A 57,671-nucleotide genomic window follows, 5' to 3' on the forward strand; every position below is an offset into this window, starting at 1 on the left:
AACTTTTAAGAGCTGCATTTGTACTATTGGTTCCAAATAAAATGGTGTAACCGTCAGGATGAGCTTTAGCTACAAAATCAGCTCCAATCATGCCATTAGCCCCAGGTCGATTTTCAATGATGATGGGCTGACCTAGGGCTTCGGATATTTTGGTGGCGAAGGCTCGTCCAATTTGATCGGTAGTGCTACCTGGTGCAAATGGAACAATGGCCTTAATTGGCTTGGAGGGATAGTTATCAGCAAACGCTATCGAGCTAGTAAGGCTGATGAATAGGCTTATTAAGATCTGAATCCCAGTACCTAGGAAGGGCGTGCTTTTCATGCTGTCTCCGTCTATTTTTCTCTAGTGTAGCGGGTCTTTAAAGCCTGGGGCGAGTAGAATGAGTTCACGTTTTTACCGATACTCTATGCGCTTTCGTTCAACTGGTTACACCCCTCTGATGCTACTGGCACAAACCTGTGCTTTATTAGGTTTTGCCTGCTATGCCGTTGTACTTAAGCCTTTGCAGGAGGAGTGGCACTTAAGTAATCTTCAGTCAGGTCTTATTGCCAGCGTCTTTTTTCTTTGGATATATGCTCGCTGTACCACTGGCAACAGCATTGACCGATCGAGTCGATGCACGCAAGGTGTATTTGGTGGGAGGGCTCTCTGCGACATCCGGCCTTTTGGGGATGTGTTTCTTTGCCAGTAACTTTTGGACTGCCATGTTATTTATGGCTATTAACGGTGCAGGGCTGGCAGGCACTTATATGCCGGGACTCAAGATTTTGTCTGACCGAATTCAGTCTGGAGAGTTAACGCGGCACATTGCTTTTTATACGGCCTTCTTTGGAATTGGTACAGGCTTCTCTTACTTGTGCTCTGGCTGGATTTTGAATGCCATGGGTTGGCACTCTGTATTTGGCATTATTGCGCTTGGGCCTTTTAGTGCATTTTTGATTGTCTTGTTCTTAATTCCTCCGCTTGCTCATGAAAAGTGGCGTGGCCCCATCAAGATTGCTATCCAAGATTTATTTCCAGTGGGTAAATGGAAATTGGTGTTGCAAGATAAACAAGCCGCCGGATTTATTTTTGGCTATACAGCTCACACCCTTGAGCTATTTGCTTCTCGTAGCTGGATTGTTGCCTTCCTAGCCTTTTGTGTAGCCACCTCAGGAGAGTCAGCTTTTTTAGCGATTACAACATTAGCCGGAATTATTAATTTCTTTGGCGTGCCTTCATCTATATTGGGTAATGAGGTTGCATTACGTATTGGTCGACAAAGGTGGGTCTGTATTGTGATGCTAGCTAGTGCTGTTTTAGGAATTGCGCTCGCAAGCTCAACTGGAAATTCATGGTGGCTTATTCTCACTTTGGCAATTGCGCATTCAATCTTCACCATGGCAGACTCAGCTACTTTGACAGCTGGCTTAGTCATTAATGCCAAAGAAAATATCAAGGGTGCTGCAATGGGATTGCATTCCTTGATGGGCTTTGGCGGCGGTCTTCTTGGCCCTGCCATTTTTGGTTTTGTATTAGATATTTCTGGCTCTCAGACATCGAGAACGGCTTGGGTATGGGCGTACTCTGCAATTGTGATTTGGGGCGTGCTCTTTGTGGTTTATGAGCGCCGTAATGGTTGGGCTGACAAATAAATTCATGAGCCAGCAATGAATAACAGCATCAAATTGACCTGTTATCACTGCCTAAGTGCCATTTTGCCTGGTGAGTTGATAGAGGCAGAATTAGGTGGATTACAGCGCCAGTTTTGTTGTCCTGGTTGTATGGCCATTGCGCAAACAATTCATGGAGAAGGTCTGGAGGTCTTCTATGCAAGAAGGGCTCAATCTAGCGATAAGCCTGCTGCATACCTTGCGGGTAATGAAATCCCTGAAAGACTAAAGCCTTACGATGATCCCTCTTTGCGCGGACGCTTTACTAGGCCATATGGTGATGTGGGCGAGTTAGAAACGACATTACGTCTAGAGAAGATTCGGTGTGCAGCTTGTGTATGGTTGTGTGAACAGCATCTGCGACGCCTGATTGGCGTAAAGGATGTGCAAATAAATTATGTGACCCAAAAAGTCATTGTGCATTTTTTACCCGAGCAAACCAGTTTAGCTAGATTACTTTTTGAGATCGAGCGTATTGGATATGAGGCTTGGCCATTTGAGCCTTCACTCTCACTCGATAGAGCTAAACGAGAAAGGCGTCAATTACTCACTCGCCTTGGTGTCGCTTTACTTGGCATGATGCAGGTGATGATGTACGCGTGGCCTACCTATGTGGGTGCCGATATCATGCCAGAGTTTGAAGTTCTGTTGGGCTGGACAAGCTGGGCTCTAACAGTGCCTGTGATGGTGTACTCAGCAGGCCCCATCTTTCAAGCTGCTTGGCGAAGTATTCAAACCTTCAAGCAGACTCGTATGCTGGGGATGGATGTACCAATTGCCCTAGCTTTAGGTTTAGCATTCATTGCTGGCACGATTAATCTGATTAAGGGGTCCGGTCAAAGTTATTTTGATTCCATCACCATGTTTGTCGCCTTCATCTTGGCTGCGCGTTATGTGGAGTTGCTGGCCAGACAGGATGCACAAGGTGGGGCAGAGGCTTTGGCAAAGCAATTACCAGCAACCTGTGATCGTTTGCCGCATTACCCAGTCTCTCAAGAGTTTGAAATTGTTCCAGTAGTCAACTGCAATCCAGGTCAAGTGCTTCGTGTATCGCCGGGTGAAGTGGTTCCTGCGGATGGGGTTTTGATTGAAAACGTTAGCGCCCTAGATGAATCGCTGCTAACTGGAGAGGCAAAGCCAGTAGAGAAAAAATTGGGGATCGTGTTTATGCCGGTACCCACAATATCCTTAATCCACTGATTATGAGAATCGATGCTGTTGGGCAATCTACCCGCATCGCTGGAATTGCTTCTTTACTAGATCAGGCATTACTTGCTAAGCCGGTGATGGTCAGCCTGGCAGAAAAGTGGGCCGCATACTTTGTTGCTTTTTTTATTGCTTAGTGCATTTATTTCGTCAGCAATTTGGCTGTACTTTGACCCCAGTCAGGCATGGACCGTTTTAGTTTCAGTACTAGTGGCAAGTTGTCCATGTGCATTATCACTTGCAGTACCAACTGCAATGGCAGCAGCGCAGGGTGCAGTGACCAAGCTGGGCGTATTGATTGTGCGGGGCCATGTGATGGAGGGCTTGGTAAAAGCAAGCGATCTTGTATTGGATAAGACTGGTACCCTCACGATGGGTCAACCAGAGCTTCAAGAAATTATCAATCTGCGCCAAGGCTATAGTCGTGAAGATGCATTAGCACTTGCGGCAGCAATGGAGGCTGGGCAACGGCATCCATTAGCGCTTTCTATTTTGCGCGCCATAGAGTTAGAGAACTCAAACCCCGTTCTATTGAGCAATCCCGTTACAAATGAAATGGGCAAAGGCTTAAGTTGTGGTTCTTACCGCCTGGGAAGCGCTGTCTGGCTAGGGTTAGAGCGGAACACGCATGATGGTCAATACGGTCAAGTTCACCTTGCGGATGAACGTGGCTTAATTGCAAGCTTTATTTTCTTGGATACGCCAAGAGTGGGGTTACAGCATTTACTTCGCGCCGCGCAGGCTAGAAATATTACAGTGCATTTGGTGTCGGGTGATGATCCCGCAACGGTTGCTTGGTGGGCTAACCATGTTGGCATTCAACGCTATCGAGGGGTCTGTACCCCTGAAGATAAATATGAATACATTGAGCGCCTACAAAAAGAAGGGCGATTTGTATGGGCAATTGGTGATGGAGTAAATGATGCACCTTTGTTGGCTCGCGCTAATATTTCAATTGCTGTGGGGGCAGGGGCGCCGCTTGCTGCTGCAGGTGCTGATGCCATCCTCACGGCTAGTTCTTTAGAGCCATTAGCAAAAACATTAGCGCTGGCTGATAAGGCTCAAGTCATCATTAAAGAAAATTTACTATGGGCACTAGTCTATAACTTGCTAGCTATTCCTGCGGCAATGCTCGGTTTGGTCAATCCGTGGATTGCCGGAATTGGAATGTCACTTTCTTCTCTGGCGGTCACACTCAATGCCTGGCGTTTACGAAAGGCTTAGACTACAGAAATGGAGAGCCTTTTTATTCTGATTCCTCTATCTCTGCTATTGGTTGGGCTCTTGGCCTGGATTTTGCATTGGTCAGTCAAAAGTGGCCAGTTTGATGACTTAAATGGCCCTGGTGAGTCGATCTTGATGGATGATGATGCTCCAATTACGCCAAAAGTTAGCAAAGACTCTCAAAAGTAGCGAATGAATCATTGGTTTTGCCTGACCTAGGGTTCTCCTTACAGTGGCCTATGTAATTTGGCCCACCCTTTTTGATGTAGATCAAACTCCCTTCAAAGCCTTAATTTGATAATCCATTCAGTCTATTTGGATTATGTCGCTGTTTGGTCACAAAAAAGGAGAAACCATGGGACTCACCGTGGGGAGTAATCAAGATAACTTCAATTACAAGGTTATCAGTCAATTTGCCATTGTTACCGTGCTCTGGGGAATTGTTGGCATGCTCGTGGGGGTTATTCTTGCGGCGCAGCTCATCTGGCCTGAAATCACTTTCAATATTCCTTGGCTAAGCTATGGTCGTTTGCGCCCATTACATACCAATGCGGTTATTTTTGCCTTTGGTGGATCGGCATTATTTGCAACCTCTTACTATATTGTGCAAAGAACCTGTCAGGTACGTCTCTTCTGTGACAAGTTGGCAGCATTTACATTCTGGGGTTGGCAAGCAGTGATTGTTTCTGCCGCCATTACATTACCACTGGGTATCACTACTTCCAAAGAGTACGCAGAATTAGAGTGGCCAATTGATATTTTAATTACCGTTGTTTGGGTTGCTTACGCAATTGTCTTCTTTGGCACAGTGATCAAGCGCAAGACAAAACATATTTATGTTTCTAACTGGTTCTTTGGTGCTTATATCCTAACCATTGCAGTCTTGCATATTGTGAACAATATCGAGATGCCCGCAAGCCTTTTCAAGTCTTATTCGGCATACTCAGGCGCACAAGATGCCATGATTCAGTGGTGGTATGGTCACAATGCAGTAGGCTTCTTCTTAACCACCAGCTTCTTGGGCATGATGTACTACTTCATTCCAAAGCAAGCTGAGCGTCCAATCTATTCCTATCGTTTGTCTATCGTTCACTTCTGGGCTTTGAACTTTACGTATATGTGGGCGGGTCCTCACCACCTACAGCACACTTCCTTGCCTGACTGGACTCAGTCCTTAGGCATGGTGTTCTCATTGATTTTGTTGGCGCCATCCTGGGGCGGCATGATCAATGGCATCATGACCTTATCGGGGGCATGGCACAAATTACGTCGCGATCCTATTCTGAAGTTCTTGGTAGTGGCATTGTCTTTCTACGGCATGTCTACCTTCGAAGGTTCGATGATGTCTATTAAGACTGTGAATAGCCTTTCTCATTACACAGACTGGACTATTGGCCATGTTCACTCTGGCGCTTTGGGTTGGGTTGCGATGATCACGATTGGCTCTTTGTACTATCTCATCCCGCGTTTAGTTGGTCAAAGAGATATGTACAGCACCAAGTTAATTGAATTGCACTTCTGGATTGCAACAATTGGCGTAGTAATTTATATCGCTGCGATGTGGATTGCTGGCGTGATGCAGGGCTTGATGTGGAGGGCCTTTGAACCAGACGGTACTTTGACATACAGCTTCGTTGAGTCTGTCAAAGCGACCTATCCTTTCTATGTCATTCGTTTGTTGGGCGGATTGTGCTACCTCAGCGGTATGTTGATCATGGCTTACAACGTTTACAAGACCGTGATTGATAAAAAATTCATTGACGCTCCAATTCCACAAGCGTCCATTGCTGCTCACTAAGGAAAAGAACATGTCAGAACAACGTCGATTTTTCTCCCACGAAACGCTTGAGCGTAATGTTGGTTGGTTGATCATTGCTACCATTGCAGCAATTTCGGTTGCCGGCTTGGTGCAGATCGTCCCTTTATTTTTCCAACACTCTACAACTGAGCCAAGCCCCGGAGTTGTGCCTTACTCCGCTTTACGTTTAGCTGGACGCGATATCTATCAACGTGAAGGATGTATGGGTTGCCATTCACAACAAATTCGTACGCTACGTTCAGAAGTGGAGCGTTACGGACCTTATTCATTGGCTGGTGAGTCGGTATACGACCATCCATTCTTATGGGGAAGCAAGCGTACAGGCCCAGATTTAGCTCGTGTAGGCGGTAAGTATTCTGATGCATGGCATCAGATTCACTTGAATAACCCACGTGATGTAGTGCCTGAGTCTAATATGCCTGCCTACCCATATCTAGCTCAGAGTCCTGCTGATGCAGGCTCTATTCAATCTCATATGGTTGCGATGCGTCGTTTAGGTATTCCTTATACCGATGAAGAGATTGCCAATGCCCCTAAAGAGCTGGAAGGGAAGACAGAGTTAGATGCGTTAGTAGCTTATCTTCAAGGTCTTGGTATTAACCGTAGATATATCACTGTTGAAGAGGTGGTTGCTAAGTAATTCTTGGCAAAGAGAAGCTATGCAAAATATCGCTCCCTACCTCTCAGCAATTTCTACCGTGCTTGGCTTGGTAGTTTTTTTAGGAATCGTTTGGTGGGCGTGGTCTGCAAAAAGACAGCCCGCTAATCAAGAATCCGCCGAACTTCCGTTCGATCTACCCGATGAATTCAGTAAGGATAAATCATGAGTGACTTTCTTGGTGCCGGTTGGAGTACCTACATCGCCTTGGTAACACTGGTCGGTATTGTTTGGTGTATCTGGCTGTTATTTTCCCAACTTAAAGTGAAGGTGAAGTTGAAGCCTGACGGTGAAGTTGCTGATACTGGGCACGTTTGGGATGGTGACTTACGTGAGTTGAATAATCCTCTGCCACGTTGGTGGATGTGGATGTTTTTGATCTCCTGCATCTTTGGTCTGGTTTATCTAGTTCTCTATCCGGGACTGGGCTCCTATCCAGGCACTTTGGGTTATAGCACCGACGGCGCATTGATGAAGTCAATGACTACTGCCAATGATGAATTAAAGCCGGTCTATGCAAAATACGTGAAGATGGATATTGAGCAAGTTGCCGCCGATCCTCAAGCGCATGAAATGGGCCAACGCTTATTTTTGAATTCTTGTGCACAGTGTCATGGTTCGGATGCAGGCGGTGCTAAAGGCTTCCCAAACTTAACTGATGGTGACTGGCTCTATGGCGGTTCTCCAGAAAACATTAAGACTTCGATTACTTATGGTCGCGGTGGCGTGATGCCTCCTTTCCCACAGTTAGATAGCAATCAAATTGTGGATGTTGCTAACTATGTACGTAGCCTCTCAGGTTTGTCAGCAGACGATGCGAAAGCAGCTCGTGGTGCACAAGTATTCGCTGCAAACTGTGTAGCCTGTCATGGTCCTGATGCCAAAGGAAATATTGCTATTGGCGCACCAAATTTAACTGATAAAACTTGGTTATATGGCGGCTCAGAAGCAACCATTATTGAGACAGTGACAAAAGGTCGCATGGCCATGATGCCTGCTCAAGATAAGGTGTTAAGTCCTGAGAAGATTCAATTGTTAACAGCATATGTATGGGGCTTATTCAATAATAAGCAGCCAGCAGAAGCCAAGTAAGTATCCTAATTAGTGACAGATAATTTGCCGGGTGGAAAACCCATTCCAATAGATGTTATTGAGGAATCTCTTTACGAGGTCCGGCGAAAAATTTACCCACGCTCAGTATCAGGCTTGTTTGCCCGTTGGCGTTTGGCATTAGTTTTTGCTACCCAACTTCTATTCTATGGATTGCCTTGGCTAAATTGGAATGGCCGCCAAGCCGTTCTCTTTGATTTAGTCCAACGGAAGTTTTATATTTTTGGTCTAGTACTGTGGCCACAAGATGTGATCTACCTCACGCTCTTGCTCATTCTTTCTGCTTTAGCTTTATTTCTTTTTACAACAGTTGCTGGTCGCTTGTTCTGTGGTTATGCCTGCCCACAAACTGTCTATACCGAAATCTTTATGTGGATCGAGCGCAAAGTTGAGGGTGATCGATTTGCACGTATACGTTTAGATGGGGAAGAGTGGCCTTGGGGTCTTAAAAAATGGCGCCTGAAAATCACTAAGCATTTCCTTTGGTTGTTAATCGCATTCTGGACGGGTTTTACCTTCATTGGTTACTTCACTCCAATAGAAACCTTGGGCGCAGCCTTATTGCATTTATCGCTTGGGCCATGGCAGACTTTCTGGCTGTGCTTCTATAGCTTTGCAACTTGGGGTAACGCAGGCTTTATGCGTGAGCAAGTTTGTAAATATATGTGCCCATACGCTCGCTTCCAGAGTGTAATGGTGGATAAAGATACTTTCTTGGTTACTTACGACAAAGTACGTGGTGAGCCTAGGGGTAGCAGAAGTAAATCTGCAGACCATGCCTCATTAGGTTTGGGTGATTGCGTTGATTGCAGTATATGTGTACAAGTATGCCCAACAGGAATTGATATTCGAGACGGAATGCAATACATGTGTATTGGTTGTGGAGCTTGTATCGATGCCTGTGATCAAGTGATGGAAAAAGTAGATTATCCAAAAGGATTGATTCGCTACACCACCGAACGTGCTATTGAGGAAAAAGAATCCAATCAAAGTGCAATTAGACATATTCTGCGCCCTAGAGTCTTAATATATACAGCCTTCATTACAGTCTTAGCCTCTGCCTTCTTCATTTCATTGGCTACCCGTAACCCATTACGAGTAGATGTGATGCGGGATCGTGGCGCTTTAGCTCGTGAGGTTGAAGGCGTCCGTATTGAGAATATCTACCGTATTCAAATCATGAATGCTTCAGAACATCCCATGAAGGTGCATATAAAGGCAACTGGCCTGGATGGCTTGAAAATCCTCAGTTCCCAAGGTCAGGAAATTAGCATAATTAATGTCGGCCCAGCTAGCAATCAACTACTTCCAATTAAAGTCAGCACTGCCATTGGCGTAAATGAATCCGGTAATTACCCAATCTTTTTTGATGTTAGTGCACAAGAGATCGACGAAGATGAGGTAGTTATCAGAACTCGTAATGAAAAATCTACCTTTATTATTCCTCGTTAAGTCGGTAAGTAAAAGATGGAGAGCATATATATGACCGAAGAACACATCAATAAGCCCTGGTGGAAACAATTATGGCCTTGGCTACTCATTAGCGGTCCTGCAGTTGCCATCATCGGCTGCGCTATTACGATTTGGTTAGCAGTTAATCTCTATGCTGATAAACCTTTACGTGAAGGCGTGATGAAGCAAGGTTTAAAAGTTGAGCAACTTAAAGATGCACGGGTCAGCAAATGAAGTACCGTCTGTTGATCTGGATTCTGTGGCCTGCATTTTTAGTGGCAGGTATGGCGGAGGGTCTACTATTTACGGTGGTCCATCCACAAGACTTATTATTCTTTGGTTATCACCCAGACATCTCTGATGAAGGCATTTATACCATTGGCTTTTTTATTATCTGGACGTTTTGTGCAGTATCAAGCGCACTGACTGCTTATATTCTGCCTGGCATTGAATCGTCAGATAGTAAAGGGGTTGACCGCAGCCTGCTCTAAATCTGTCTGATAGGGGTTGTAGTGCTGCAACTGTGGCGGTCTGGATTGGGAATGCCCGCTAATTCATATAGTCCATCCATATCAATCAACTTAATATGACGCTGTTTGATTTGAATCAGACCAGATTCTGCAAAACGCGACAGCATGCGGCTTACAGTTTCAATCTGAATACCAAGGTAGCTACCAATCTCTACGCGACTCATGCGTAAATCGAATTCATTATTGAGGTAGCCACGAGCTGCCAGACGTTGCGAGAGGCTCAGTAAGAACGCAGCCAATCGCTCTTCTGCGCGCATCGTACCCAAAGAAAGTAGGTGGCGTTGATCTTGCGTTAATTCCCGACTCATGATCTTATGAAACTGATTTTGTAGCACTGGAATCTGTCTCGCTAAATCTTCAAATGCGTCATAGCGAATGATGCAAACTTCGCTTTCTTCAAGCGCAACCGCATCTGACTGGTAATGACCATTTCCAATGCCATCAAGACCTAAGATTTCACCAGGAAGATGAAAGCCAATTACTTGCTGGCGGCCATCTTGCAGGCAGTATTCAGTTTTGAGGGTGCCAAAACGGACGCTGTAGACCGAAGTCAGGGGGTCGCCGTGACGATAGAGGCTTTCCCCTTTTTGTAAATGGACACGTTCTTTAACCAGGGTATCGATTCTGGAGACATCGCTGGGATTAAGGCCAACTGGAAGGCAAAACTGACCCAGAACGCAGACTGAGCATTTGCTGTTTGGGGTATCGGTTGGCGTGTAATTCATATTGATACTGATCTATGAGAGCAGTTTATTCTATTAATATGCATATTCACGCTTTTACCTATCTTCTACATACCCCATGCTAACCACTAGCCTCATTTTGGCTGTTTTTTTAGGTTCCCTTGTTAGTGGCTGGCATTGCGCCCTGATGTGTGGCGGCATTGCTGCGGCGATAGAGCGCCCGGTGGTGTCTGAGGTCCCTATGCACTCCAAATCTGAGCTCTTCTATCTGCAACTGATCATGCATTTAGGCCGCGTGACAACCTACGTTCTGTTGGGTGCCCTTGCTGCTTGGATTGGGGTAGTGGTTTGGCAGCAAAGCTTGCTTCCGATTCAAAGAGCTTTATTTTTTCTGACATCCTTCATTCTGATTTTGATGGGCTTGCGCTTATTAGGCTTAGGTAAATCGAAGACTCTGATTGGTGGTAAGTGGCTTGGGACTCAAATTGCCAGTTATTGGGCAAAGTACCTAGGCCGCTTTGCAAACGGCCCCTCTCGTTGGTTTAGTGGAATGTTGTGGGGTCTAGTGCCTTGCGGTTTGGTATACAGTGTCTTGCCGCTAGCTTTTTTATCTGGCGATGTATTAACGGGCGCAACGCTGATGCTGGCATTTGGCTTGGGAACCTTGCCAAACCTATTGTTGATTTCTAAATTCTCTGCAGCCTTAACCCAGTTTGGGCAGTATGTCTGGGTGCGCTACTTCGCAGTTCTGTTGCTTTTGATCGCTGGTGGGTTTGGCCTATATCGCGCTTGGGTTCTTCCCGAAGCTTTACTCAAAGGCGGTTTCTGTATTGCCTAAAGTATGAATAGCAAGAGCATCTTTAGTAAATAGGCTCCGGTTGTAGTCCTTGAATCAGTCGAGTATTTTCGGATTAAAAACATGAATTGATGAAGTCGGCCTAAGAGAGGCGATCGCCAACCCAATAAGCAATTCCTGCTGCTAAGGTAGTTACGAGTGAGCCCCAGGCAATATCGATCAAGGCGAGCCTGGTTGGAAAATCTCGAATGACAGCCAGGTTAGTCAGGTCATAAGTCATGTAACAAAACAAGCCAAATAGAGCGCCATATTGCAGTGCATAAGTGAGGGATTGTTTTGAGAGTGCTGGCGCAATCACAAAAATACAGACACCAAGCGCATAGAGGAGGTAAAACGCTAAGCCGGCAATCAGTTTTGGCTCGCTAGCCATAAGATCGCCCATTTCATCGCGATAAAGGGATTTTGCGATGCCCAACAGCCAGACTAAATCCACCGCGATGAGGGTAATCAGAAAAGAGAAGTAAATCCCAAAATACTTGAGCAATTAAGTTACCTTTTGTGCTTTTATAGGCTAATAATAAGCATTATGATGGAAAGATCAGGCCAGTTGTTCAATTTAAAAGGGGTTTATATGTTTAAGCATTTATTAGTACCAGTAGATGGTTCGGATGTCAGCAAAAAGTCCTTAAAAAAGGTTGCTGCGCTTGCTAAGGCTGACGGCGCAGCGGTGACTTTGGTTTATGTTTCTGATCCAATGCCGCCCCTCGTTTATTCAGACAGCACCATGTCTTATGGTATCTCTGCGAAAGAGCATAAGGATGCTTGTGCTGAGTACGCTAAAGATGTCTTCAAAAAATCTGCTACCGCGCTCGGCGCCAGCATTAAAGCAAAATCGTTGCACATCCAAAACTCGAATCTATCCGAAGGTATTTTGGATGGTAAAGCTAAAAAAGCCAAAGCCGATGTCATCGTGATGGCTTCACACAAGCGCACTGGCATTAAAGGTGTCTTGTTGGGCAGTGAGACTCATGAGGTGATTGTGCATTCTAAGTTGCCGGTTCTAGTGCTCGGCTAATAGGCCAATCGGTAGAAAAAATAAATGGGGTCCGATTGGACCCCATTTTTTATCAAGCACCAAAACTTAATTTCTAGCAATCATTTAAGGACTGGACTTCCTAGCAGCAAAACCTCTCTGGTCAATTGACCGCTCTCGCTATCACGCATAGACCATAAGTCGAGTTGGGTTTTGGATGCATACGGATCAACGTATATGCCATCTTTTCGAAGTTCAAAGTGAAGATGCGGTCCAGTAGATCGGCCCGTAATTCCAACGTACCCAATCTCAAGACCACGCCGCACTTCATTACCTAACTCAAGCTCAGTGTTGTAGTTACTCAAATGGGCGTAATAGGTGTGATAACCACCAGGATGCTCTAGAACAATCAAATTACCAAATGCGCCGCTAAAGCCAAGATGCACTACTTTGCCATTAGCTACACTAAAGATTGGGGTACCAATGGGTGCCGCATAGTCGATTCCCATATGGGCGCGGTAGCGCTGTTTAGTTGGGGCTGGTTGTGCAACAGCGGCATTACTCTTAGAACGTTTAGCGCTGCCAGCCCGCACCATACCCACCCCCCGAGAGATGCGTCGATAGCTCAGTGGATTGGTCCAGAACGAGCGCTCTAAGGATTCCCCGTTGCCAGTGAAAAATCCACCCGGTAGTTCATTACGCTCAACCCAGAATGCGTTCGCAAATACCTCTTTGTTGGCTGGATCAATAATCTCGACAGCCCAAATTTGCGCCCAGCGCTCCCGATCTCCGAAATCCACAATCAAACGAACAATGCTATTGGTGTTCTCAAGTGAGTTGTTATCTTCGGGGTAAATTTGCTTGATGATGGAATTGAGTTCCCAAACCAGTTCAACTGGCAACTTATCGCCTAGCTTACGAGGGTCATACAGAACCTCTTTTAAGGGCACACGGATTTCAGTGAGATTCTTCGACTCATTTCTTAAGAAATCTTGTTGCACCAAAAATCCACCGAAGGCTGACGGTGTGAATGTCCATACTTCTGTTTTACTATCCAAAACCGGACCATTCATGATGCTCAATGAGTCAAAGCGGTTGCGTGTAGTAAATGCGGCTGCATAGGGAATGCAATCCCCCCGCATGCGGTCAAAAAATCCCTTGGTCTGACTTTTGAAGAACTCGGAAAATTGACTATTATCAATACCAACACTCGATGGCAGGTTGTCTTCATTGAAGTTACGGCGCAGACATCCTTGCGTCACCCGATAGTCAAGGTTGGCATCGCTATCAAGCATCAGCTCACTAGGATCTTTCTTTTGAAAGAGTGAAGGGTTCAAGCTCATGCTGCTCGATTTTGTACCCACGCCCGCAGACTTGTCTTTAAAGCCAACTTGCTTTGTATTTTGAACAAGGACTTTTTTGCGAGTCTGATTGGCTTTTGAGCTTTGGCTAGTTTGTGCTTGAGCAACACTTCCTAGACTTAGGAACGTGCATCCCAAAAGAATGAGGACTCCTTTTACGAGCCAATGATAGGCGCTGACTTTTTTATTCACCATGCAATTATCTAATAATGTGAACCCCACCTCGGGGAAATTTGTTGTGCTGCAATAAATTAGCCCTTACTAGGGCGGCCCATTGCTTTAATACCCCTATTCTTGGCCCTAACTGAGTATTTCTATTTCAATACTGGCTACAATATTTTTTTCAATAAGGAGTTCAGATGCCGATCATCGAATCTGTGCAAGTTGCTTCAGTTGCAGTGCCTTTAGATAAGGTGACTTCGTTTTCAACCCGTACCGTGTCTGAGCGTCACTACTGCTTGGTTAAGGTTCGTGGCAAAGATGGTAATGAGGGCATTGGTTTTTGCTATGTCGGCAGTGCCGGTGGTGATATTGCCAAGCTGGCTGTGGAGCAATTACTGGCGCCTAAGCTGATTGGGCAGAACAGCCATCGTAGCGAAGGCTTGTGGATGGAGATGTATAACGAATCCATTTTACAAGGCCGCAGCGGTGCAGTGATGCGTGGCATCTCCATTCTAGATACTGCGCTTTGGGATCTCAATGCCCGCGCTGCAGGTCTACCACTGCATCATTATTTAGGATCAGTAGTGGATGATCGCGTACCTGCTTACGCCAGTGGCGGCTATTACCTTGAAGGTAAAACGCCTGCAAAACTGGGTAAAGAAATGGAGACCTATGTAAAGCAGGGCTTTAAAGCGGTCAAAATGAAAGTGGGGCGCTTATCCCCCGCCGAAGAAGAAGATCGCGTGAAGGCTGCTCGTAAGGCTATTGGCGATGATATTTTGCTCACACTAGATGCAAATAATGCATGGCGCGATTTACCAACAGCGCTTGAGTATGTAAGACGTTTTGAAGCCTATAACCCTTACTGGATTGAAGAGCCTTTTTCACCAGATGCCATTGACTTACATGCTGCTCTAGCTCGCCAAACTAAGATTAATGTGGCTACTGGTGAGATGGAGGCAGGCCGCTGGCGTTTCCGGGAGTTGATTGATGCAGGTGGCGCAGCGATTTTGCAATCGGATGCGGCTGTCTGTGGCGGCATTACTGAATGGCGTCGTATCTCAGCATATGCTGATGCTAAAGGGATTACCGTATGCCCCCATTGGATGCATGACTTGCATGCTCCTTTGGTAGCAGCCACCCCGAATGCCCGTTTTGTGGAATTCTTCTTGGATGATCAAGTATTGAACTTCCGCAGATTAATTAATAAACAGCTCACCTTTAAGAATGGCGATTTGATTCTCCATCAAACCCCAGGGCTTGGATTTGAGTTTGATGAAGCCGCTATTAAGAAATATGCTGGCAAAACCCCGTGGACCAAGATTGCATAGATCGATGAAGTCCTAAAACAATCAAGCCCGCATTAGCGGGCTTGATTGTTTTAAGTCATTAGTAAGCTTGCTGATAAACCTTACGTTGTTCTAGGATGCAGCTTGAAGTGTCGAACAGTTTGTGTAATCAAGACCAAGCCAAAGCCAATAAAGCCAACTAAATCAGCCTCAGTGGATGGGTAGGCTAGAGCAACACCAGATGCGACCATCAGAATGCGTTCAAATACTTTGGTCTTCTCAATAAACCAGCCTTGCAAGCCGCCAGCCAAGCAAATGATTCCAACTACTGCTGTGAAGGAGACCCAAGCAATTTGCAACCAGTCTGCCTTTTCAAGGGCATCTGTTGATCCCATCAGTAGCAAGCTCACACCGGATTTATCCAATACAAACATGAAGGGAACCAAAATGGCTGGCGCAACATATTTCCACGTTTGCAAGGTTGTTTTATATGGATTGCCCTTACAAATTGCGGCCGCCGCAAATGGTGAGAGTGCAGTTGGAGGAGATACCTCAGAGAGAACGGCGTAATAGAAAATAAACATGTGCGCCGCAAAGTCAGGCACGCCTAAATTAATCAGGGCGGGTGCAGCAATCACTGCACAAATAATATAAGAGGCCGTTACTGGAACTGCAAGACCTACTACCCAGACCACAAGCGCTGTAAAGATCGTCGTGAGCAAGAGCGAACCACCTGCATACTGAATCACGATGGAGCTAAATTTGAGCCCAAGACCAGTAAGGGTTACCGTACCCACAATTAAGCCTGCACCCGCGCAAGTAGCCGCAATTGCTAGGACACCAGTAGAGCCGGAGGCCAAGGCTTTGGTCAGATTGGAGTTGTAGAGCCCAGAAAGAATTGGCTCTTTGCCTTTAAACCATGCCCAAGGAATAATGGCCGTATCTTCTCTGAGCATGCTTGATAGCGCGGATACGACTGTTGCCCAAAATACTGACATAGTGGGTGAGAAGCCCATTAGCATGAATACCACAATGGAGATAAGGGAGAAGAAGTGGAACCAATACTTCTTGGTGAGCTGCCACGCAGACTCAGCTGATTCAAAGTGAATATTCTTCATCCCGTATTTACGAACATCAATCTCTACCATGACAAACAAGCCGAGGTAAAACAGAATGGTTGGGATGGTTGCCATCAACAACACATCTAAATAGGAAATCTTCAAAAAGTCTGCAATCAAAAATGCAGCTGCGCCCAATACCGGAGGGGAAATGATTGCGCCCAATCCACCAGCAGCTAAAAGACCACCTGCCGCATTTCTTTCGTAACCCACTTTTTCAAGCATAGGCGCTGCTACAGAGCCAACCGTTACAGTTGTTGCCACGCCGGAGCCTGATGGGCCACCCAATAAGAATGAGGACATCACAATTGTTCTACCAACACCAGAGGATTTGCCGCCCATGGCCGCAAAAGAGAAGTCAATGAAGAACTTACCTGCGCCAGTAAATTGCAAGAAGGCGCCAAAGATAGTGAACAAAATGATGAGGGTTGCTGAGACATCCACCGCAGTACCGTAAATGCCTTCTAGGGTCATGTACATGTACCCGACCAAGCGATCGAGATCGTAGCCTTTATGGGTCCAGGGTGCGGGTAGATAGTTACCAAATAAAGCGTATAGCAAGAATAGAACGGTTACCGATACCAAAATCATGCCATTGGTGCGCCTTACGCTTTCTAGAATAAGTAGTATTAAAGCAATTCCTACCATGACATCAGTTGAATTTGGGGCGGTGTTTCTATCCATGAAATCATCGCCGCCACTCAGGATGTAATAAGCAATTGCTACTGACACTAGGGCGCAGACAATATCCCAGGGCATTAAGCGATTTTTAAAGCGCGTTGCCACAGGAAAGCTCAAAAATACTAAAAACAGAACGAGTGCTACGTGGATTACGCGCAACTCTTGGGTTGGCACAATCGAGTAGGCTGCGTAGAGGTGAAAAAGTGACATGCCTACAGCAACTAATGTGATGAACTTGGCTAGTAAGCCTTTGTAGTCATTTGAGTCGCCTTCCTCTTGTTTAATGAAGGCATCTAATTTTTCTTGGGTTTCGTTATCAATGACGTTTTGATTCATGTCTCCGCCTATCTACTTATTTGTATTTATTGTGATAAATGATTAAAGAAAAAAGGGTGATTTCTCTCACCCCTTTGATGCAGTTTTAGTTTACTTTGACATTCTTTTCTTTAAAGTACTTTAAAGCACCCGGATGAAAATCAATTGGAGTTGCCTTCTGCTTTTGATTATCCAAATTAATGCTCATAAATTCCTGATGAGTGCGTACTAGTTCAAGCTTGTTATCAAATATAGCTTTCACAATTTTGTAGGCTTGATCATCTGGCATGTTGGCATTGACCACTAAGATATTGGCTACAGCAGCTACTTTGTTGTCTTTAGCCATGCCGCTGTAGGTTGCCTTCGGAATATTGGCAACGAAGTACAGGTTGCCGTATTTTTTATTCATAGAGGCCACTTCATCACCTGTATCAACCATGACGATTTTGGTTCCTGGGGTGTTGGCTAAGTCAGTGACGGCAGCAGTTGGCAAGCCACCTACCCAGAAGAATGCATCAATCTTGCGATCCTTCACGGCATTGACAGATTCAGCAACGCTTAAGCGCTCACGTTTGACGTCTTTGTCTTTATCTAGGCCAGCTGCTTCTAATAAACGAAATGCCATCACTTCTGTCGCACTTCCAGGGGCGCCTGTACTGATGCGCTTTCCTTTTAAATCTTTCATCGACTTGATGCCGGTTGAATCAATAGTAACCACATGCATCAAGTTTGGATAGAGCACAACTAATGTACGTAGATCCACTTTCTTGCCGGCAAACTTGCCTTCTCCTACTTGTGCATCTTTCGCAGCATCTGCCATGGAGAAGCCAACATAAGGCTTACCAGTACCGATGAGATTTAGGTTATCTACCGAGCCGCCAGTTACCTCGGCAGTTGCAGACATCCCAGGGACTTTGCTCGAAAGAACGGAGGCTAAGCCACCACCCATAGGGTAGTAAACGCCGCCAGTGCCACCAGTCGCAATTGAAATATTTTGCGCTTGTGCACTAGCCCACAAAAAGCTGAGGGATAGCACAATGACTTTAAGTAGTTTCATGGATGTCTCCTGTTTATCTTTTTAATATGTATGGATTAAAGACCGGGCATGCTGAAGTTAATTTGCTTGAGTTCACTCAGTAACTGCGCTTGTTGATCAGCGTTGAGCTGCATGAGTGGTGGGCGAACTCGTAACCATTCTGGATCTTTGCTGTAGTGAGCTACAGCAGTTTTCATACCAGCAATCATTTGGTATTTGGCGAATATGCCGCGTACTTGATCCAATCCTGCTTGAAGCTCATCCGCATTGGCATCCTTCCAGTGGGCCGCTAAATCAGCAATTGCTTTTGGATTGACGTTAGCGGTCGCAGAGATGCAACCAACTCCGCCAGCACGCAGGGCGCGCATGAGGAATACTTCGCTACCAGCATAGACGCGGAAACCTGAGGGTGCTAACAGTTTGATAACGGATTCGGTATAAGCCCAATCGCCAGAGCTATCTTTCATGCCAACGATGGTGTTTGGATATTCTTTAGTCAAGCGCTCTAGCAGAGAGAGGCTAAAGCTAATTTTGGTGACAGGTGGAATGTTATACATATAAACTTGCAGTGTGGAGCTGCCTACCTTTTGAATTACTTCTGAGAAGTAGGCAAACAGACCATCGTCGCTGACATCTTTGTAGTAGAACGGTGGCAACATCAGCACGCCAGCACATTGATGATTGACTGCATGGCGCGTCATGTTAACGGTGGCATCAATGGAAGATGCACCTGTGCCCGGCATCATATGCGCTGGATTTAAGCCACCTTCAATCAGTGCGGTTAAGGTGCTCATCTTTTGCGGAGCAGACATGGAGTTGGCTTCTGAGTTAGTGCCAAAGATTGCTTGACCAACACCATTGGATTCCAACCACTTACATTGTTTCAGTAATTTTTGGGCATCTGGATTGCCGTCTGCCATAAATGGCGTTAATACAGGCGAGAGCACTGCCGGCAAAGTTGAGGGATGCAAAGTGATGGTCATTCTGACTCCGATTTAATAATGAACTTCTGATAGAAGTGGTTGTTGTGTAAAGAAAGCTTCCAAATTATCTACGGCTAAGTTGGTCATGGCTATCCGTGTTTCTGAGGTAGCGCTCCCAATGTGCGGCGTTAATAAAACATTATCCAATTCTAAAAAGGCAGAATTGGGATTGGGTTCATTATTAAATACATCTAATGCTGCGCCGGCGATCTTTTTATGTTGCAGTGCATATAAAAGTGCAGCCTCATTTACGACACTCCCTCGGGCAATATTAATTAAATAAGATGACGAGCCAAGGGCTTCAAGTACGGCGGAATCTATCAAGTTATCCGTATCAGTTGTTGCTGGGCAAGCCAAAAATAAAACATCACAAGCAGCCGCCAAATCTTTCACATCTTTGTAATAGGTGTAGGGCACTTGTTTGGGGCTTGGTCCTGAATAAGCAAGCTTCACTTTGAAAGGCTCCAAACGTTTTGCTAAGTCTTGGCCAATACGGCCCATACCTGCAATACCGACACATTTACCTGCTAAGGTGGTTGTGAGCGGGAAGGGTGCCTTAGACCAGGCGGCACTCTTTACATAGTCCTGAGATTCAGGGATACGGCGCATTAAGCTCAGCATCATGCCAATCGCGAGCTCGCAGACAGCATCATTGAGAACGCCTGGCGTATTGGTCGCTTTAATACCGCTTTCTTTTAGGTATGTCAGCGGGAGGTTGTCATAGCCTACGCCACAAGTAGATACCAGCTTAACGCTGGGAATCTGTTTGACTAGGGCCTCTGGCAGCTTGGTGTTGGAGCGAATCAAGATCGCCTCAAAGTTGCCTGCGGGAGGAGGCGCAGTGAGATCCATGTGGCGCGTTGGTGTAAAGCGGCGATCAATTTCCGCCTGCATAATTTCAGGGAAATGGCCGACCTGCAGCACCGAATTGACGGGGATCATGTCTGTCTCTATTGTTTATTGGAATAATGATTGCATTGTAAGAGGATTTTTTCTAAAAAGTCCCCCCACTTAGGAGAATATGTCATGTTGTTTACCCCAGCAGAAACCAAGGTAGTGATCGTCGGTGGCGGCACCATGGGTGCAGATGTTGCCGCAGTCTGTGCCCGTGGCGGTTGCGCAGTTCAAGTGGTCGAGCCCACTACGGAGCGCCGCGCTTTATTGCCGGATTACTTTGTAAACACAATGACTGATCTTGGTTACGAGCATCGCATTCATCTTCTAACTGTTGCGGGATCATTAGAAGAGGTAGATTGGTCTGATATTGATCTAGTAATTGAATGTGTGCCAGAGCGTTTAGATATCAAGCGAGAATTATTTGCGAAGCTAGAGCAGTATGCAAAGCCCGAAGCAGTTTTAGCTAGTAATAGCACTAGCTTCCCAATTAGTGAAATTGCCAGCGGATTAAAAACTGCTGCGCGTATGATTGGTTTGCATTTCTTCATGCCTGCCCATTTAGTTCCCTGTGTAGAAGTTGTGTATGGCGAGAAAACTTCACCGATGGTTGGTGATAGCTTGACTAGACTAATGACAGCTTGCGGCATGGTGCCGGTGACTGTGAAAAAAGACTTGCCTGGCTTCTTGGCCAATCGTTTGCAACATGCCTTGTCACGTGAGGCTTTTGCAATGGTGGATGCAGGCATCTGCACTCCAGAAGATATTGATAAAGCAGTGCGCTTTGGCTTTGGTTTCAGGTATATCGCTGCTGGTCCAGCAATGCAAAGGGATCACGCTGGCCTGGATGTGCATGCGGCAGGCGGGGCGACGATTTATCCATCGCTCAACAACTCTCCGAATATTGCTAAGTGCTTGAGTGAGCGTGTAGCCAGTGGAAAATTTGGTATGAAAACAGGCGAAGGGTTTTTTCCTTGGACTGCCGAAACCATTAAAGCCGAACGCGAACGATATCAAGAAGCTTTAAGGGCGGGCCTCAAGATTATTCAAAAGGAATTACCAGAGATTAAGTAATATCTCGGATATGAAATTTGTAGAGGTGTGGGGCAAGTTTGTACGTTATGAAGACGATACCCACGGTAGCAAAGCCACCAAAAATAATTGATGGCACTAAACCCAGGAGGCTGGCAGCAATGCCAGACTCTAGGGCGCCCAGTTCATTTGAAGAGCCAATAAAGATCCCATTGATTGCGCTAATGCGACCACGCATGTGATCGGGGGTGGTGAGCTGCACAATACTGCTACGGACTACTACAGAGACAGAGTCACAGCAACCAGAGGCAAATAGAAACAGGGCGCATACCCAGAGATGGGTCGATAGTCCAAACCCAATAATAGATAGGCCAAATCCAGCTACTGCTAGTAAGAGATATTTACCTGAGTCGTTGAGAATAGGGCGCGTTGCTAGGAATACTCCCGTTAAGACCGAGCCTGCCGCTGGCGCGGCTCTTAATATGCCAAGCACCTCCGGACCAGCATGCAATACCTCGCTTACAAATGCAGGAAGAATGGAGACGGCACCCCCAAACAAGACCGCAAACATATCGAGTGCCATGGTGCTCAGAATTAATTCATGTTTTTTAACGTAATCAAATCCTTCCATAAAGCTTTTGAGAAAGTGGCTATTTGCATGAGAAGACTTTTCTTGTTGGGCTTTAATAAAAGTCACGCCATAAAGGCTGACAACGCCGCATAGAGCGGCTAATACATATGTCCAAGTGAGACTGGTAAAGCCAATCATGAGTCCACCCAATCCAGGCCCTGCTACTACGCAGATTTGAAAGGACGCATTGGCATAAGCCATGTACTTGGTTAGCTGATCGCGCGGAATGATCTGCCCAAATAGAGCCTGATAGGAGGGGCGCAATAGTGCTCTGGCTACACCTATAAAACCAACGGCCGTATAAATTAATGGCACTGGGGGTGATAGCCAGCCCAAGGCAATCGCAGTTAAAAATAAAGCCACCAAAATATGGATTGTGGATGCAATGCCAGAAATCAGTTTGCGCGAGTAGTGGTCTACAGCGTGGCCAGAGTACAGTGCTAGAAGAAAGTAGGGAACCAGCTCCGCAAGACCAATAAGACCGAGCGAGACAACGCTGTGAGTAATCTCATAAAGATGCCAGCCAACTGCCACCATCATGATTTGATAGCTGAGAGTTGCGCCGATACGGTAAAGCAGTAAGGTTCTGAAAGCTTTGCTTGGATTCATGTTTTAGTGAGTTTAAGGGAGTTTCTGTTTTATCCTGAAGCTTATGAAGAAATTAATTCGTGTTTGGGATCTGCCGATCCGCTTATTTCACTGGTTGCTTGTGGCTTGCATTGTAGGCAGCCTGATCTGCGTCAACATTGGCGGTAACGCTATTCAATGGCACGCTTATTTTGGCTATAGCATTTTGACGCTACTCATCTTTAGGATTATTTGGGGGTTCATAGGTTCTACACATGCTCGGTTTGCCTCATTTCTTCCAAACCGCGAGGCGATCACCAATTACTTGCAGGGAAAGTCGCCCCGCTTTTTGGGTCATAACCCAATTGGCGCACTCTCGGTTTTTGCCTTGCTATTGGTTTTGAGTGTTCAAGCTGTTACTGGCTTGTTTGTTGATGATGAGATTGCATTTCAGGGGCCATTATCCAAATACCTATCTGAATCTTCGGTTTCTTTTTTATCAGAGATACATGAGAGTAATCAGGTGGTGATTTATACCTTGATTGCCATTCATATTGCAGCAATTTGGTATTACAAAAAATTGAAGGGCGAAGATTTAATTCGTCCAATGATCAGTGGTGATAAAGAAATCGACCCAAGCGAGGAAGCAAAGTATTTACCTTCTGACTTGGGTCGCCCCTCCAAGGATGGAGGCTTGCAACGGGGGTTAGCTCTATTGCTATTAAGCTTAATCGCCGTTGTAGTGGGTTATCTCATCACGGTAAGCTGATTATTTCTTTTTGAAATCTTCGTGGCAGCCTTTGCAGGCTTGACCTGTCGCGCCAAATGCTTTTTTGATATTTTCAAGATCACCTGATTGAGCAGCCGTATTCAGATTCGCTGCGGCTAGTTGCATTTTTTCTGCAGCCGCTTTGAATTTCGCGCTATCTGACCAAACATCTGCTTGTGCTTTGCCGCCTTCATAGCCAGGACCAAATGCTGACCATGGCAATGTAGAGAGCATTGCAACTACCGCTGCATTTTTAGCTACTTCATCTTTGTTGTATGGGGCCTCACCTTTAACCACAGCTCCAATTCTGGCGAAATGCGTATTAATCACTGTCATAACGCTTTGACGGTAATCAACTGCTTTTTCTGCATTCTGAAATTGCGCAAAGGCAGCGCTACTCATCGCGAACAAAGCTACTGCACTTAAAACAATTTTTTGAAATTTCATGAAGGTTCTCCGTTAACGGTTTGGGTTTGCCCAAAATCAGAATAGCCTAGAACACTATTTTCTGCCAAGATTAAAAAATCATCCGTAAGGGGCTGGTCAACAGCAGGATGAGCCATTCAAAAAAGCTGATGAGGGGTGCCATCCAGAGGCTACCAATGACTCCAGTAAAGACGAGGCCCAGGACAATAAAAAAGCCCCAGGGCTCTAATCTGCCAAGTGCAATTGATTGGCGGGCTGGCAAAAGACTAGAGAGAATGCGTCCACCATCGAGCGGTGGAAGCGGAAAGAGGTTAAAAACCAATAAACCCAGATTCCAAGAAATGCCAGCTTGAGACATCGAAATTAAGAATTTTTCATCGATTCCAAGGCCCACTAGCAGGATGAGCAGAATTAGCCAGATCAGTGCTTGAATAAAGTTAGAGCCAGGCCCAGCCAAAGCAACCCAAATAGAGTCGATTCGGGGGTTACGCAGGCGTCCGAAGTTCACTGGTACAGGTTTGGCATATCCCACCAAAAAAGGGGATCCCGTCAGAATGAGCACCAAAGGAATCAGGATCGTGCCAACGGGATCTATATGTTTAGCGGGATTCAAGCTGACTCTCCCTAGCATATATGCCGTGTTATCCCCAAATTTACGGGCAGCAAAGCCGTGGGCTGCCTCATGGATAGTGATAGCAAAAATCAGGGGAATCGCGTTAATGGCGACGGCTTGGATAGAATAGTCAGTAATCATGGCAATATGATATCCATAGGAGCTCAAAGTGACTGACGAAAAGAAACCCGATTCAAAAATCCCAGCAAAGGCCGTTGTGGCTAAGCCCCCAGCCCGTCCACCCGTACCAAAGGGACCATCTGGCCCTGCTGGCAGGCCTCAGGCAGGTTTTGGCGGCGGAAAAGGCATGATGCGTAAGGCCGGCCGCGGTCGATAGTGGATAATTACACTCATTATTAATGTGTTTACAGAGGATTTAGCATGAACGAATGGCATAACGAATCTAAAGGCGAAATCAACAAAAAGATCATTACTTTGATCGTGATGTTGGCAGCCGCTACCAGCTTGGCGATTTTGTTTGCATTAGTAGCTGCTCATACTGGTTACGTATTCGGTTAATCGGTCTTAATGACTAGCCATCGCCAACCTGCAGTATTTGCTGGCCATGGCAGTCCGATGTACGCCATTGAGCCCAATCGCTATACAGCGACTTGGGCTTCTCTTGGCAAATCACTAAAACGTCCTGATGCTATTTTGGTGATCTCTGCACATTGGGTAACTCGAGGTACTTGGGTTACTGCAATGGCTAAACCCAAAACGATTCACGACTTTGGCGGCTTCCCCCAAGCACTCTTTGATGTTCAGTATCCAGCGCCAGGTAGTCCAGCGTTGGCTGATCGCGTTCAAGAATTGTTAAGTATCCCAGTGGTGCTTGAAGAGAATGAGTGGGGCATTGATCATGGCGCATGGTCCGTTCTCAAGTATCTGTACCCCAATGCTGATGTACCAGTGGTGCAGTTTAGTCTCGATGGCTCTATGTCTGCGCGTCAACATTATGATTTGGCAAAACAACTTCGCCCTTTGCGTGACGAAAATATTTTAATTTTATCTAGCGGTAATATTGTGCACAATCTGCGGACGATTCATTGGCAAGGTGGCGCGCAACCTTATCCTTGGGCTCAGGAATTTAACGAGTTTTTCACTTCTGAACTCCATGCGAATCACCACGAGACTCTGATTGAGTGGGAGAAATACGGCGAGGCAGCCCACTTATCTATTCCAACCCCAGAGCATTATTGGCCAGCTTTATATACTTTAGCTTTACAACAGGATGGTGAGCATGCCAAAGTCTATGTTGATGGAATTGAGATGAGTTCGATTAGCATGCTGGGTTTTTCTATTCAATAAAGAGCGGATTATGTGGCTATCTATTCTGGCGGTTTTTTTCGGTGCAGGACTTGGCGCTTTATTGAGAGCAGGCTTTAACGCTTTGACTGTAGGTGCAGCATCCATCATCCCTCTCGGTACGCTGATAGCCAACATGGTAGGTGGCTATCTCGTTGGTCTTGCAGTAGCCTTCTTTGGAAACAATCCACAGCTTTCACCAGAGTGGCGACTTTTGGTAGTGACTGGCTTCTTAGGGGGCTTAACTACCTTCTCGAGTTTCTCTGCAGAAGTGGTGGGATTTGTTCAGCGCGGAGAGGTCACCTGGGCATTAGGTACAGCCTTACTGCATCTGATTGGCTCACTTGTGTTGACCTTCTTAGGCATCTTGACTTACCAAGCCCTCAAATAAAAATCGGGGGCTACTAAGTCTTAGTGGCCCCCGATTAAATCAGCGTTCTTTTTTACTCTGGTTTGATATTGGCTGTTTTAACAACAGCACTCCATTTGGCAGACTCTGATTTAATCAGAGCAGAAAATTCTGCAGGGCTACCACCCCCAATTTCATTGCCTTGAGAGAGCATCAGCTCACGTAATTGTGGGTCTTTCAGGGCTTCATTTGCAGCGGCATTAAGCTGATCAATGATGGCTTTTGGTGTTCCCTTAGGCGCAATTAAGCCCTGCCAGTTGAGCACTTCAACCTTCGGATAGCCTGCTTCAGCAAAGGTGGGTATATTAGGTAGCAATGGCGAACGTTTCTTGCTAGTGATAGCAATCGGACGCAACTTATCCGCCTTGATGCTGGGCATTGCTGAATACATTTGATCGAACATCATGGTGACATTACCGGCCATGAGATCTGTTAAGCCAGCAGAGCCACTCTTATATGGGACGTGGATCATATCGATCCCAGCGTTTTGCTTAAATAACTCAGCAGAGAGTTGATGGCTGCCGCCAATGCCGCCAGAAGAGAAGGTCAGCACACCCGGCTTTGCTTTAGCAGCCGCCACAATATCCTGCACTGTTTTGTATGGAGAGTTCGGATTAACGACTAACACCAAGGGACCTTTTTCAATTAAGACGATTGGGGTGATATCAGTTTCTGGGTCGTAGCGTAAATTACCAAAGAGTGTTTTATTTACGGCCATAGGTGCGAAGTTGCCCATGCCGATGGTGTAACCATCTGGAGCGGCACGAGAAATGAATTCAGTACCGATATTGCCACCAGCGCCAGGCTTGTTATCCACGATGATCGGTTGCTTGAGGATCACACTCATTTTTTGAGCGATCTGACGACTACGAGAATCTGCGCCACCACCTGCACCATAAGGCACGATGAAGTTAATGGGTTTTGTTGGGTAATTGGTCTGCGCAAAAGATGCGGTAGTTGCAAGAGAGACGAGACCGAGAAGTGAAACTGAAATTAATTTAGATAGCTTCATATTCATTTTGTGAATCTTTCTTAAATAAAACCAAGAACCCCAAGCAGTGCACCAATAGCAATTAAATATAAAGGGTGCCAGCGTGTAAAGAAGACAATAGCAATAGTGCCAATCGTAAGTGCATAGGCTGTCAGACTATGATTGATTTGTAAAGCAATCTGCCAGGCGGCAGATAGAACCAAGCCCACAGCAAGGGCGCCAGCGGCAAACTGAATCGCTTGCTGCTTTTCTTTATCTTGCATATTGAGAATCGTGCGCTGCAAGAAATAAATCATGATGGATGAGGGCCAGGAGATGGCCAATGTTGCAATAGTTGCCCCAAGGACACCGCCCACATTCCAGCCAATCAAGGTGACAGTCATGAGGTTAGGACCAGGAGCCGCTTGTGCTATCGCAAAGTAATCTGAGAACGTTTGTCCGTTAATCCAATGCTCTTGGTTGACCGATAAATCATAGAGCACAGGGAGCAGGGCATTAATGCCCCCAAAGGCCAGTAATGAGAAGGCAGATAATTTAAAAAAGAGGCTAAGGAGGGTGCTGATCATTTCTTAACCTTTTTCCAGGCTAAGAGAATGGCGAGTGGCGATGCGAGAAGAACGACCCAACCCAAACCTAAATGAAAATAGATTGCTGCTATCAGAACCAAAAAAATGACGGCAAGCATGGGGGGATATTTCAGCTCGGTGCGTAACATTTTGAAGCCTGTACTGGCAATTAAGCCAACACCTACAGCAGATACGCCTCTTAGCATTCCTTGCACAATTGACATATAGCTATAGTGCTCATAGAGAACCGCAATCACTAGTAATAAAGCAACTGGCCCCAACATGAGTCCAAGCACGGCTGCAAAAGCACCCGGCACCCCAGCAAAGCGGCTACCAACACAAACACCAAGATTGACAATATTGGGGCCCGGAACAATTTGGCAGATACCCAGCATGGCGCTAAATTCTTCAGCGGTGAGCCACTTTTCCTGTTCAACAATCGTACGTCGGGCCCATGGCAATACCCCACCAAAACCAGACATACCGATTTTGCTAAACCCGATAAAGAGTTCCTTGGGAGTCAGGGTTTTCATCATTACTGAGGCTTGAAAGGGTGGGGTGCGGGCTTGTTATCTAGCCATGCTTCTAGTGCCTCGGTAATGCCCTTTGAGAATGCCTCAAAAATGGGCTCAGCAATGAAGCCTAAGTGTGGAGTCACCAAGAGATTAGGGGTGTTACGTAAGGGATCATTTTCGGGAAGTGGCTCAATATCAAATACATCGACAGCTGCTTGACCTGGCTTACCAACTTTTAATGCCTTTTGAAGATCAGTCATATTAATTAATGCAGCTCGGGAGGTATTGACTAATATGGAGTCTGGCCGCATTAGCGCAAGTTGATCAGCGCTAATAATTCCTTTGGTTCCAGGACCTGCAACGAGGTGCATTGATACCACTTTGGAGGTGGAGAGTAATTCATCCAAGCTGACGGATTTGGCATTCTCTGCGGCTGCACGCTCTGGAGTCATGCGAGGACTCCATGCCACCACTTCCATGCCAAAGGCAGCACCAACACGTGCAACGCGACTACCAATAGCACCAAGACCCATGATGCCTAAGCGCTCACCAGAAAGCATTGGCAGAAGGGATAGTTGATCTCGCCAACCGCCAGAAGCAATCAATTTATTTTCTTCAATGAGTCGTTTGGATGCGCCGAGGATTAATGCCCAAGTCAGTTCTGCGGTGGTTTCTTTGGAGGGGCCACCAGGTGAGCAGGCCATCGGAATATTGCGTGACACTAGGGCTGCTGCATCCAGGGTGCCATTGCGTTCACCAGTAAACATTAAAAATTTAAGCTTTGGCAAGCGTGCAATCATGGCTTCATTGAGTGGCGCTCGATCACGCACGATGGCAATCGCATCGGCATCCTTGATGACTTCATAGAGGGCCTCGTCACGAAGCGGGTCATGATGAAAGGTCAGGTTTGCTTGCTTCTCTAATTTTTCCCAATTAGAGAAGCGATGCAGGGCGCGTTCGTAATCTCCGAGGATGACGATGTTTGGTAATGAAGCCATTGATATTTACTCTTATTAAATTTAGTCAGGTGTACAAAGGCTCAAGATCTGTTTCAGATCGGAAGCTTGACCTAATTTCCATAAAGCAGAAATCAGTTGACGGGTTTTTTCTTTGCCAATAATCGGTTCAGCCAGGCTGGTGAACTTCTGCTCTAAATTGGCATCGCTCATTGGGTTTTCAACGGAACCAATCGCGTTTTTCACGAAGATGTGAACTTCTTTGCCGTCCTTTAAGAAGGCTTTGACGTCAACAGAAGCCTCGCCAATGGAGGTATCAGTCGTAGCATTTACTTTGGCACGCAAGGCAACAACATCAGGACGGTTCACGATGTCATCAGCGTACTCACCTTCACCTGCTTGACCGAAGATCAAGCCAACAGCACAACCGTGATACACGCTAAATTTACCTTCGAGGCCATCTTTAGGTGTCTTCTTGCCGGTGAGCTCTAACACGAGTGGATGCGCGCGGAGTTCAATGCGCTCTACATCTTCCGCCTTAACACCTTGGGCACGCAATTGTGCGCAAGCATCAATTGCTGGGTGAATCACAATACCGCAAGCAAATGGTTTGTAAGTATTTAAGGAGATCTCAAATGATTTTCCAAGGGCGCGATCGATTTCGGTCCAGTCACATTTCGTGGAAACGGTTTGCATATAACCACGACCTGCTTCTAGTGCTTTAGGACTAGCTGTAAAACCATGTTTGGCCAACATCGCTGAGAGCTGACCGGCACGTGCAGCACCGCCTGGGTGGAAAGGTTTAGTCATGGTGCCAAATTGCTCACGCATACCAACGGGTTGGGAAGCGGCAATCCCTAATGCCATAGTCGTTTTTTGTAGGTCAAGGCCCATCATGCGGGAGCAGGCTGCTGCTGATCCGAGCATGCCCGTAGAGCCAGTGATGTGCCAGCCACGGTGGTAGTGATCAGGGTACATGGCATTGCCCACGCGGCAAGCAACGTCGATACCAAGAATGAGAGAGTCAATAATTTGACGGCCATTTGCATTAATGTGTTCGCCTAATGCCAGGATGGCGGAAGCTACTGGCCCTGCAGGATGAATCACAGTCTTAAGGTGTGTGTCATCAAAGTCAAAGGTGTGGGAACTAATACCGTTGATGAGGGCAGCGCCACCCATATCTACTTTATCTTTGCGACCAAGAATACTGGCTTGTGCAGCCGGTTGGAATTCACGAATAGCAGCTAATGAGGATTCCACGCTTTCGTGATTTGCCGCTCCAATAGCGCAACCCAACCAATTCAAAAATGTGCGATGGGCTTCATGATCTACTTCAGGGGTCCAGCCTTGGCTTGGATGGGAGGTGACAAATTCCGCCAGAATTTTGGTAACTGGTGGTGCATTGAGATCGGCTGCTGCAGCAATAGCATGAGACATATGTTTTCCTAATTTGATTTCTTAATGGGTTATTTATTCAATTTCAATATGACGATCTTTTGCGACCTTAGTCCAGCGCGCAATATCTTCTTTGATGTAGTTGCTAAATTGTTGTGGAGTCATTGGCATAACAGTCATAGCTTCGCTTGCCATTTTTTCTGAAAATTCTGGACTTGCCAGCACCTTATTCAATTCCGCATTGATCTTGGCGACGATCGGCTCAGGTAGATTGGCGGGTCCTGCAATGCCATACCATTGCTGACCATCAAACCCTGGGTAACCTAATTCTTTGAAGGTAGGCACATTGGGTTCGGTAGGGCTACGTTTTTGACCAGTTACTGCTAAGGCTCTAACTCGACCAGTTTGTATGTAGGGAATCGCTGCAAACAAGGTTGGGAACATGGCATCAGTTTGACCACCAATGATGTCGGTAAAGGCTGGTGCAATTCCACGATATGGCACATGAACCATAAAGATGTTAGCGGCCATCTTAAATTGCTCCATACCTAAGTGGGTAAGCGTTCCAGGGCCTGAGCTACCGTAGCTTAATTTAGCAGGATTCTTTTTGGCATAAGCAACAAACTCCGCTACATTTTTTGCAGGAACTTTGTTATTAACAATGAGTACGTTTGGAGTTGCGCCAATCATGCCAATCGGCGTGAAATCTTTGATGGCGTCGTAATTCAGTTTGCGTACTGCAGGATTGGTGCCATGAGTGCCTACATAAGCAATCATGAGTGTGTAGCCATCAGGCGCTGCTTTAGCAGTTGTTTGTGCTGCAATTGCACCGCCACCACCTGATAAGTTATCAACGATGACGCTTTGACCTAATCCTTTAGAGAGTCGCTCAGCTACAGCACGTGCAATGTTATCCAAGCCTCCGCCAGCAGAAACTGGGGCAATTAAGCGAATGGTTTTGCTTGGATAGGCACTTTGAGCACTGACAAATTGACTAGCCAGAGCTGAAAAAGCAAAGATGACAAAGGATAAAAAAATCGGCGCGTGCCGATGAATGGTTTTAGACATGTCTCAAGTCCAGTTTATTGTGGGTTATTTATGTGATACAGCGTGCAGATTTTACTATTTATGGCAGATATTTGGCTTATCTCAGCCGGTTTTAAGTTTTTTCCGGATAGAGTGTTCTACCGGGATGGATTCTAGGTTCGGTTCTAGGGCCTCCCGCTCGTCAAACACAAAGCAGCTGCCCCGATAGTGTGCAGAACCCACTTCCTCAAAGTATTTGAGGATGCCACCTTCCAGTTGATAACTGTGCTCCATGCCGATTTCTCGCATATAGAGACCTGATTTTTCACAGCGAATGCCGCCCGTGCAAAAACTCACCAAGGTTTTATCGGCCAACGCTTCTTTGTGTGCGGTAATCGCTGCCGGAAACTCAGTGAACTTTTCAATATTGAAATGCAGTGCATTTTCAAAAGTCCCATAGTCCACCTCAAAAGCATTGCGAGTATCAACCATGACTACGGGGCGACCCAAATCATCGGTGCCGCGATCTAGCCACTCTTGTAATTTTTTAGGGGCAATGAAATTAGCGCGACCTTTTTCAGGCTGAATAGTCGGGTGGTTCATGCGAATGATTTCATTCTTGAGCTTGATGAGCATTTTTTTGAAAGGCTGATCATCCGACCAGCTTTCTTTTGCCTGAAGCGGAGCAAAGCGCGGATCTGTTCGTAGCCAATCTAGAAAGCCACGCAATGCATCTGTCCTGCCTGCTAGGAACAGATTGATTCCCTCGCCGGTGAGCAGGATGGTGCCTTTTAGCTCCCTAGAATTGCATTCTTCGAGCATTTTGGCGCGCAAATCCGGCAGCTCGTCTAAGCTGACAAATAGATAGGCGGCAATGTTCAAAATCGACTTCATGTTTTCTCTCTTCAAACTACCCTTGCATTATCGAGCAAATGGACCCCGGGGGTGTTAATCTTGAGGTCTTATTCAAAGGAGGCAATCCATGCTGGATCTAGCAAAAATGGCCAAAAGAGCCTTGTTTCTCGTTTTATTAGCACTTGGAGCAAGCAGTCTTGTTTTGGCTCAAACGACAGGTACCGGTGCGTGGCCGACCCAAAAACCCATTCGTCTAATTGCTGTTTTCCCGCCTGGGGGTTCAGTTGACCAAGTAGCCCGCATTTTGGCTCCTGCTTTGCAGTCTGAATTAAAGCAAAACGTCATCGTGGAAAATGTGGGTGGCGCATCAGGAGTCATTGGTACTTCTGCCATGACTCGCTCTGATCCTGATGGCTACACCTTCGCAGTAGTTTTTGATACTCACGGTGTTAACCCAAGCTTAAAAGATAAGCTTCCCTACGACACCATTAAAGACATTGCCCCGGTCATTTTGGTGGGTACTTCACCCATGGTGCTCGTCGCTAGTAAAAAATCAGGCATCACCAGCTTTAAACAACTGGTTGATCTCTCTAAGACGGGTAAACAATTTAGTTACGGTTCAATTGGTATCGGTAGCTTAGGTCACCTTGCGATGGCGCGTTTAGCAAAGCAAGCCGGCTTCGATTGGAATCACATTCCGTATCGTGGCGGCGGCCCGTTGATGCAGGACGTATTGGGTGGCCAAGTCGAGTTGGCGGTGGGTTCTGAGTTCTTGGTGAAGCCTCATATTGAAAGTGGTGGCGTCATTCCCTTGGTAATTACTACTGCTAAGCGATCACCAGCATTGCCTAATGTTCCAACGATTGCAGAAAGCGGCTTCCCAGGCTTCAGCGCACCAGCATGGTGGGCAGTGTTAGCGCCAGGTAAAACACCTCCTGCTCTAGTGGATGCAATGAATAAAGCGTTGAATAAAGTATTAAAAAATCCTACTGTTGCTGCGAAATTCAAGGCACAAGGAATTGAAATTGTTGGCGGTCCTCCGGAAACATTGCGTGACTTTATTGGTAAGCAAATTGCGATCTGGGGCAAGTTCGTCATTGAAAACAATATTAAAGAAACCAGTCAATAGAAAGTATTTATGTCAGAACGTTTAATTCCTTACCAGCCGATGGATTTGGCTGAACCTGCTGAGTTAGTAGCTGCGATTCGTAAAAGACGCGGCGGCCAATTTATCAACTTAGATCGTATGTTGTTACATAGCGTACCAATTGCCGAAGGTTGGAATCACTTCATTGGTGATATTCGTAATAACCTGTCTTTGGATCCCAAGCTGCGTGAGTTGGCTATGTGTGGCGTGGCTGTTCTGAACGGTGCCGAATATGAATTCTTTCACCATGCGCCCCCGTTCAAAAAGGCGGGCGGTACCGAGGAACAAGTTCAAGGCCTGCGTTTAATTGGCCAACCCTCTTTCCCCAAAAATCTTTTCTCTCAAGTGGAGAATGATGCTGCTGAACTCACCTTTCAGATGACGCGCAATATCAAAGTTGATCCTGAGTTGATGAAGCGCTTGCAAAAAGAGTTGGGTAGCACCGATACAGTCGAGTTGGTAACGGTGATTGCTGCATACAACATGGTGTCTCGTTTCTTAATCGCTTTGGATGTCAATCCAGAAGATCATCCACCGGCTTAATTGGAAGATCAATCATCTATAAATGATCCGCAACATACAAACTGTTATTCCTGGCATTGCAACCTCTGATGGCGCCGGTGTAAAACTACGTCGTAGTCTAGGAGGTCAGCAGCAGGTGAGGCTAGATCCTTTCTTGATGCTGGATGAGTTTTCATCGAATGATCCTAATGATTATGTGGCGGGCTTCCCGGCCCATCCCCATCGTGGCTTCGAGACGGTGACTTATATGCTGGAAGGCCACATGTTGCATGAAGACCATTTAGGCAATCAAGGACATTTGAAAACGGGTGGAGTGCAGTGGATGACAGCAGGGCGCGGCATCATTCATTCTGAGATGCCCCAGCAGGTTAGCGGTGCCATGCGGGGCTTTCAGTTATGGATTAATTTACCTTCGACAGAAAAGATGAAGACGCCTGGCTATAAAGATATCCAAGTGGAGGATATTCCAAGCACCACTTTAGCCAATGGTGGATCTGTCAAGGCCATTGCAGGTTCTTATGTAAATGGCGATACCACCGTTCAAGGCCCCATTCAAGGTATTACTACGGCCCCCTTATTTTTGGATGTGCATTTGCCCCCAAGTGGAGAATTTGAGCATCGCATTCCTAAGGAATTGAATGCATTTGTATATATCTATGAAGGTAGCTTGGAAATTGGCAGTCCAATGAGGGCCGTTCCTAAGCAGGCAGCAATCGTCTTGGGTGATGGGGATCTTTTGAAGGCTAAGGCAGGAGCTGATGGAGCACAATTCATTGTGCTTGCGGCCTTACCCTTGCATGAACCGATCGTCCAATATGGCCCCTTTGTAATGAACACTCGCGTTGAAATTGAACAGGCAATTGATGATTATCAAAATAATCGCTTTGTAACTACTTGAATGATGAATTCATGATGATCAATTGGGACGAGGCAGGTCAATCCTGTTCTGCTAAATGGCATTCTGAAAATGGGATCGCCCCACATAAAAAAATCCAGATTGGTGACGATACGCTGACGGCGGATATAGCTTATCGATTGGCCTGCGAGGGCACTGCAATTCTGTATAGAGGCGACTTTCAGAATGCTCGCCAACTACTGCAGGCTTTAGTGAGAAGGGTGGACAAGCCTTCTAAGAAATCAAAGCGAACAGAGAAGAGTAAAAAAGACGAACCCGCAATAAAGAAAAGTCTTTTGGATGCATTTAATCTGCATCGCCTTTCTCAATCACAGCGAGCTCGGGTTCTAGGGATGCTGCTCATTCAAGTCAATCCAGACCATACTATTTCACTGAGGCGGGCGCCAGATGTCGCGCAAGCCTGTCTTGAGGCTTATGGCCAGCAGACCGAATCGTATGTCATCTCATTGCGTGAACTACTCGGCGTAATTAGCGCCCACGAATGGCGTAAGAAGGGTGTGCCGATCTTGGCAAGAGAAGATGAAGAGATTCGCATTCATCCGCACTATGGCGTTTTTTCACCTGTTCGCGGTGAATATATTGAGCTCGTTCTGAAGGCGCCATTGCCAACTGCACTAAGACAAAGTTCTACCGCATTTGATATTGGCGTGGGTACCGGCGTTTTATCGGTAGTACTGGCTGCGCGGGAAATTGACAAGATTGTGGCAACCGACTTAGATGATCGGGCTATTGCTTGTGCTCATGACAATATTGATCGTTTAGATTTAAGTCCTTATGTGGAAATACGGAAAACCAATTTATTTCCCGAAGGCAAAGCGGCGTTGATTGTATGTAACCCACCCTGGTTGCCGGCACGACCAAGCTCATCTTTGGAGCATGCAGTCTACGATCCAGATAGTCAGATGCTGAAGGGCTTTCTTGGAGGGCTCAAGGAGCATTTACTGCCTAATGGTGAGGGCTGGCTAATCCTGTCAGATTTAGCGGAGCACTTAGGCTTGCGCACTAGAGAAGAGTTGCTTTCTTGGATTGAAACTGCAGGACTAAAAGTACTTGCTCGATTGGATACCAAGCCACAGCATCCAAAAGCGTTTGATAGAACAGACGCGCTGCACACTGCAAGGGCTAAAGAAACTACTTCATTGTGGCGCTTGACTGCTAAATAAACAAACCCCTCTAAAAATTAGAGAGGTTTGTTTTAATTGGTGGGTCGGCGGGAATCTGAAGATACTCCTATCTATATGATTCATAAACAAATAAAAATATAAAAAAATTGAAGTGCCCCCAGACGTGCCCCCAGTCCCAAAAAATAACCGTAGTCCGCATATTCAAAATTTGCGGACGCACGCCTGTCTGAATCTTGGAATAATCTTAGCTTATTCGTCACTAAATTTTTACAAAGACTTTCTGTAAAGATGCTATCACCCTATAGTCTTGGCATCAGTGATTAGCTGATAGATTTGATTTTGCCTTTCCAGGATTTCAAAGAAAAGTCGTAATGTATTAAGGGCATCATCATCTGCTCTATGCGGGGTACCTAAAAACTGGAGCTTAAAAGAACCAAGGCCTGAAGACAAGCCACCGCTAGGTTTTTTGCCCATAGCTAGCATATGCAAGCTATACCAAGTTTTAACATCGACCCATCTGCGACCAAAATGAGGAAAACTAACCCCCCGATCCTTAAATTCAGCTTTCAACTCAAGTGAGTCGCCACCACCCCAGGTTATGGGGTTAACAAAACAATTACGCGCAGTGATGATTTCCCCAATCTCTTTGGCTGCTTGCTCATGCGGAACTGAATAGTCGGAAATGTCCTGATTCGTGATGCCAGTTAATTGAGTGATGAATTCAAAAATGGGTTCTTTGGGGTCTAGAAACCATTTATAAGTAGCCAGTGATTGATTGACATAGTCATGATGGCTCCCTACTGCTATCCCGACCTGAATGATCTTTGGGTTTAACGTGGAATTATCCTCGGCATTATTTAGCTCTAGATCAAGCGCGACATAACATTGCTCTTTATTCATGAGACGTTTTCGCTATTCATTGTTCGCTATTAATTTAGATAAATAAGTAATTTGAATGCCGAGACTAAAACAGTCAAAGAAAAGAGTCACTATATTCCGATCGATGAATTGTCGAAGGATAATTTCAACAAGGACGCTCTAAATGGCAAGCAAACTCTTAAATATTATGGACAAAGAAATACTCACTTATTGCCAAGAGGGCGCAATGATACATTTGGCAGAAAGACCGGTCTGAGGGGGGTAAAGATATTTCTCTATGCGTGCCCAATTTGAAGACTCTAATAAAAAATCTGCTACTCCTTTAACTTCTATAACAATGTGTCAAATCAGGTAATAAAGTTAATAAAGTCGGAATTTCGATAAAAAAGTTTAATAAAGTGAGTTTTTATATAAAAAAGTGTGAATATGTATAAAAAAGTGAGGCTTGAAGTTTTTTATTGGTAAAAAAGAAACATTCTGATAATATGTAACACAAAACCCTACTTTTAATTAGGGTTGGAGATTACTTATGAGACGAATGGAGCTTATTAATGGCCTGACTAGCCTTGAGCGTCGGGGTGTATCAGTCCTCACCAAGGGAGACTTGGAGAAGCTTTTCCCGTTAGAAGAAGAGAAGTCGATGGAGAAATCACTTCAGCGCATGGTCAAGGACGGACTGCTTATTAAGGCAGCTAGGGGAATCTACGTAAACGCCTTAGCCGCTGGACGTAACTCCACCTGGATTGTGGAGGATATCGCTAAAGCGCTTCGACCAGGCAAGCTCTCATATGTAAGCTTAGAGAGTATTTTGTCCGAGTATGGTGTTATCTCGCAGATTCCAGTGAGCAGACTTACTGTCATGACCACGGGTGCCGGGGGCACCCATGAGACGCCTTTTGGAACTATCGAATTTACTCATACCAAGCGCAGTGTTCCAGATATCTTAGAGCGAACTATCTTTATTAAAGAGCGCCCATTGCGCATCGCAAAAAAGCAAGCAGCCGTCACGGATTTACTGCGGGTTGGCCGCAACACTGACATGATTGACTATGAAGAATTGGAGGATGAGGCTGCATGATGAGACAAGAAGACTTCAAGCTATATGTAGAGAAAGCAATGGCCAGCTCGGAGATGGCTGCAATGAGGCCTGTAGTTGAGAAGGAGCTTCTCCATTACGAAATATTTAATGCTTTAGATGGAGAGGGGCTACTTAAAAACCTCGTCTTTCAAGGTGGAACGTCTTTGCGGCTATGTCGAGGATCGGAGCGATTTAGCGAGGACCTTGATTTTGTGGGCGGCACAGAATTCACATCTGAAAGTATGGAAAAAATTAAAGACTGCATTGTCAAACATATTGGTGAGCGCTTCGGATTAAGGGTTACGGTTAAAGAACCCAAGCCAGTTAATGACGATGCGCTAGTCAACGTTAACAAATGGATGATTAGCATTGAAACAAATCCTGGGTCTCCCGACATTCCTCGTCAAAAAAATAAAAATTGATATTGCCAATATTCCGGCATATACCCGAGAGCCGATCCCGTTGAGATTGAACTATTCTGTACTTGAGGGGATGAGAAGTCCGATTGTGATGACTGAGACAGTCGATGAAGTTCTTGCTGACAAACTTGTAGCGCTTCCTACTTCTATCGCCAAGCTTGTTGATGGGGCATTGATCCCAACCCCAGCAAAAATAAGGCATAGAGATATTTGGGATATTGCTTGGCTTGTTGGGCAAGGGGCTAGCCTAAAACTAGATTTGATCCACAGGAAGATTGTGGACTATGGAATTCAGCACTACGACGTACTACTCGAAAATGCAATCGACAATATCCACGGCATCTCCACAGGATCAGCCTTTAAGGAGCAGATGCAGCGGTTCATCACAAGAAGTGCACATGAGCGAGCTTTCAGGACGCCGGGTTATGACACATTTCTAGCCAATGAAGTCAGTAAACTTTTTGCAGTAATTAAACAAGGCGAGTGAACAAAGGTGCCACTATTGATTAATCGTCGTAAGAAATTCGTTACCACTGTGCCAAAAGAAATATTTGATGCTATTGAAGCGGAGTATTTGAAGGTAGAGGTCTGATAGGGGCTGCATATGATCGTCCTTTCTGGGTTGGTATTGCACCCCACACTTAATCGGGTTGATGGGCTGCTTCGGATTTAACTATCGCAACAATTACCCTCCAAAAAGTTTTTTCTGCAACTCCATAGTAGCTATCTCCACTTTAAGTTTTGTAAGTATTGGGTTTGAGGCTGTTATTTCATCAAAATTCCGCTTGAGCGCTGCAGCATGAATTTGATTTACTTGCGCTGTTTTTTTCTCCAGTTCCTCTATTTCTTTTAAAGAATTGTATTTTTTGGCACTTTCTTCTCTGTCGGCGTTATTCATCCGCCTATCGAGCTCTTCATGTATTTTCATTGCCTCGGCAATTGTCGTCTTAGCTTCTTTTACTTTATTGGAGTCTGGTGCATCGAGAAGCTTCTTAAGCTGGAGCAAGAAAATAAATAATAGGATAAATGTCGAAGCTTTTTCGAGTATGCCAAAAAATATAATCAGGATAGTGCGTATGCCCGGATGACCCCCATAACCAGCCTTTTGAAAGGCTTCAATATTTATACCCGTCCATTCATTAGGGCAAATATCAAACCATAAACGAGTGCATGCAAGCGCTATTTCGACTGTTGCCTCGTTATATCGATTGTCATCCTGTATTGCAATTCGATGGCCTTGAGCTTGCATCGCGCTAGGATTTTGTGAAACATATTTTTTGTAAACGTCGTCATATTTCACTTGCAATGAGGCCAATTCGGCAACCTTTTCTTCATAAACAGAATCCGGAATGCACCCAGTTAGCCCCGCTGCAAAAAATATTCCGATGATATAAATCAAGAGCCGCTTCATTTTGACTCAATTAAATAACAACGAAAGCGAGTCAATGGATCATCTGGTCCCTTGCCAATCCAGTCAGGAACGGTAGCGTATTTGCCAGTCTGCACCCATTTGTTTCCTTTTGAGCTAATTTCCCAAAGGGGAATCTTGGTGCCGGCAAGCATACCTTCTTCATACGCTTTTTTGATAGCCTTAATATCAGTAACCAGATGAAAGGAGCTATATTTCCCAGCCTGGATCGCCCGAATAATTTTTATTCTGAAGTCGTCGAAATCACGATCCCATTTACGGGAGAGCTCTATCTCAACCGCATAGGTGATAGTTGATGGCGCACCGTCCAATCCTGCAGACGGATTTTGGATGATGAACGTGCAATCAGGTTGCTTGGTTCCTGATAGAGACTTTTCTTGAGTCATAAGTTCAGTCTCATATCTGATGATCACACCCTTTAGAAGTGCATCTAAAGTAAATTTTTGGGCTACTAAATCATGTCGAATTTTATTGTGGCGGACCTTTTGACTCTGTAAGAAAGGGTAATGGTGTAGCTTTTCAGCTCTTTGTTCGGACTCATGCAGACCCAGTGCGGTTAGCGTAAGGTAGGACTGAATGGGCAGCCCGGTAGGAGTTGGGGTTTCTTCAATCCAACCTCTTTTCACCAGTCGAGCGCTAGTTCCATGTCGTGTCGTTTCAGCTAGTTTTTGGAGTATCGCCTTAGATGTGTAACCCCAATTTCTGATCCATTCCAGCAGCTTCAAATCCCTCTTCAAACCGAAGGCTGTAGGAGAAAGACCCCCTAACTTTACCTTCCTCTGCGCTTTAAGTTCTGTTCGACGTGCTGGCGATAATGACTTTCCCGCTCTGCTATCTTTGCGTTTTACATTGTTATTTACCATTGCTAGTGCCTATGTAGTTGTATGTGCAATGACCAATAGCAATGTATTGCAGCAATGCTAAAGAGAATGCTTTCTCTTTAACAATCTGAAGTAAAGGGCGTACAAATAGGGCTTTGCCCCCACTGGACGTGGCCCTTCGGGTGTTTTTGGCTTGTCGCTGGACGCTCCACCTTTCCTGTACTCCGCGCTTCGCTTGGGGTGCGCCTCGCAAAGCGCGGCTACTACCTTCTTCGCAGATCATTTCTTTGCAGAAATAATCCGACCGTAGACAATCTCGCCTTTGGGCGATCTCATCTCCTCTCAGAGGGTAGTAGCCGCGCTTCGTCTGACGACTAGCTGTGGCGCACGGGCTCCGCCCCCAAACCAGGAAACCGTCCTTGGGAGGACTAAATTGTTGGGACAATTTTTCCTGACACATGTTCTCGTAATCCGTGAACACGCTTTTTGGCTCCCCTGGTAAAGCGACCTTCCAGTGCTCTGATGGAGGTGGAAAAGCGACCTTAAACATCACTCCCAGCATCATGATTTCTGCCCTAATGTTGAGTGGAAATCTATAGGCCCGCCCTTAGGCTTATACCCATTTGGATCATTCAACCAGGCCAAGATCTCGTCGTTATCCTGAAAAGAACATCGCAGTCCGTATCGAGTAATGGGAGGCCCCTTTCCACACTTCGCCATCTGCGCCCACTTCTCATGACTCACCGGAATCATGTGCTTGATGTCTCCCCATCTCGATTTTCCATTTATAGGCAATCCCCCCGCATTCATCTCTCGTCTTGTCTCACTCGAGCGTTTGGATTTCTTCTGTGAGTCGTCTTCGTGTGGTGCCGCCAAGATTACATGTGACATATATTTCTCCTAAGTAATTAAGTTCCCGGGTAATTCCGAGCCCTTGACTAAACTGTACCTACTTATCAATTTTTCTAAACGACGAATACACCGTCAAAAAGTTAACTTATCTGCTGATTGAAATCTGAGTCAGGTTGAAATTGATGTGCTACAGCTCATATAAATTGTTGAAAAGTTTGTGGTAAGTCATGCTGGGCATGACTCGGATCATTCGATCTGATTAATTTGCATGGAAAAGAATCACTGCATAAATCGTGTACACGATTAATGGCAAATATTAAGATTCGTAATTAATTTCTTAATATCGATTCATTCCCAGCAATTTAATGAGTCAACATCAGTTTGAAAGGCGAACATGAAACCAAGAACGCTCACCAGGCAAGAAATGTATGACCTCGTTTGGTCAAAACCGATGACTCAACTAGCGCTTGAATTCGACATCTCTGATGTAGGGCTTCGAAAAATTTGCAAAGCTGCCAAGGTGCCGACACCCGGCATTGGGTATTGGGCCAAGCTAGCTAATGGGAAAGCAGTTGCCAAAATGGAATTGCCCACCCTCTACTCATTTCAGTCTCAGCTTGTCTATATAGGAGGAGGGTCACCCAATCGCTATGGCTATATAGATGAGCCTGATAGAACCGATGAGGAATGGGCTGTGCTCGAATTACCTCCCCCTCCTGTATTTCCAGAGACGCTAGAAGAGATCCGCTCCCAGATTGAAAAATTAGTACCGTTGATTGCCATTCCCAAGAAAATGGGAAAGCCTCACCCCATTACAGCGAGGTTGCTGGCTTATGACGTCGATATCGCCAAGGAGCGCCATTATTGGTACAAGCCTAAGTATCAGCATCCTAATGGTCAAAAACTCATTAATGCCCTCAATAGCTTTTTTATCTACTTTGAGAGTCTTGGCTTTCTAGTCAAAATCAATGGACCACGATCCCAAGCCTTAAGCGTAAATATGGATGGGAAGTATCACTTCTTTCGATTTGTCTGCTTTGATGATGGCAATCACTTTTATCGAAAGAAGAGTGGTTCTGGGATGACGTATGGTTTTAGCTGGACCGGCAATCAAGAGCGTATGTCTGAAAACTCAGACTATCGTGAGTATTCAGAGATCACCCCTGAAGTACTCAGGGATTTAGCGATTGAGCTCTTAATGGATATAGAGGAGCGCAAGAGAAGTAGTGTTGAATGGGTTCATCAACGTTTGGTGCATAAGAAGAGGGATGCGATCCAGCGGATAGAGGAAAAGCGAACTAAGGCAGCCATTCGTAGGCGTAAAGATACTGAACGACTCATTGAAAAGCGTATGGAGTTAATGCGTCAAGTCTTAAAAGACATGAAGAAGCCTAATGAGCGTTCTTCTGCCAACAGGCAGGCTTGCTTGGGACGGCAACCTTGCCGTCAGAGACCTCGACTGGAGACGCCCAAAGAATCTAGGCGTAAATTTGATGATCTAGAATGTTGACGATAATCATAAATAATCCAAACCGAAAATGAATAGAGAGTAACCATGGAATTAATGAATCAACTGCTGTTTGGAATATTCGGACTAATCCTATTTGGAATATTCTTGACCGTGCAAGTTGATAATCAACTCCATAACTCCTTAGAATCCTCTCTATTCTGGCGATATACAGTTTTGCTGAGAAGCATTGCTTATTTTTTTTGGTTTTTGGTTCCGTTTTTTGGTTCCGTTTGTTTACTTCCTGCAAACTATTTATACATAGCATCTGTTGTGTTGCTTGCTCTCTTCTTAAGCGGTTGGAATGCTCCTATTAAGAGGTCGGTGATGTATATCCTAGCTATTGGCTATGTAATATTTTGCTTTGTGTTCCTTCATTTTTTTCTAAAGGAGAATAGCTTTGTTGCTCGCGCAAATACGGTGGCAGGCACACAAATTCCATTGATGATTTGGGAGTTTTTTTCCATTGCATACTACCTACGGAAAAAAAGAGATTACGTTGTTGGCGTAATAATTTTCTTCTTGGCTTTACAAGTTACCGCCTACTCATTCAGAATAATTACGGTTAATCGGAGCCCTCACTTAAATATACAAAATATCGTAAACGCTGATCTATTGTCCAGCATGATGTCATGGACATCAAATGGGATTAACGTGATAGTTTATATATTGATCAACGCTTACCTTTACCGCAGACTGTGGAAAAAAGAGCGTGAATCAACCTATAAGTATGACATTGCATCAAAAGAGCGGACGAGAATACAAGAGCTTTTATTTGAGCGCGAAAAATTAGTCTCTTATCTACTGAAGTCCAACAAGACTGCTAGCACCGGCGCTTTAGCTGCATCATTAGCGCACGAGTTAAGTCAACCACTTGGCGCATCTCTTTTAAATGCGCAGCATCTTAAATCCCTAATGGACAGAAATGTAGTTAAACTCGATCTAGAAAAGGATATCGTCAATTCTATTGAGGCTGATACAAGAAGAGCGGGACAAATCATTCGCTCACTGCGCGCACTGTTCTCCGGTGATGCGATTACGTTAGAGAGAATTGATTTGATTGGGCTCGTCTATTCAATAGCCCAATTGGTAGAGCCAGAGTGCAAAGGCTCGAATATTGAATTATTAATTGAGATGCCAGAGCGGTGCTACATCAATGCTAATTCGATTGAGATTCATCAGGCCATTCTCAATGTTTTAAATAACGCTATTCAGTCCCTGAAAAGTAAGAACAATATAGAGAAAAAACATATCCTTATTGCCATCAATCTTCAGGGCGAACAAGTCACAATCAATATTAGCGATAACGGTCCGGGTGTTCCTATTGAAAGAGAGCATTCATTATTTGAGTTACTAGACTCACAGAAAGAATCGGGCATGGGCTTGGGCCTTTGGTTGTGCAAACACATCATGACTAGACATGGCGGAGATATTTTTTATAAGCGCGGGTCAAATGCTGGCGCAACTTTTAGCCTCGTCTTCCCCCCCCAATCCCAGTCGATGATTTGAGGATTTAGCGTATCCCGCGATCGAGGGATATTGATGGGCAGTATGTTTGTCATAATCCGAGAGAGTAATTTTTGGGCAACAAGTAACAATGACCGGTAAAGCTGCAATCCATGATGTTTTGAAACATGTCTTCTTAATAGAGGACGATGCTTCGATGCGAGCTACTTTAACGAGTCTTTTGGAGTTTCTTGGATACCGGGTTTACCCCTTTGCTTCTGCTATAGAGTTTTTAAAGATTCCACTTCACGTTGCGCCAGCAGTAGTTATTACTGATATGCGCATGCCGGATATGACTGGGGTAGAACTACAGGCGGAGTTGATAAAGCGTGGTCGTGAGGTGCCAATTATCTTTATTAGCGCCGAAAGCACTGTTGCACAATCGATTACAGCAATGAAGCAGGGCGCTATTGAATTTTTAGTCAAACCATTTGAGCGAGACGCCCTTTTGGATGCGGTAATCAAGGCTTTAGATATAGATGCTAACAATATGCGCAGCTATGTTGAGCAAAAAGCTTTTGAGGAGCACGTTAAGGCCTTGGCTCCACGGGAGCTTGAGGTGCTTGAATTGCTTGCTTTAGGGTTTAGTAATGCAGAAATTCAAGAAAAACTACAGATTTCACTGTACACAGCCAAGCAGTACAAGGCGCAGGTCATGCGTAAACTGCACTTGCGCTCGCTAGCCCAGCTCATTGCTTTCAAAAAAAGAGCTAAATAAGTCGGTCAGTTAGCCGTAAGGCTAACTCTCGTTCGAGGGATTTTCAGCTTCTTGATTTAGCGTTTTAATGCTTGCTTAATTATTAGAGACAACAAGATGCACCCTCACATTCGCCATTCCATTCAATCTGGCACTGCCGTAAAGCATTCACCATTTAGCGCCCCTGCTTCTGCACGTCGTGCAATTGCATTAGCGGCAGGTTTTTTGGTCTTGAGTGGTTCGGCATATTCACAAGTTGGCCCTGATGCTGGTGCATTACAGCAACAATTACAACGTGAAGTTGACCGCGATCGCCAAAATGTTGCGCCGGATAACCTCATTAAGAAGCCCACAAAACCAAGTAGGCCAAAATCAGGTGACAAAACAATTGAGGTGAGCTCCTTTGAGGTGGTTGGTATTACGCTGATTACGCAAGAGCAAGCACAGGAAGCTCTCAAGCCTTTTACTAATCGCCAGTTAACTTTGGATCAAATCAAAGAGGCTGGAGATGCATTAACTAATCTTTACGCTCAGATGGGAAGAATGGCCCAAGCCGTCATCCCACCTCAAGACGTTGTTAATGGCGTTATCACCATCAAGATTATTGAAGGCAAGGTAGGCAATGTCATTATTGAACTCAATAAAGAATCACCAAGTCGCCTCAAGTCTGAAGTTATTCAAAAGTTCATTACCAACAGCAACGAGCCTGGCAACCTTATTGACCTGAATGGTTTGGAGCGAAGTTTAGCCATCCTCAATGAAACGCCAGGTAATGAAGTTAGCGGAGAGTTAGCGCAGGGTGACAAGGAAGAGACAACGAATATCTTGGTCAATGCCAAAGATACGGGTTTATTTGCAGGTAGGGTAGATCTATCAAACTATGGCGCAGCCAATACAGGGCCTGCACAAGCAACGGCTAGCTTAAGCTTGAACAACCCTAGTGGTAATGGCGACCAAGCCACTTTAGATGTGATTGGCTCACAAGGCTCTGTCTATGGGCAGCTTAGATACGGTTTGCCAGTGGGTTATGATGGCTGGAGAGTATCTGCAGGCGTTAGCGCCTTGGATTACAAAAGCTTATCAAGTTACTCAACAACGATTTCACAAGGTACAGCACAAACCTACGGAATTTACTCAATCTATGCGCTAGAGCGCACTGCACGTTCCACTAAGAATGTGATCATCAACTTTGAAAATAAGAACTACAACAACCAAACTAACGGTATCGAGAGCAGTAACTATCAGCTCAATGATTTAAGTCTTGGCATCAACGGCACTAACTTTATTGGTCAAGCTTATGCAAGCTGGGGCGCTACAGCTACCTTGGGCTCTTTAAGTATTAATAACACCAATCAAGCTAATAACGACGCACAGGGTGCCGCAACAAAAGGTACTTTTGCAAAGCTGGGCTTTAATGGCTCGATTACACAGCCACTGCCGATTGATAAAACCAATTTAGTGGCTTCTATCTACGGTCAATTGGCTAATAAGAACCTCAATAGTGCCGAGCAGATCTATATGGGTGGCCCTTATGGTGTACGTGCTTACCCTGTAGCCCAGGGAGGTGGTGCACAAGGAGCAATTGCTTCTGTAGAAATTAACCATAACTTGATTCAAGACTTGCAAGTTGGTGTTTTTTTTTGATGCTGGACTAGTTCAGCAATATGTAAGCACATATAACAACTGGCAAGGGCAGACCAACGCTAACAATACCTATTCTTTATACGCAACAGGTTTGTCAGCAAAGTATCAGTACGAAAAAGTTCAACTTTCTGGTTCATTGGCATGGCGCGTAGGCAACAATCCGCTCTATACACAAAGTGGCCAACAGTTAAATACAGACAACATGTACAGATCGGTACAAGGTTGGATCAAGGGCACAATCTTTTTTTAAGAATGTATAAGAAATTGCAAAAATATTTACAAACTCCCACGATCGAGGGATTTTTTTATTAGAGAAATTTCGTTAAATTCTCTAGCACTTAAGTGAAATACCAAGTTTGATACCTAAAATTACGCAACCATCGCATAGAAAGAGCTGTGAATCACAGTTCAAAGCCGCTAAGTTATTAGCGGCTTTAGCTATTGCTGGTCTGGCTGGACAGGCGCTAGCTGCCCCTCCCGCCGCTAATGCGTTGCCAACAGGCGGGAAAGTTGTTGCTGGTACAGCAGCCATCTCCCAGGCGGGTAACACTATGAATATCAATCAATCAAGCCAACGTGCCGTGATTAATTGGAATAGTTTTGATGTGGGTTCAAAAGCAACGGTGAACTTTAATCAACCCAATGCTCAAGCTTCAACCCTGAACTACGTTAATGGCGCTTCCAAATCCATGATTAATGGCGCAGTCAATGCCAATGGTCAGGTTGTTTTTGTAAACAACAATGGCGTAGTATTTGGTAAGGGTGCTGAAGTAAACGTGGGCGGCATGGTGGCAACCACCATGAATATCTCCGCTACAGAATTTATGTCCGGTAAAGATACTCAGGTTTATGAGGGTGGTACTACTGGCAAGATTATTAATAAAGGCCATATTACTGGTAATAATATTAATAGTTATATTGCACTTATGGCGCCGCAAGTGATTAATACTGGTGTTATTACGGCAAATATGAGTGGTAATAATGCAATTGCATTAGTTGCCGGTCAAAAAGTGACATTAAAATTTTCCGGAAGCCAATTTGTGAGTGTTTCCGTAGATGCTTCAGTGGTTAATGCATTAATTTCGAATAAATTATTGATTAATGCAGGTAATGGCCAAGTGATTATCGGTGCCAATGCTGCTCAGAATTTAATGGGTTCACTCATTAAAAATACTGGCACGATTTCTGCATCGGATATTAATACTTCCGGTGGAAAAATCTCATTAACTGCCGACACAATCGAGCAAAGTGGTGTGATTGAAGCCAATTCTGCGCAAGCAACAGGTGGCAATATTAGCCTTAAAGGTAATAACATTACTTTAGCAAGCGGTTCAAAAACCACTGCCACTGGTGCAGCAGCCGGCGGAACTATTAATGTTGGCGTAAACAACGCAAACAATCAATCAGTTCAAGACGCTATACAAAACAATTCCTTAGCAAACACAGTTTCCGTACAAACTAACGCAACTGTAGATGCATCTGCTACCCAAAACGGTAACGGTGGAACCATCAATATTTGGTCTCAAATCAAGACCTTAATTGCTGGAAGCCTCTTCGCAAAGGGTGGGGCGCAAGGCGGTAATGGTGGCTTCATCGAGACTAGCTCTAAGGGCAACGTCTCCATTGCAGCTAGCTCAATCATTGATACATCTGCCCCAAAAGGCAAAACTGGCATGTGGACAATAGATCCGCAAGCCTTAATTATTGATAGCGCAGCAGCATCCGCTATCAGCAATGCCTTGAATAGCACCAGCGTGACATTAGATGCAACGGGTAGCGCCTGCGCGTTTGGTTCATGCACGGCCAGTCAATCTGCATTGATTCGTATCATGGCTGGTGCCGATATCTATTCAAGCAATACAGCAACCTCATTGAACTTGATCGCTACTGGCGGTCAGATTGATATCAATAGCAACATTACTGCTGGACAAGTATATGCAGTAGCCCAGGCTATTAATGTGAATGGTTCTATTAATACTAACGGTGGAAATAATTCCAATATTTATTTAGCTGGTGCCATTATTAATATTCTCGGTAATATTAATTCCAATGGCAGTAATAGTAATAATTCGAATAATACAAATTCAAACAATTTAAATTCTGCAAATACGACTACTGCGAATAATCGTCGCAATGGTCAAAATGGTTTAAATGCAGACAGTAATACTTATACAAGTAACGGCGGTTTAATTAATATTCTGGCAACTGGTGATATCAATATCGGCAGCAATAGTTATATCTCAGCAAATGGTATTAATGGGGGAGCAGTCACGATTGTTTCAACAGCCGGCAAAACAACGATTAACGGTATTGTCGATTCAATCGGTAAAGCAACTAACGGCGGCAATATCGCCATTGTTGGCAAAACCCAAACTGACATCATTGCAGCCCTCATTGGTTCCGAGGGTGTAAGTCAGGGCGGCGTGATTAATCTTGGCCAAGTAAACAACTTGGGTAATGGCACCATCCTTGCGCCACCAGCAACTGCACCTCCAGCACTCACAAATTTCGTGAACACAGCATTAGCGGCAGCAGTAGATTCAAACAACAGCATCACTAGCAGCAACATCAATCTTGATAGCCAAACTGGCATCAATGCACCAAACGGCACTATCGTCGTCTTCGGTGACCAAATTCAAGTTAACAATTCATCCCTAGCAGCCATCAATGGCGACATTGCTATTGGCCGTCCAAGCTATAGTCAAGGCGCAGTAGCTAGCTTAGTTGCAATTTCTAACTCCACATTGACTGCAAACCGCGTTGAGACCTCTGGTGATTTGTTGGGCACTCAAAATACAGCGGTTGTATCAAATGAGTGGCTGCTTGACCCAACTACCGTCACTATTACCGCTGCTGCTTCAACGGGCGGCACACTGGCTAGCGCACTTGCAGCCACTGGTGCGTCAAATATCAGCACGGCGGATATTGTTGCGGCCATTAATGCCGGCAATACGGTCAACGTAGTAGCAACAGGCGCAATTACTCAGACTGGTGCTTTAGCATTTGCGCCAGCTACAGGCATCACAGGCACCTTGATTTTGGATAACCATTTAACTCAAGGATCAAGCATTACCTCTTCAGGCGGAATTACTTCTTCAGGGGCAGGTACGGTTAATTTGCAATTCCTGGCTGGCGGTCAATCACTCGTTAGTGGTGCAATTACAGCAAGCAGCGGCCCAATAAATGTGGTCATGCAATCTTATTGGAAGACTAACACTTCCAATTTGGGCTCAGGAGCTACCGTTTTAAATACTGCCCCCATAACGACGAGGGGTGGATATGTCATCATGGACGGTACGGGCGGTACTATTGATTTAGTTCATCAAACCATCACAATGGGCACAGTCAATGTTGGCTATCTACAAAACATTTATCCCCAAGCAAGCATCAACACCACCACAAATGCTGGAGTAGTAAGCGCTACTTCAACAGGTGGCAACTTTATTGGTGCCGGTTACGATGCCGTATCCGGAGGAAGCATGGGTGCCTATGAAAGTAGTGGTGCCACCTTAAATATTGGCGGCTTCGTTAATATTCAAGCACAATCTGCAGGTACCAATTTATACAGTTATGTAATTGCCAATTACGGGCCTGGACCAATTAATGCGGCTGGCAATATCAATATAACCAATATTAGTTCTTCTACAGCACTACAAAGTGGGGGTGGTATTTACCTTAGCGCTGGTACAACTTTAACTTCATATACCGGTAGCGTAAATATAAGCAACGACAGCAACAACAGTGCCGGCAGAGGAACCGGACTTCAGATACTTGCTCCAATTGCTGCGGCGACTGGTATTACCATAAACAACAACAACTTTAATGGATATGGTGTTTATTCCACCGCAGCAATTTCGACCACTAGTGGTGCTATTACCATTAATAGTACTGACAATGAGGCTGGATTCCAAGCGGTAAATCTTACTGGATCCGTAACCGCTCCTCAGGTTCGCATTACCGCAAGCAACACAAATGCAACAGGTACGGGCGTTAGCCTTACTGGCGGTGTGACAATTACTGCGGGAACTACGGTTGGTGATGCGTTAAATATCACCTCAACAGTTGCTACAACCGGTCTTGCGGGTGGCATTGTGGTGACTGGTGGTGCGATTACCAATAACTCCAATGGCGGAAGCGTAACCTTAGTTACAAATGGTGACATTACAGCAACATCTGCGGTCAGCTTTGCTACTGCCAATACGACCAACCATGCGCAAACAATTACCTACGACACCACATCAGGCAATCTAAATAGCCAAATTACAACTGGCTCATTTACCTATGCATCCACAGGTGCTCTAAGTCCAGTCAATTATATTCAAAAGGCAAGTGGTTCAGTACTAACTGTTGGAACTTTGTCGGTATCTGGATCTATCACTATTGACAATACTTTTGGCTGTAGCGGTTCGGGATGCAACCCTACAAGTGGTTATCTTACAAACGGTACAGTAGGATCTACTACTGTTACTCAAAATGGTGCCGGGGCAATTTTAGCTAGCAACCTTACTGCTGGCGGCAACATCACAATCAATGGTGTTTGGTACGGTAGTAGTAATAGTGGCGGAACCCTAAATTTGAGCGCGGGGACGATTTCCGCGGGCCAAAATACGCTCAATGGGCCCGGTGCAATTAACCTCAATCTACTCTCATATGATCCAGCCGATTCATCCTGCATCCTGCAAGTGTCTGGAGTCATAACTTTTAATTCAGGCACTTCGAGCATTGCTGGTGGCGGCATCACTATTTTGGGCGGTCTCATTGGCCCTGGTGCAAGCGCTAATTCAGCAATCTATAGCACTTCTTCTGGTAACAATGTTGTAACCATGAATGCTTACAGCAGCAATATTAATATTGGCACTGTAGCGCAACCAATTAGAGCTGGCTACGTGATGTACAACGATGCATTTGGGGTATTGACTGCAACAGGGACTGGTGCGAGTGCAGGTAACGTTTCCATATACATGCAGGCAACTAATGCTATTGGCACAGCATTCATACACACTAAAGCGATTGTTGCCTCGAATGCTGTAACCATTGTTGCTAGTGGCCTAACTGGAACTGTGCTCTCTCAGACTGGCGCAATCACAGCTAATTCTATTTCTGTAACAGGAACGGGTACCACTGCTGCCACAGTAGTGTCTTTAGGTGCAATGACGATTAACGCGGGTGGTACAGATATTTCTGTGACTGGCAACGATACTGCTGCTGGTGGAAACACTGGCATTACCCAGACAGGCGCAATAACCCAAAATGCCAATGGCGGCAATATCTATTTCATCTCGAACAATGCGATTAGTCAAAGTGGTGCAGTAACGGTAGCTGCCAATACCAGTGGAACAACTTCAAGAATTACCTATGACACCACATCAGGCAATAAGGATTCAATAATTACTGCTGGTGCGCTGACTCTGACAGGCGGTATGGCAGGCTCATCATCACGCATTGATTACACAATGAAGTCTAGTGGCGCCAGCATCTATGCAAGTGGCGCTATTACCGTTCCAGGTTCTATCACTTTAGACAATACCTACCTTAGTGGTGTTGATAATGGTATTACCGTTAGCAACGCTAATACTTATTCAACATCCTCAGCTTACGGTGTCCGTATTGATGGAACGCTAACAGCTGGCGCCGCTATTGCTGTTCAGGGCGTAAATTCTGGTGGAGTAAGTTGGGCTGGCAATTCTGCAATCCAGACTAATAACAATATCTCTATTTTGAGTTCTCAAAAGTTTGCTGGTAATGGCATTACTTTTAATGGTTTGACTACTGCGCCTAGTGCTCAGCCATTAAATTCAGCTAATACAACCACATTCCAATCAGGTACTAGCAGTATTGTTGGTGGCGATATTAATTTTTTCCAATATAACGCTGGAGCTAATAGCGCTATTTACGGTGGCTCAATGCCAATTACAGCCTATGGAGCTAACGTAAATATAGGCACATCATCAAATCCTATATATGGCGGAGCGGGGATTAATGGCAGTTTAGGCGCCATAGTTGCAACAAAAGTTTCTGGTGTTGGGGGCAATGTTTCAATGTACGGAACGGCTTCAGTATCCAGCAATCCAGCTGTTGGATACGCCTCCTCCATAACCGCTGATGGAAACATTACTATTGTTGGAAACAATACTAACGCAGCTCCATCAACAGCGATTGTTAACTTGAGCGGATTAATTACGCTTACAAATGTAACAAATACTAGCACCTTAAGTGTCACCGCAAATTCTGCAACAACTACTGGCTATACAGGCGCTTCAACTGGAATATCTGTTTCTGGAAATATTGTTGATAACTCTAACGGCGGAAATATATCATTTATTTCTAATAATTCGATTAACCAGGCTGGCACAACCACACTTGCTCCCAATACCAGCGGTACCGCTAGCTATATTACTTACAACACTACAAGCGGTAATCAACTATCTACGATTTCAACTGGTGCCTTAACCATTGGCGCTGGAACTAGCAGCTCTGCAATTAATTACATAGAAAAATCAAGCGGCTCTGCATTAGCAATTGGCGCAACAACAGTTCCTGGTTATATTTTGTTAGACAATACTTTTGGCTGTTCTGGCGCGGGGTGTACCCCGGTTAGTGGATATATCAACACAAAAACTCTGGCATCTACATTGGCAGTGCAGGACGCAAATGGGATTTACGTTAGTGGTTCTATTAATGCAAATAGTTTTACAGCGAACGCCATCAACTATGTAACAAACGGCACTGCATACCCTGCTTTTGCGTTGGGTACTACTGCAAATACAACAGCTGTAATTACAACTGCAGGTAATATCTTAATCACGGGAATTAGTGCCGGCATAACTAGTAATACGGGTGTCGATATTCATGGCGGGATGATTTCTACTGCAGGTAATATTGATTTGACTGGCACCAATTACAGCGCGGCTTACGGTTCACTTAATATATGGAATGGCCCAGTAAGAGCTGCCGGCTCCTTAACTATGACGGCTAACGCTTACGGCGCTAGTAACTACCCCCTCTACATTGCTGGAGTGAGTACAAGTGCTATACAAGGTGCCTCAGTTACCTTGACTGCGAATGAATATTCAACCGTAGTAAACGCTATAACTACTGCTGGAGCAATCTACTCTGCAAGTACTACCCAACCAATTATTGCTACAAATGGTGATATTACTATCACGACAAACGTCGCCAATAAGGCAAATAACGGCATTAATTTATCTGGCCCAATCGTCCAAAATACAAGCGGTGGAAATATCACATTCTCCGCCGATTCCAATATCTCTCAGACTGGATCAGTTACCCTGGTTGGCAATACGAGTGGGGCAGTATCAAGTGTTACTTATGACACAACTAGAGGTAATAATGTTTCGACTATTACTTCTGGACCCCTAACGGTTAATAGCGCATCGACACAAGCAATCAATTACATTGAGAAATCGAATGGTTCAATATTAACCGTTGGCGCAACAACAGTTCCTGGTTATATTTTGGTAGACAATACCTATGGCTGCACAGGGGCTAGTTGTACTCCAGCGAGCGGATTCATTACCGCTGCAAATGGAACAACTTACGCAACATCAACTGGAAACGGTGTTAAGGTTACTGGTAGTTTAGCTAGCGGTTCCTTTGGCGGAGCTACAGGTATCACCTTAAATGGCATTTCCAATTTAGCCGCTGCCACTGGTGTGACATTGCTACCGGCTGTTACGCTAAATTCCACAACAACGATTTCAATAGCCGGAACATCCTTAGTTGCTGGTGCATACGGAGTCGACTACAGTGGCCTCGCAACTAATGGCTCAATCACGGCCGTTGGTAATATTTCTATTACTGGAAATACTCCCAATAGCGGAACAGCCAACTATATGTCGTCCCCGATTACCTCTACGGCAGGTTCAGTGGCTTTGGTTGGCACTTCAACCACTGGCGCACCAATGACAGTGACTGCAGCCATTTCATCTGCAAATGGAGTAATCATTAGAGGTACTGGTACAACTGCTACAACTGTTGTCAATCTTACTGGCACGATTACCAATGCCGCTGGAGATATCACCATTACAGGAAATGACACTGCAGCGGGTGGAAACACTGGCATTACCCAAACCGGTGCTATTACTCAGAATGCCAATGGCGGCAATATCACTTTCACCTCTAACAATGCGATTAGTCAAAGTGGTGCAGTAACGGTAGCTCCCAATACCAGCGGTACCGCTAGCTATATTACTTACAACACTACAAGCGGTAATCAGCTGTCTACGATTTCAACTGGTGCCTTAACCATTGGCGCTGGAACTAGCAGCTCTGCAATTAATTACATAGAAAAATCAAGCGGCTCTGCATTAGCAATTGGCGCAACAACAGTTCCTGGTTATATTTTGGTAGACAATACCTATGGCTGCACAGGGGCTAGTTGTACTCCAGCGAGCGGATATTTAAACGCAGCTACTATTACTACTAGCAATACAACCACCACTAGTGGTGTTCTCGTTGCGGGCGAATTGCGTGCGGGTACTTATGTAACCCTTAACGGTGCAACCGCCGGCACAAATGCTTCTACTGCAGGGGTTCAATTGGGTGCAAACATAAGTTCGTCAACGCTCATTAGTGGCCAAGGCGTCAATATCACTGCTGCCACTGGTCTCTCCGGTGACGGCATCATGATGAGAACATCTGCCGGAGCTGCTGCTTCAGTCACGATTACATCTGGTACTGCTGCCCTGGTTGGTGGGGATGTGAATTTCTTAGCAAATGCAGTCAATAGTGGTTGGATCGCGCTGTATGGTTATATGACAGGGAATATCAGCATCACCACTTATGGTGCAAACATCAACTTAGGAACTTCCTTAGCCCCTTTGGCTGGTGGCAATGCAATTTATGCAAATAGTGGTAATTTATTTGGTACGTTACGTGCTACCACTGTTGGCGCAGGGAGCGGGAATATCAACATCTATGGTTTAAGTACCATAAGCGGTGGAAATTCAGCATTTGGTGGAACTATCACAGCTGATTCAGCTGTTACGATCTATGCTAAGAACTCTGCATCAACGTCAACTGTATCTGCGCTTGCTACAAACGCGGTCATTACCTCAAATAATAGTTCGGCGACCATTACGGGCATCAACCAAGGCACTGGTACAAGCGGCATGGCAGTTACTGCAACTGGTTTAATTACAGGCAACTCTATAGCGGTAACCGGAACAAGCGTAGCAGCAGCAACCGTGGTTTCCTTGGGTGCAATGACAATTAATGCCTGTTCGGCAGGGGTTGCGTGTAACTCCAATAATATTTCTGTAACTGGAAATGACTCTGCGGCTGGAAACCAAATAGGCATTACCCAAACTGGCGCTATTACCGATAATGCTAGCGGTGGAAATATCTTGTTTAAGTCTAACAACCAGATCGCTCAAAACGGCACTATTTCGATTGCCCAAAATACAAGCGGCACTCCATCCAGCATCGTTTATGACACAACATTAGGAAACAAGCTCTCTCTAATTAATGCTGGAGCAGTAACTTTTAACGGAACATCTACTAGCTATATTAATTACAGCAATATTACTGCGGGCGCAGAAATTATTGTGAATAGCGCGCTTAATGTTCCTGGCTCCATTACTTTTGATAATACTTATATCAATGGAGTGCAGGGCGCAATCAACCCGACTAATGCCTGGAACAATGCAACTACAGCATCTGTAGCTATACCTATCACTGCAAGTCTTACTGCTATAAATGGTATTTATATTCGTGGTGCAGTAGGTGCGACCAACAACACTGCTGCGCCAGGATTTGATGCTATTACCATTACCGGTGGAACTGCTGTTGCACCAATCGTATTGCAAACTACAGGAGTGTTTGCAGCGGGGGCTGATGCAATTAATATTGTTGGTATTGAGCCAAGTCAAAATACGACTAAAAATGCGATTAATATCGCAAACTACACGCAGATTAATAATAATTCGACTGCAGCGTCTGGTTCATCGTGGGGTGGTAACACTAATATTGTTGCTTACTCGGGACGTTATAACGATGCAATCACAGTCACCAATGCCTCTACTGCGGGTGCTCTTGAGTTAAGCGCCATTGGAACAAGTGCTGATATCGTAACTGTTGCTGGAACCCTGTTTACCCAAAATTCTAATGCTGGCGTATTCATTGCAACATCCAATAACGGAAACGTAACACCACCGAAAATCGTTAATAATGGCACCGGGCCAGTAGTCATTGAAGCGGGCGCTTATTTTGCAGCCGGCACAGTAAATTCTGCATGTTCAGCAACTGCTTGTGGTCAGATCACGGCAATTTCTGGAAATAACATTACGTCGCCAAACGGTAACGTCTATTTGTATGCCGGTTCGCCTGGAGTTACCGCCGGAACAACTTCCACACAAGCCTCCTTAGGATTGCTTTCTCCTAGCTTGGGTGATTTCACATTCAGCAATACATTGTTTAGCCAGGCTTATGCCGCTGGTAACGTTGCAGCTACATCATTGCCTATCTTTACATTAGGCGGCATTAATACTGCAAACGTAGCAGGTGGTACAGGCGGTACTAGCTGGAATACTGGTGCAATTACTTCTACAAATACTGGCCCAGTAATTCAGTTCCGTATTTCACCAAGTTACACAGCCACGTTATCAGGCAACGTGACTAAGGTTTATGGAACAAACGACCCATTAGCTACTGCGGGTAACCTTACTACTCCAGGCAGTCTTGACTATCAATTACAGGCCCTTTATACAAAAACGACTAATAATTCAGGCTGGGTGTCTAATGGTACGGTAGTAGGAACAGGTTCTTCGGCGATTACCTGTGCAAGTACAGATGGATGTGCGCTGATCACTGTTAATAGCGTGAACTTTGTCGTTCCATTGGGCGCTTTTGTTAACTCTTTGCAAGCATTGCCCCCAACTCCACGCACAAGTTATGGCACGCTTGCGGGTGAGCAGGTTAATACCAATAGCACAAGCTACACCTACAACATCACAAGCACACACGGCATTAGCGTAAGTTCTGGCGTGACTATCAATAGCCAAAGTTTTGGCAATGTTGGACTGGTGATTACTCCTGCGCCATTAACGATTAC

54 protein-coding genes and 1 pseudogene (2 of these 55 cut by a window edge) are annotated in these 57,671 nt (G+C 45.3%); 33 read left to right on the forward strand and 22 right to left on the reverse strand.

Translation table 11 applies throughout. From position 1 onward, the window contains the following. Positions 1 to 322, reverse strand: the start of a protein-coding gene (locus A9236_RS10415) for a tripartite tricarboxylate transporter substrate binding protein (protein ID WP_071465242.1). The gene continues 662 nt to the left of window position 1, outside the view; only the first 322 of its 984 coding nucleotides appear in the window; its start codon is at positions 320 to 322; the stop codon falls past the left edge of the window. A 224-nt stretch (positions 323 to 546) separates the two neighbouring features. On the opposite strand from A9236_RS10415, the gene A9236_RS10420 reads away from it, so the two are divergent. The 11 genes and pseudogenes from A9236_RS10420 to A9236_RS10465 all read left to right on the forward strand — a co-directional run bounded on the left by A9236_RS10420 (position 547) and on the right by A9236_RS10465 (position 9,613). After that, positions 547 to 1,635 carry an MFS transporter gene (locus tag A9236_RS10420; protein WP_236638893.1) on the forward strand — a complete coding sequence of 363 codons (1,089 nt, stop codon included), beginning with the start codon at positions 547 to 549 and terminating at the stop codon, positions 1,633 to 1,635. 15 nt (positions 1,636 to 1,650) lie between these two features. Then, positions 1,651 to 2,996, forward strand: a pseudogene (locus A9236_RS11380) (heavy metal translocating P-type ATPase). Between the two features lie 73 nt (positions 2,997 to 3,069). Next, positions 3,070 to 4,083, forward strand: a complete 1,014-nt coding sequence (locus tag A9236_RS11385; protein ID WP_236638895.1) for a cation-translocating P-type ATPase — start codon at positions 3,070 to 3,072, stop codon at positions 4,081 to 4,083. 9 nt (positions 4,084 to 4,092) lie between these two features. Beyond that, complete coding sequence (gene ccoS, locus A9236_RS10430; RefSeq protein ID WP_071465245.1) at positions 4,093 to 4,272, forward strand: cbb3-type cytochrome oxidase assembly protein CcoS; 180 nt, start codon at positions 4,093 to 4,095, stop codon at positions 4,270 to 4,272. A 166-nt stretch (positions 4,273 to 4,438) separates the two neighbouring features. Then, positions 4,439 to 5,881 carry a cytochrome-c oxidase, cbb3-type subunit I gene (ccoN, locus tag A9236_RS10435; protein ID WP_071465246.1) on the forward strand — a complete coding sequence of 481 codons (1,443 nt, stop codon included), beginning with the start codon at positions 4,439 to 4,441 and terminating at the stop codon, positions 5,879 to 5,881. Between the two features lie 10 nt (positions 5,882 to 5,891). Further along, on the forward strand, positions 5,892 to 6,542 hold the full coding sequence (ccoO, locus tag A9236_RS10440; RefSeq protein ID WP_071465247.1) for a cytochrome-c oxidase, cbb3-type subunit II: 651 nt from the start codon (positions 5,892 to 5,894) through the stop codon (positions 6,540 to 6,542). 19 nt (positions 6,543 to 6,561) lie between these two features. After that, positions 6,562 to 6,729 carry a cbb3-type cytochrome C oxidase subunit 3 gene (locus A9236_RS10445; protein WP_071465248.1) on the forward strand — a complete coding sequence of 56 codons (168 nt, stop codon included), beginning with the start codon at positions 6,562 to 6,564 and terminating at the stop codon, positions 6,727 to 6,729. Continuing rightward, a complete protein-coding gene (gene ccoP / locus A9236_RS10450; RefSeq protein WP_071465249.1) occupies positions 6,726 to 7,652 on the forward strand; it encodes a cytochrome-c oxidase, cbb3-type subunit III in 927 nt (308 codons plus the stop codon). The genes A9236_RS10445 and ccoP overlap by 4 nt, the downstream gene beginning before the upstream one ends. Positions 7,653 to 7,664: 12 nt before the next feature. Further along, a complete protein-coding gene (gene ccoG, locus A9236_RS10455) occupies positions 7,665 to 9,122 on the forward strand; it encodes a cytochrome c oxidase accessory protein CcoG (RefSeq protein ID WP_071465250.1) in 1,458 nt (485 codons plus the stop codon). A 30-nt stretch (positions 9,123 to 9,152) separates the two neighbouring features. Continuing rightward, the gene (locus A9236_RS10460) at positions 9,153 to 9,356 is read left to right on the forward strand and encodes a FixH family protein (RefSeq protein ID WP_071465251.1); all 204 of its coding nucleotides are present in this window, start codon (positions 9,153 to 9,155) and stop codon (positions 9,354 to 9,356) included. Continuing rightward, on the forward strand, positions 9,353 to 9,613 hold the full coding sequence (locus A9236_RS10465; RefSeq protein ID WP_071465252.1) for a hypothetical protein: 261 nt from the start codon (positions 9,353 to 9,355) through the stop codon (positions 9,611 to 9,613). The genes A9236_RS10460 and A9236_RS10465 overlap by 4 nt, the downstream gene beginning before the upstream one ends. Here A9236_RS10465 and fnr read toward each other — a convergent pair. Next, a complete protein-coding gene (gene fnr, locus A9236_RS10470) occupies positions 9,610 to 10,377 on the reverse strand; it encodes a fumarate/nitrate reduction transcriptional regulator Fnr (protein WP_071465253.1) in 768 nt (255 codons plus the stop codon). The two genes, A9236_RS10465 and fnr, sit on opposite strands and share 4 nt — an antisense overlap. 76 nt (positions 10,378 to 10,453) lie before the next feature. Between fnr and A9236_RS10475 the strand changes: the two genes are divergently transcribed. Further along, entirely contained in the window at positions 10,454 to 11,173 is a 720-nt protein-coding gene (locus A9236_RS10475) for a sulfite exporter TauE/SafE family protein (protein WP_071465254.1), read from the forward strand. A 100-nt stretch (positions 11,174 to 11,273) separates the two neighbouring features. Here A9236_RS10475 and A9236_RS10480 read toward each other — a convergent pair whose 3' ends face one another. Then, positions 11,274 to 11,675 (reverse strand): DUF2177 family protein, encoded by a 402-nt coding sequence (locus A9236_RS10480; RefSeq protein WP_071465255.1) that lies wholly within the window; start codon positions 11,673 to 11,675, stop codon positions 11,274 to 11,276. A gap of 87 nt (positions 11,676 to 11,762) precedes the next feature. Here A9236_RS10480 and A9236_RS10485 point away from each other — a divergent pair, with 87 nt between their 5' ends. Further along, on the forward strand, positions 11,763 to 12,206 hold the full coding sequence (locus tag A9236_RS10485) for a universal stress protein (protein ID WP_071467873.1): 444 nt from the start codon (positions 11,763 to 11,765) through the stop codon (positions 12,204 to 12,206). A gap of 80 nt (positions 12,207 to 12,286) precedes the next feature. Here the strand turns inward: A9236_RS10485 and A9236_RS10490 are convergent, their stop codons facing one another. Then, positions 12,287 to 13,720 (reverse strand): M23 family metallopeptidase, encoded by a 1,434-nt coding sequence (locus tag A9236_RS10490; protein WP_071465257.1) that lies wholly within the window; start codon positions 13,718 to 13,720, stop codon positions 12,287 to 12,289. Positions 13,721 to 13,884: 164 nt separating this feature from the next. Between A9236_RS10490 and A9236_RS10495 the strand changes: the two genes are divergently transcribed. Next, entirely contained in the window at positions 13,885 to 15,018 is a 1,134-nt protein-coding gene (locus A9236_RS10495; RefSeq protein ID WP_071465258.1) for a mandelate racemase/muconate lactonizing enzyme family protein, read from the forward strand. Between the two features lie 80 nt (positions 15,019 to 15,098). Here A9236_RS10495 and A9236_RS10500 read toward each other — a convergent pair whose 3' ends face one another. The 4 genes from A9236_RS10500 to A9236_RS10515 all read right to left on the reverse strand — a co-directional run bounded on the left by A9236_RS10500 (position 15,099) and on the right by A9236_RS10515 (position 20,051). After that, complete coding sequence (locus tag A9236_RS10500) at positions 15,099 to 17,111, reverse strand: TRAP transporter fused permease subunit (protein WP_071465259.1); 2,013 nt, start codon at positions 17,109 to 17,111, stop codon at positions 15,099 to 15,101. An 85-nt stretch (positions 17,112 to 17,196) separates the two neighbouring features. Beyond that, positions 17,197 to 18,147 carry a TAXI family TRAP transporter solute-binding subunit gene (locus A9236_RS10505; RefSeq protein ID WP_071465260.1) on the reverse strand — a complete coding sequence of 317 codons (951 nt, stop codon included), beginning with the start codon at positions 18,145 to 18,147 and terminating at the stop codon, positions 17,197 to 17,199. 35 nt (positions 18,148 to 18,182) lie between these two features. Then, positions 18,183 to 19,109 carry a dihydrodipicolinate synthase family protein gene (locus A9236_RS10510; RefSeq protein WP_071465261.1) on the reverse strand — a complete coding sequence of 309 codons (927 nt, stop codon included), beginning with the start codon at positions 19,107 to 19,109 and terminating at the stop codon, positions 18,183 to 18,185. A 12-nt stretch (positions 19,110 to 19,121) separates the two neighbouring features. Further along, positions 19,122 to 20,051 carry a 2-hydroxyacid dehydrogenase gene (locus tag A9236_RS10515; RefSeq protein WP_071465262.1) on the reverse strand — a complete coding sequence of 310 codons (930 nt, stop codon included), beginning with the start codon at positions 20,049 to 20,051 and terminating at the stop codon, positions 19,122 to 19,124. Between the two features lie 84 nt (positions 20,052 to 20,135). Here A9236_RS10515 and A9236_RS10520 point away from each other — a divergent pair, with 84 nt between their 5' ends. Then, a complete protein-coding gene (locus A9236_RS10520; RefSeq protein ID WP_071465263.1) occupies positions 20,136 to 21,077 on the forward strand; it encodes a 3-hydroxyacyl-CoA dehydrogenase family protein in 942 nt (313 codons plus the stop codon). Here A9236_RS10520 and A9236_RS10525 read toward each other — a convergent pair. Next, complete coding sequence (locus tag A9236_RS10525) at positions 21,070 to 22,275, reverse strand: MFS transporter (RefSeq protein WP_071465264.1); 1,206 nt, start codon at positions 22,273 to 22,275, stop codon at positions 21,070 to 21,072. The two genes, A9236_RS10520 and A9236_RS10525, sit on opposite strands and share 8 nt — an antisense overlap. A 43-nt stretch (positions 22,276 to 22,318) precedes the next feature. Here A9236_RS10525 and A9236_RS10530 point away from each other — a divergent pair, with 43 nt between their 5' ends. Continuing rightward, complete coding sequence (locus A9236_RS10530) at positions 22,319 to 23,002, forward strand: cytochrome b/b6 domain-containing protein (protein WP_071465265.1); 684 nt, start codon at positions 22,319 to 22,321, stop codon at positions 23,000 to 23,002. On the opposite strand, the gene A9236_RS10535 is transcribed toward A9236_RS10530, so the two are convergent. Continuing rightward, positions 23,003 to 23,449, reverse strand: coding sequence for a cytochrome c (locus tag A9236_RS10535; RefSeq protein WP_071465266.1), 447 nt, complete (start codon positions 23,447 to 23,449; stop codon positions 23,003 to 23,005). 70 nt (positions 23,450 to 23,519) lie between these two features. Next, complete coding sequence (locus A9236_RS10540; protein WP_071465267.1) at positions 23,520 to 24,182, reverse strand: site-2 protease family protein; 663 nt, start codon at positions 24,180 to 24,182, stop codon at positions 23,520 to 23,522. A 28-nt stretch (positions 24,183 to 24,210) separates the two neighbouring features. On the opposite strand from A9236_RS10540, the gene A9236_RS11120 reads away from it, so the two are divergent. The 4 genes from A9236_RS11120 to crcB are packed head-to-tail and all read left to right on the forward strand — an operon-like array spanning position 24,211 to position 25,737. Next, positions 24,211 to 24,378: a hypothetical protein gene (locus A9236_RS11120; protein ID WP_161485627.1), complete on the forward strand. Its 168-nt coding sequence runs from the start codon at positions 24,211 to 24,213 to the stop codon at positions 24,376 to 24,378. A 44-nt stretch (positions 24,379 to 24,422) separates the two neighbouring features. Next, the gene (locus A9236_RS11175; RefSeq protein WP_201721761.1) at positions 24,423 to 24,560 is read left to right on the forward strand and encodes a hypothetical protein; all 138 of its coding nucleotides are present in this window, start codon (positions 24,423 to 24,425) and stop codon (positions 24,558 to 24,560) included. A gap of 9 nt (positions 24,561 to 24,569) precedes the next feature. After that, positions 24,570 to 25,349 carry a 4,5-DOPA dioxygenase extradiol gene (gene ygiD / locus A9236_RS10545; RefSeq protein WP_071465268.1) on the forward strand — a complete coding sequence of 260 codons (780 nt, stop codon included), beginning with the start codon at positions 24,570 to 24,572 and terminating at the stop codon, positions 25,347 to 25,349. 10 nt (positions 25,350 to 25,359) lie between these two features. After that, positions 25,360 to 25,737, forward strand: a complete 378-nt coding sequence (gene crcB, locus A9236_RS10550; protein WP_071465269.1) for a fluoride efflux transporter CrcB — start codon at positions 25,360 to 25,362, stop codon at positions 25,735 to 25,737. A 52-nt stretch (positions 25,738 to 25,789) separates the two neighbouring features. Here crcB and A9236_RS10555 read toward each other — a convergent pair whose 3' ends face one another. From A9236_RS10555 to A9236_RS10585, 7 genes are all read right to left on the reverse strand, one after another. Further along, the gene (locus tag A9236_RS10555) at positions 25,790 to 26,767 is read right to left on the reverse strand and encodes a tripartite tricarboxylate transporter substrate binding protein (RefSeq protein WP_071465337.1); all 978 of its coding nucleotides are present in this window, start codon (positions 26,765 to 26,767) and stop codon (positions 25,790 to 25,792) included. Between the two features lie 20 nt (positions 26,768 to 26,787). Then, positions 26,788 to 27,312 carry a chromate transporter gene (locus A9236_RS10560; protein ID WP_201721762.1) on the reverse strand — a complete coding sequence of 175 codons (525 nt, stop codon included), beginning with the start codon at positions 27,310 to 27,312 and terminating at the stop codon, positions 26,788 to 26,790. After that, positions 27,309 to 27,848, reverse strand: a complete 540-nt coding sequence (locus A9236_RS10565; protein WP_236638900.1) for a chromate transporter — start codon at positions 27,846 to 27,848, stop codon at positions 27,309 to 27,311. Before A9236_RS10565 ends, A9236_RS10560 begins: the two co-directional genes overlap by 4 nt. Next, a complete protein-coding gene (locus A9236_RS10570; RefSeq protein WP_071467874.1) occupies positions 27,848 to 28,825 on the reverse strand; it encodes a D-2-hydroxyacid dehydrogenase family protein in 978 nt (325 codons plus the stop codon). The genes A9236_RS10565 and A9236_RS10570 overlap by 1 nt, the downstream gene beginning before the upstream one ends. 21 nt (positions 28,826 to 28,846) lie before the next feature. After that, complete coding sequence (locus A9236_RS10575) at positions 28,847 to 30,220, reverse strand: MmgE/PrpD family protein (RefSeq protein ID WP_071467875.1); 1,374 nt, start codon at positions 30,218 to 30,220, stop codon at positions 28,847 to 28,849. A gap of 33 nt (positions 30,221 to 30,253) precedes the next feature. Then, the gene (locus tag A9236_RS10580; RefSeq protein WP_071467876.1) at positions 30,254 to 31,246 is read right to left on the reverse strand and encodes a tripartite tricarboxylate transporter substrate binding protein; all 993 of its coding nucleotides are present in this window, start codon (positions 31,244 to 31,246) and stop codon (positions 30,254 to 30,256) included. A gap of 81 nt (positions 31,247 to 31,327) precedes the next feature. Then, positions 31,328 to 32,098, reverse strand: coding sequence for a sulfurtransferase (locus A9236_RS10585; RefSeq protein WP_071467877.1), 771 nt, complete (start codon positions 32,096 to 32,098; stop codon positions 31,328 to 31,330). An 88-nt stretch (positions 32,099 to 32,186) separates the two neighbouring features. Between A9236_RS10585 and A9236_RS10590 the strand changes: the two genes are divergently transcribed. Genes A9236_RS10590 through A9236_RS10605 form a run of 4 tightly spaced genes read left to right on the forward strand, consistent with a single transcriptional unit; the run spans position 32,187 to position 35,807 of the window. Further along, positions 32,187 to 33,188, forward strand: a complete 1,002-nt coding sequence (locus tag A9236_RS10590; RefSeq protein ID WP_071467878.1) for a tripartite tricarboxylate transporter substrate binding protein — start codon at positions 32,187 to 32,189, stop codon at positions 33,186 to 33,188. Positions 33,189 to 33,197: 9 nt separating this feature from the next. After that, the gene (locus A9236_RS10595; protein ID WP_071467879.1) at positions 33,198 to 33,749 is read left to right on the forward strand and encodes a carboxymuconolactone decarboxylase family protein; all 552 of its coding nucleotides are present in this window, start codon (positions 33,198 to 33,200) and stop codon (positions 33,747 to 33,749) included. A gap of 22 nt (positions 33,750 to 33,771) precedes the next feature. Then, positions 33,772 to 34,626 carry a pirin family protein gene (locus A9236_RS10600; protein WP_071467880.1) on the forward strand — a complete coding sequence of 285 codons (855 nt, stop codon included), beginning with the start codon at positions 33,772 to 33,774 and terminating at the stop codon, positions 34,624 to 34,626. 11 nt (positions 34,627 to 34,637) lie between these two features. After that, positions 34,638 to 35,807, forward strand: a complete 1,170-nt coding sequence (locus tag A9236_RS10605; protein WP_071465339.1) for a class I SAM-dependent methyltransferase — start codon at positions 34,638 to 34,640, stop codon at positions 35,805 to 35,807. Positions 35,808 to 36,062: 255 nt separating this feature from the next. On the opposite strand, the gene A9236_RS10610 is transcribed toward A9236_RS10605, so the two are convergent. Further along, a complete protein-coding gene (locus tag A9236_RS10610) occupies positions 36,063 to 36,668 on the reverse strand; it encodes a 3'-5' exonuclease (RefSeq protein ID WP_071467881.1) in 606 nt (201 codons plus the stop codon). 508 nt (positions 36,669 to 37,176) lie between these two features. Between A9236_RS10610 and abiEi the strand changes: the two genes are divergently transcribed. From abiEi to A9236_RS10935, 3 genes are read left to right on the forward strand one after another with little or no spacing between them, the layout of a single operon-like run. Next, on the forward strand, positions 37,177 to 37,725 hold the full coding sequence (gene abiEi / locus A9236_RS10620; protein WP_071467883.1) for a type IV toxin-antitoxin system AbiEi family antitoxin: 549 nt from the start codon (positions 37,177 to 37,179) through the stop codon (positions 37,723 to 37,725). Further along, complete coding sequence (locus A9236_RS10930) at positions 37,722 to 38,147, forward strand: nucleotidyl transferase AbiEii/AbiGii toxin family protein (RefSeq protein ID WP_083398929.1); 426 nt, start codon at positions 37,722 to 37,724, stop codon at positions 38,145 to 38,147. The genes abiEi and A9236_RS10930 overlap by 4 nt, the downstream gene beginning before the upstream one ends. After that, entirely contained in the window at positions 38,095 to 38,631 is a 537-nt protein-coding gene (locus A9236_RS10935) for a nucleotidyl transferase AbiEii/AbiGii toxin family protein (protein ID WP_083398930.1), read from the forward strand. Before A9236_RS10930 ends, A9236_RS10935 begins: the two co-directional genes overlap by 53 nt. A gap of 198 nt (positions 38,632 to 38,829) precedes the next feature. Here the strand turns inward: A9236_RS10935 and A9236_RS10630 are convergent, their stop codons facing one another. The 3 genes from A9236_RS10630 to A9236_RS10645 all read right to left on the reverse strand — a co-directional run bounded on the left by A9236_RS10630 (position 38,830) and on the right by A9236_RS10645 (position 41,285). After that, positions 38,830 to 39,555 carry a hypothetical protein gene (locus A9236_RS10630; protein ID WP_071467884.1) on the reverse strand — a complete coding sequence of 242 codons (726 nt, stop codon included), beginning with the start codon at positions 39,553 to 39,555 and terminating at the stop codon, positions 38,830 to 38,832. Beyond that, positions 39,552 to 40,436, reverse strand: a complete 885-nt coding sequence (locus tag A9236_RS10635) for a hypothetical protein (protein ID WP_071467885.1) — start codon at positions 40,434 to 40,436, stop codon at positions 39,552 to 39,554. The genes A9236_RS10630 and A9236_RS10635 overlap by 4 nt, the downstream gene beginning before the upstream one ends. 519 nt (positions 40,437 to 40,955) lie before the next feature. Continuing rightward, entirely contained in the window at positions 40,956 to 41,285 is a 330-nt protein-coding gene (locus tag A9236_RS10645; RefSeq protein ID WP_083398931.1) for a hypothetical protein, read from the reverse strand. Between the two features lie 355 nt (positions 41,286 to 41,640). Here A9236_RS10645 and A9236_RS10650 point away from each other — a divergent pair, with 355 nt between their 5' ends. The 6 genes from A9236_RS10650 to A9236_RS10675 all read left to right on the forward strand — a co-directional run. After that, complete coding sequence (locus A9236_RS10650) at positions 41,641 to 42,756, forward strand: hypothetical protein (protein ID WP_071467887.1); 1,116 nt, start codon at positions 41,641 to 41,643, stop codon at positions 42,754 to 42,756. A 45-nt stretch (positions 42,757 to 42,801) separates the two neighbouring features. Continuing rightward, the gene (locus A9236_RS10655) at positions 42,802 to 44,262 is read left to right on the forward strand and encodes a sensor histidine kinase (protein WP_071467888.1); all 1,461 of its coding nucleotides are present in this window, start codon (positions 42,802 to 42,804) and stop codon (positions 44,260 to 44,262) included. Positions 44,263 to 44,350: 88 nt separating this feature from the next. Beyond that, positions 44,351 to 44,977: a response regulator transcription factor gene (locus A9236_RS10660; protein WP_071467889.1), complete on the forward strand. Its 627-nt coding sequence runs from the start codon at positions 44,351 to 44,353 to the stop codon at positions 44,975 to 44,977. 96 nt (positions 44,978 to 45,073) lie between these two features. After that, positions 45,074 to 46,600 carry a ShlB/FhaC/HecB family hemolysin secretion/activation protein gene (locus A9236_RS10665; RefSeq protein WP_071467890.1) on the forward strand — a complete coding sequence of 509 codons (1,527 nt, stop codon included), beginning with the start codon at positions 45,074 to 45,076 and terminating at the stop codon, positions 46,598 to 46,600. Beyond that, a complete protein-coding gene (locus A9236_RS10670; protein ID WP_143070641.1) occupies positions 46,587 to 46,850 on the forward strand; it encodes a hypothetical protein in 264 nt (87 codons plus the stop codon). Before A9236_RS10665 ends, A9236_RS10670 begins: the two co-directional genes overlap by 14 nt. Positions 46,851 to 46,956: 106 nt before the next feature. After that, positions 46,957 to 57,671: the start of an MBG domain-containing protein gene (locus tag A9236_RS10675; protein WP_071467892.1), read on the forward strand. 13,627 nt of this gene lie beyond the right edge of the window; 10,715 of the gene's 24,342 nt are visible here — the first part of the coding sequence; its start codon is at positions 46,957 to 46,959; its stop codon lies beyond the right edge, outside the window.

This window comes from Polynucleobacter sp. QLW-P1DATA-2, from assembly GCF_001870365.1.
GTDB lineage: Bacteria > Pseudomonadota > Gammaproteobacteria > Burkholderiales > Burkholderiaceae > Polynucleobacter.

Bases quoted from the DNA above. Each gene is read 5' to 3' on its own strand.
- A9236_RS11175 (WP_201721761.1), top strand. From the start codon at position 24,423: ATGAACGAATGGCATAACGAATCTAAAGGCGAAATCAACAAAAAGATC.
- A9236_RS10460 (WP_071465251.1), top strand. From the start codon at position 9,153: ATGACCGAAGAACACATCAATAAGCCCTGGTGGAAACAATTATGGCCT.
- A9236_RS10515 (WP_071465262.1), bottom strand. From the start codon at position 20,051: ATGATCCCCGTCAATTCGGTGCTGCAGGTCGGCCATTTCCCTGAAATT.
- A9236_RS10485 (WP_071467873.1), top strand. From the start codon at position 11,763: ATGTTTAAGCATTTATTAGTACCAGTAGATGGTTCGGATGTCAGCAAA.
- A9236_RS10465 (WP_071465252.1), top strand. From the start codon at position 9,353: ATGAAGTACCGTCTGTTGATCTGGATTCTGTGGCCTGCATTTTTAGTG.
- ccoP (WP_071465249.1), top strand. From the start codon at position 6,726: ATGAGTGACTTTCTTGGTGCCGGTTGGAGTACCTACATCGCCTTGGTA.
- A9236_RS10930 (WP_083398929.1), top strand. From the start codon at position 37,722: ATGATGAGACAAGAAGACTTCAAGCTATATGTAGAGAAAGCAATGGCC.
- A9236_RS10560 (WP_201721762.1), bottom strand. From the start codon at position 27,312: ATGATCAGCACCCTCCTTAGCCTCTTTTTTAAATTATCTGCCTTCTCA.
- A9236_RS10630 (WP_071467884.1), bottom strand. From the start codon at position 39,555: ATGAAGCGGCTCTTGATTTATATCATCGGAATATTTTTTGCAGCGGGG.
- ygiD (WP_071465268.1), top strand. From the start codon at position 24,570: ATGACTAGCCATCGCCAACCTGCAGTATTTGCTGGCCATGGCAGTCCG.
- A9236_RS10445 (WP_071465248.1), top strand. From the start codon at position 6,562: ATGCAAAATATCGCTCCCTACCTCTCAGCAATTTCTACCGTGCTTGGC.
- A9236_RS10535 (WP_071465266.1), bottom strand. From the start codon at position 23,449: ATGAAATTTCAAAAAATTGTTTTAAGTGCAGTAGCTTTGTTCGCGATG.
- A9236_RS10555 (WP_071465337.1), bottom strand. From the start codon at position 26,767: ATGAAGCTATCTAAATTAATTTCAGTTTCACTTCTCGGTCTCGTCTCT.
- A9236_RS10475 (WP_071465254.1), top strand. From the start codon at position 10,454: ATGCTAACCACTAGCCTCATTTTGGCTGTTTTTTTAGGTTCCCTTGTT.
- A9236_RS10635 (WP_071467885.1), bottom strand. From the start codon at position 40,436: ATGGTAAATAACAATGTAAAACGCAAAGATAGCAGAGCGGGAAAGTCA.
- A9236_RS10595 (WP_071467879.1), top strand. From the start codon at position 33,198: ATGTCAGAACGTTTAATTCCTTACCAGCCGATGGATTTGGCTGAACCT.
- A9236_RS10645 (WP_083398931.1), bottom strand. From the start codon at position 41,285: ATGTCACATGTAATCTTGGCGGCACCACACGAAGACGACTCACAGAAG.
- A9236_RS10500 (WP_071465259.1), bottom strand. From the start codon at position 17,111: ATGAATCAAAACGTCATTGATAACGAAACCCAAGAAAAATTAGATGCC.
- A9236_RS10570 (WP_071467874.1), bottom strand. From the start codon at position 28,825: ATGGCTTCATTACCAAACATCGTCATCCTCGGAGATTACGAACGCGCC.
- fnr (WP_071465253.1), bottom strand. From the start codon at position 10,377: ATGAATTACACGCCAACCGATACCCCAAACAGCAAATGCTCAGTCTGC.
- A9236_RS10490 (WP_071465257.1), bottom strand. From the start codon at position 13,720: ATGGTGAATAAAAAAGTCAGCGCCTATCATTGGCTCGTAAAAGGAGTC.
- ccoS (WP_071465245.1), top strand. From the start codon at position 4,093: ATGGAGAGCCTTTTTATTCTGATTCCTCTATCTCTGCTATTGGTTGGG.
- A9236_RS10505 (WP_071465260.1), bottom strand. From the start codon at position 18,147: ATGAAACTACTTAAAGTCATTGTGCTATCCCTCAGCTTTTTGTGGGCT.
- A9236_RS10590 (WP_071467878.1), top strand. From the start codon at position 32,187: ATGCTGGATCTAGCAAAAATGGCCAAAAGAGCCTTGTTTCTCGTTTTA.
- A9236_RS10540 (WP_071465267.1), bottom strand. From the start codon at position 24,182: ATGATTACTGACTATTCTATCCAAGCCGTCGCCATTAACGCGATTCCC.
- A9236_RS10605 (WP_071465339.1), top strand. From the start codon at position 34,638: ATGATGATCAATTGGGACGAGGCAGGTCAATCCTGTTCTGCTAAATGG.
- crcB (WP_071465269.1), top strand. From the start codon at position 25,360: ATGTGGCTATCTATTCTGGCGGTTTTTTTCGGTGCAGGACTTGGCGCT.
- A9236_RS10530 (WP_071465265.1), top strand. From the start codon at position 22,319: ATGAAGAAATTAATTCGTGTTTGGGATCTGCCGATCCGCTTATTTCAC.
- ccoO (WP_071465247.1), top strand. From the start codon at position 5,892: ATGTCAGAACAACGTCGATTTTTCTCCCACGAAACGCTTGAGCGTAAT.
- abiEi (WP_071467883.1), top strand. From the start codon at position 37,177: ATGAGACGAATGGAGCTTATTAATGGCCTGACTAGCCTTGAGCGTCGG.
- A9236_RS10510 (WP_071465261.1), bottom strand. From the start codon at position 19,109: ATGACCATCACTTTGCATCCCTCAACTTTGCCGGCAGTGCTCTCGCCT.
- A9236_RS10660 (WP_071467889.1), top strand. From the start codon at position 44,351: ATGACCGGTAAAGCTGCAATCCATGATGTTTTGAAACATGTCTTCTTA.
- A9236_RS10650 (WP_071467887.1), top strand. From the start codon at position 41,641: ATGAAACCAAGAACGCTCACCAGGCAAGAAATGTATGACCTCGTTTGG.
- A9236_RS10600 (WP_071467880.1), top strand. From the start codon at position 33,772: ATGATCCGCAACATACAAACTGTTATTCCTGGCATTGCAACCTCTGAT.
- A9236_RS10520 (WP_071465263.1), top strand. From the start codon at position 20,136: ATGTTGTTTACCCCAGCAGAAACCAAGGTAGTGATCGTCGGTGGCGGC.
- A9236_RS10655 (WP_071467888.1), top strand. From the start codon at position 42,802: ATGGAATTAATGAATCAACTGCTGTTTGGAATATTCGGACTAATCCTA.
- A9236_RS10525 (WP_071465264.1), bottom strand. From the start codon at position 22,275: ATGAATCCAAGCAAAGCTTTCAGAACCTTACTGCTTTACCGTATCGGC.
- A9236_RS10585 (WP_071467877.1), bottom strand. From the start codon at position 32,098: ATGAAGTCGATTTTGAACATTGCCGCCTATCTATTTGTCAGCTTAGAC.
- A9236_RS10565 (WP_236638900.1), bottom strand. From the start codon at position 27,848: ATGATGAAAACCCTGACTCCCAAGGAACTCTTTATCGGGTTTAGCAAA.
- A9236_RS10575 (WP_071467875.1), bottom strand. From the start codon at position 30,220: ATGTCTCATGCTATTGCTGCAGCAGCCGATCTCAATGCACCACCAGTT.
- ccoN (WP_071465246.1), top strand. From the start codon at position 4,439: ATGGGACTCACCGTGGGGAGTAATCAAGATAACTTCAATTACAAGGTT.
- A9236_RS10495 (WP_071465258.1), top strand. From the start codon at position 13,885: ATGCCGATCATCGAATCTGTGCAAGTTGCTTCAGTTGCAGTGCCTTTA.
- A9236_RS10665 (WP_071467890.1), top strand. From the start codon at position 45,074: ATGCACCCTCACATTCGCCATTCCATTCAATCTGGCACTGCCGTAAAG.
- A9236_RS10610 (WP_071467881.1), bottom strand. From the start codon at position 36,668: ATGAATAAAGAGCAATGTTATGTCGCGCTTGATCTAGAGCTAAATAAT.
- A9236_RS10580 (WP_071467876.1), bottom strand. From the start codon at position 31,246: ATGTCTAAAACCATTCATCGGCACGCGCCGATTTTTTTATCCTTTGTC.